The organism is Streptomyces sp. NPDC059534 (assembly GCF_042743475.1).
Classification (GTDB): Bacteria; Actinomycetota; Actinomycetes; order Streptomycetales; family Streptomycetaceae; genus Streptomyces.
The window spans coordinates 467,996-525,666 of the sequence record NZ_JBHWAQ010000001.1 but is presented as its reverse complement, the minus strand read 5'-3'; the positions used below and the strand labels follow the sequence as shown (position 1 = coordinate 525,666).

At 74.3% G+C, this 57,671-nt stretch carries 39 protein-coding genes (1 of these 39 cut by a window edge); 27 read left to right on the top strand and 12 right to left on the bottom strand.

The features are described 5' to 3' along the window. The 8 genes from ACFVZH_RS02090 to ACFVZH_RS02055 form a co-directional block, all read left to right on the top strand. On the top strand, window positions 1-7,291 hold part of the coding region annotated (locus ACFVZH_RS02090) for an amino acid adenylation domain-containing protein (protein WP_384891704.1) (this coding region is incomplete at its 5' end). The annotated region extends 173 nt beyond the left edge of the window; 7,291 of 7,464 annotated nt are visible. Continuing rightward, complete coding sequence (ccrA, locus tag ACFVZH_RS02085; RefSeq protein ID WP_384891701.1) at window positions 7,291-8,535, top strand: crotonyl-CoA carboxylase/reductase; 1,245 nt, start codon at window positions 7,291-7,293, stop codon at window positions 8,533-8,535. The genes ACFVZH_RS02090 and ccrA, both read left to right, overlap by 1 nt. Window positions 8,536-8,643: 108 nt before the next feature. Next, a complete protein-coding gene (locus ACFVZH_RS02080) occupies window positions 8,644-8,853 on the top strand; it encodes an MbtH family protein (protein ID WP_384891698.1) in 210 nt (69 codons plus the stop codon). A 120-nt stretch (window positions 8,854-8,973) separates the two neighbouring features. After that, window positions 8,974-12,846 carry an ABC transporter transmembrane domain-containing protein gene (locus ACFVZH_RS02075; protein ID WP_384891695.1) on the top strand — a complete coding sequence of 1,291 codons (3,873 nt, stop codon included), beginning with the start codon at window positions 8,974-8,976 and terminating at the stop codon, window positions 12,844-12,846. Then, window positions 12,843-13,880, top strand: a complete 1,038-nt coding sequence (locus ACFVZH_RS02070; RefSeq protein ID WP_384891692.1) for a 4-hydroxy-3-methylbut-2-enyl diphosphate reductase — start codon at window positions 12,843-12,845, stop codon at window positions 13,878-13,880. Before ACFVZH_RS02075 ends, ACFVZH_RS02070 begins: the two co-directional genes overlap by 4 nt. Before the next feature lie 17 nt (window positions 13,881-13,897). Then, complete coding sequence (locus ACFVZH_RS02065) at window positions 13,898-15,718, top strand: 1-deoxy-D-xylulose-5-phosphate synthase (protein WP_384891689.1); 1,821 nt, start codon at window positions 13,898-13,900, stop codon at window positions 15,716-15,718. Window positions 15,719-15,758: 40 nt separating this feature from the next. Continuing rightward, window positions 15,759-16,910, top strand: a complete 1,152-nt coding sequence (gene ispG, locus ACFVZH_RS02060; RefSeq protein ID WP_384891686.1) for a flavodoxin-dependent (E)-4-hydroxy-3-methylbut-2-enyl-diphosphate synthase — start codon at window positions 15,759-15,761, stop codon at window positions 16,908-16,910. A gap of 314 nt (window positions 16,911-17,224) precedes the next feature. Then, the gene (locus tag ACFVZH_RS02055) at window positions 17,225-20,098 is read left to right on the top strand and encodes an ATP-binding protein (protein WP_384891684.1); all 2,874 of its coding nucleotides are present in this window, start codon (window positions 17,225-17,227) and stop codon (window positions 20,096-20,098) included. Between the two features lie 208 nt (window positions 20,099-20,306). Here the strand turns inward: ACFVZH_RS02055 and ACFVZH_RS02050 are convergent, their stop codons facing one another. The 3 genes from ACFVZH_RS02050 to ACFVZH_RS02040 form a co-directional block, all read right to left on the bottom strand. Continuing rightward, the gene (locus ACFVZH_RS02050) at window positions 20,307-21,326 is read right to left on the bottom strand and encodes an ABC transporter permease (protein WP_384891681.1); all 1,020 of its coding nucleotides are present in this window, start codon (window positions 21,324-21,326) and stop codon (window positions 20,307-20,309) included. Next, window positions 21,323-22,909: a sugar ABC transporter ATP-binding protein gene (locus tag ACFVZH_RS02045; protein ID WP_384891678.1), complete on the bottom strand. Its 1,587-nt coding sequence runs from the start codon at window positions 22,907-22,909 to the stop codon at window positions 21,323-21,325. Before ACFVZH_RS02045 ends, ACFVZH_RS02050 begins: the two co-directional genes overlap by 4 nt. A 261-nt stretch (window positions 22,910-23,170) precedes the next feature. Next, window positions 23,171-24,214, bottom strand: coding sequence for a substrate-binding domain-containing protein (locus ACFVZH_RS02040; protein WP_384891675.1), 1,044 nt, complete (start codon window positions 24,212-24,214; stop codon window positions 23,171-23,173). Between the two features lie 296 nt (window positions 24,215-24,510). Between ACFVZH_RS02040 and ACFVZH_RS02035 the strand changes: the two genes are divergently transcribed. Both ACFVZH_RS02035 and ACFVZH_RS02030 read left to right on the top strand, forming a co-directional pair. Beyond that, a complete protein-coding gene (locus ACFVZH_RS02035) occupies window positions 24,511-27,477 on the top strand; it encodes an AAA family ATPase (protein WP_384891672.1) in 2,967 nt (988 codons plus the stop codon). A 205-nt stretch (window positions 27,478-27,682) separates the two neighbouring features. Next, window positions 27,683-30,142, top strand: coding sequence for a ricin-type beta-trefoil lectin domain protein (locus ACFVZH_RS02030; RefSeq protein WP_384891669.1), 2,460 nt, complete (start codon window positions 27,683-27,685; stop codon window positions 30,140-30,142). An 87-nt stretch (window positions 30,143-30,229) separates the two neighbouring features. On the opposite strand, the gene ACFVZH_RS02025 is transcribed toward ACFVZH_RS02030, so the two are convergent. Further along, window positions 30,230-31,228, bottom strand: a complete 999-nt coding sequence (locus ACFVZH_RS02025; protein WP_384891666.1) for a 1-aminocyclopropane-1-carboxylate deaminase/D-cysteine desulfhydrase — start codon at window positions 31,226-31,228, stop codon at window positions 30,230-30,232. 253 nt (window positions 31,229-31,481) lie between these two features. Between ACFVZH_RS02025 and panD the strand changes: the two genes are divergently transcribed. From panD to ACFVZH_RS02010, 3 genes are all read left to right on the top strand, one after another. Further along, window positions 31,482-31,925, top strand: a complete 444-nt coding sequence (gene panD, locus ACFVZH_RS02020) for an aspartate 1-decarboxylase (protein ID WP_384891663.1) — start codon at window positions 31,482-31,484, stop codon at window positions 31,923-31,925. An 18-nt stretch (window positions 31,926-31,943) separates the two neighbouring features. After that, complete coding sequence (locus ACFVZH_RS02015) at window positions 31,944-32,288, top strand: GNAT family N-acetyltransferase (RefSeq protein ID WP_384891661.1); 345 nt, start codon at window positions 31,944-31,946, stop codon at window positions 32,286-32,288. 525 nt (window positions 32,289-32,813) lie between these two features. After that, window positions 32,814-34,331 (top strand): transglycosylase family protein, encoded by a 1,518-nt coding sequence (locus ACFVZH_RS02010; protein WP_384891659.1) that lies wholly within the window; start codon window positions 32,814-32,816, stop codon window positions 34,329-34,331. On the opposite strand, the gene ACFVZH_RS02005 is transcribed toward ACFVZH_RS02010, so the two are convergent. Beyond that, window positions 34,212-35,285 carry a DMT family transporter gene (locus ACFVZH_RS02005; RefSeq protein WP_384891656.1) on the bottom strand — a complete coding sequence of 358 codons (1,074 nt, stop codon included), beginning with the start codon at window positions 35,283-35,285 and terminating at the stop codon, window positions 34,212-34,214. The two genes, ACFVZH_RS02010 and ACFVZH_RS02005, sit on opposite strands and share 120 nt — an antisense overlap. Window positions 35,286-35,600: 315 nt before the next feature. On the opposite strand from ACFVZH_RS02005, the gene ACFVZH_RS02000 reads away from it, so the two are divergent. The 3 genes from ACFVZH_RS02000 to ACFVZH_RS01990 all read left to right on the top strand — a co-directional run bounded on the left by ACFVZH_RS02000 (window position 35,601) and on the right by ACFVZH_RS01990 (window position 38,314). After that, the gene (locus tag ACFVZH_RS02000; RefSeq protein WP_384891653.1) at window positions 35,601-36,314 is read left to right on the top strand and encodes a (2Fe-2S)-binding protein; all 714 of its coding nucleotides are present in this window, start codon (window positions 35,601-35,603) and stop codon (window positions 36,312-36,314) included. A 61-nt stretch (window positions 36,315-36,375) separates the two neighbouring features. Then, window positions 36,376-37,860: an SDR family NAD(P)-dependent oxidoreductase gene (locus ACFVZH_RS01995; protein ID WP_384891652.1), complete on the top strand. Its 1,485-nt coding sequence runs from the start codon at window positions 36,376-36,378 to the stop codon at window positions 37,858-37,860. Between the two features lie 283 nt (window positions 37,861-38,143). Beyond that, window positions 38,144-38,314, top strand: a complete 171-nt coding sequence (locus ACFVZH_RS01990) for a hypothetical protein (RefSeq protein WP_384891649.1) — start codon at window positions 38,144-38,146, stop codon at window positions 38,312-38,314. A gap of 108 nt (window positions 38,315-38,422) precedes the next feature. On the opposite strand, the gene ACFVZH_RS01985 is transcribed toward ACFVZH_RS01990, so the two are convergent. From ACFVZH_RS01985 to ACFVZH_RS01975, 3 genes are read right to left on the bottom strand one after another with little or no spacing between them, the layout of a single operon-like run. Beyond that, window positions 38,423-39,847, bottom strand: a complete 1,425-nt coding sequence (locus tag ACFVZH_RS01985; protein WP_384891645.1) for a lipase maturation factor family protein — start codon at window positions 39,845-39,847, stop codon at window positions 38,423-38,425. Between the two features lie 22 nt (window positions 39,848-39,869). Next, window positions 39,870-40,421 (bottom strand): DUF1990 family protein, encoded by a 552-nt coding sequence (locus tag ACFVZH_RS01980; RefSeq protein WP_384891643.1) that lies wholly within the window; start codon window positions 40,419-40,421, stop codon window positions 39,870-39,872. Next, complete coding sequence (locus ACFVZH_RS01975) at window positions 40,418-41,341, bottom strand: YndJ family protein (RefSeq protein WP_384891736.1); 924 nt, start codon at window positions 41,339-41,341, stop codon at window positions 40,418-40,420. The genes ACFVZH_RS01980 and ACFVZH_RS01975 overlap by 4 nt, the downstream gene beginning before the upstream one ends. A 268-nt stretch (window positions 41,342-41,609) precedes the next feature. On the opposite strand from ACFVZH_RS01975, the gene ACFVZH_RS01970 reads away from it, so the two are divergent. The 8 genes from ACFVZH_RS01970 (at window position 41,610) to ACFVZH_RS01935 (ending at window position 51,707) form a co-directional block, all read left to right on the top strand. Continuing rightward, window positions 41,610-42,818: a DUF6777 domain-containing protein gene (locus ACFVZH_RS01970; protein ID WP_384891640.1), complete on the top strand. Its 1,209-nt coding sequence runs from the start codon at window positions 41,610-41,612 to the stop codon at window positions 42,816-42,818. A 157-nt stretch (window positions 42,819-42,975) separates the two neighbouring features. Continuing rightward, window positions 42,976-44,952, top strand: coding sequence for a SpoIIE family protein phosphatase (locus tag ACFVZH_RS01965; protein ID WP_384891734.1), 1,977 nt, complete (start codon window positions 42,976-42,978; stop codon window positions 44,950-44,952). Window positions 44,953-45,111: 159 nt separating this feature from the next. After that, window positions 45,112-46,470, top strand: coding sequence for a wax ester/triacylglycerol synthase family O-acyltransferase (locus tag ACFVZH_RS01960; RefSeq protein WP_384891732.1), 1,359 nt, complete (start codon window positions 45,112-45,114; stop codon window positions 46,468-46,470). Window positions 46,471-46,527: 57 nt separating this feature from the next. Then, window positions 46,528-47,400, top strand: coding sequence for an Fpg/Nei family DNA glycosylase (locus tag ACFVZH_RS01955; RefSeq protein WP_384891637.1), 873 nt, complete (start codon window positions 46,528-46,530; stop codon window positions 47,398-47,400). Between the two features lie 54 nt (window positions 47,401-47,454). Continuing rightward, the gene (locus ACFVZH_RS01950; protein WP_384891636.1) at window positions 47,455-48,204 is read left to right on the top strand and encodes a LytR/AlgR family response regulator transcription factor; all 750 of its coding nucleotides are present in this window, start codon (window positions 47,455-47,457) and stop codon (window positions 48,202-48,204) included. Between the two features lie 117 nt (window positions 48,205-48,321). After that, on the top strand, window positions 48,322-48,708 hold the full coding sequence (locus tag ACFVZH_RS01945; protein WP_384891634.1) for a hypothetical protein: 387 nt from the start codon (window positions 48,322-48,324) through the stop codon (window positions 48,706-48,708). Window positions 48,709-48,727: 19 nt separating this feature from the next. Continuing rightward, window positions 48,728-50,461, top strand: a complete 1,734-nt coding sequence (locus tag ACFVZH_RS01940) for a cation acetate symporter (protein ID WP_384891631.1) — start codon at window positions 48,728-48,730, stop codon at window positions 50,459-50,461. Window positions 50,462-50,492: 31 nt separating this feature from the next. Beyond that, a complete protein-coding gene (locus ACFVZH_RS01935; protein WP_384891628.1) occupies window positions 50,493-51,707 on the top strand; it encodes a histidine kinase in 1,215 nt (404 codons plus the stop codon). 20 nt (window positions 51,708-51,727) lie between these two features. Here ACFVZH_RS01935 and ACFVZH_RS01930 read toward each other — a convergent pair whose 3' ends face one another. The 3 genes from ACFVZH_RS01930 to ACFVZH_RS01920 all read right to left on the bottom strand — a co-directional run bounded on the left by ACFVZH_RS01930 (window position 51,728) and on the right by ACFVZH_RS01920 (window position 53,410). Next, window positions 51,728-52,231 carry a hypothetical protein gene (locus ACFVZH_RS01930; protein WP_384891626.1) on the bottom strand — a complete coding sequence of 168 codons (504 nt, stop codon included), beginning with the start codon at window positions 52,229-52,231 and terminating at the stop codon, window positions 51,728-51,730. Between the two features lie 200 nt (window positions 52,232-52,431). Further along, window positions 52,432-52,845, bottom strand: coding sequence for a PaaI family thioesterase (locus ACFVZH_RS01925; RefSeq protein WP_384891624.1), 414 nt, complete (start codon window positions 52,843-52,845; stop codon window positions 52,432-52,434). 4 nt (window positions 52,846-52,849) lie between these two features. Continuing rightward, a complete protein-coding gene (locus tag ACFVZH_RS01920; protein WP_384891621.1) occupies window positions 52,850-53,410 on the bottom strand; it encodes a sigma-70 family RNA polymerase sigma factor in 561 nt (186 codons plus the stop codon). A 260-nt stretch (window positions 53,411-53,670) separates the two neighbouring features. Between ACFVZH_RS01920 and ACFVZH_RS01915 the strand changes: the two genes are divergently transcribed. Together ACFVZH_RS01915 and ACFVZH_RS01910 are read left to right on the top strand one after the other, a co-directional pair. After that, window positions 53,671-54,891: a CapA family protein gene (locus ACFVZH_RS01915; protein WP_384891618.1), complete on the top strand. Its 1,221-nt coding sequence runs from the start codon at window positions 53,671-53,673 to the stop codon at window positions 54,889-54,891. 112 nt (window positions 54,892-55,003) lie between these two features. Next, window positions 55,004-55,879, top strand: a complete 876-nt coding sequence (locus ACFVZH_RS01910) for a polysaccharide deacetylase family protein (RefSeq protein WP_384891615.1) — start codon at window positions 55,004-55,006, stop codon at window positions 55,877-55,879. A 78-nt stretch (window positions 55,880-55,957) separates the two neighbouring features. Here ACFVZH_RS01910 and ACFVZH_RS01905 read toward each other — a convergent pair whose 3' ends face one another. After that, window positions 55,958-56,620 carry a class F sortase gene (locus tag ACFVZH_RS01905; protein WP_384891612.1) on the bottom strand — a complete coding sequence of 221 codons (663 nt, stop codon included), beginning with the start codon at window positions 56,618-56,620 and terminating at the stop codon, window positions 55,958-55,960. A gap of 461 nt (window positions 56,621-57,081) precedes the next feature. On the opposite strand from ACFVZH_RS01905, the gene ACFVZH_RS01900 reads away from it, so the two are divergent. Next, window positions 57,082-57,609: a hypothetical protein gene (locus ACFVZH_RS01900; RefSeq protein ID WP_384891609.1), complete on the top strand. Its 528-nt coding sequence runs from the start codon at window positions 57,082-57,084 to the stop codon at window positions 57,607-57,609. Window positions 57,610-57,671 lie beyond the last annotated feature (62 nt).

Below are 57,671 nucleotides of genomic sequence, written 5' to 3'. Positions count from 1 at the left end.
GTGGGCGCTGAGCCACCTGGGCGCGACGGCCGGAACGTACAACATTCCGATGGTCACCCGGCTGCGCGGCCCGCTGGACACGGTCGCGCTGGAGGCCGCGCTCGCCGACGTGGTGAGCCGTCACGAGTCCCTGCGCACGGTCTTCCCGGCCGTTGACGACCTGCCCACGCAGGTCGTGCTCGACCCGGCCGAGGCGCGCCCGCGTCTGCGGGTCGTCCAGGTCGACGAGTCCGGCGTCGACGCGGCCGTCGCCGACGCGCGGCGCACCGACTTCGCGCTGGACACCGATCCGCCGCTGCGCGCCCGGCTGTTGGAGATCGGCGCGGAGGACCACGTCCTCGTGCTCGTGCTGCACCACATCGCCGGCGACGCCTCGTCCATGCGGCCCCTCGTCCGGGACCTGGCCGCCGCCTACAGCGCGCGGTGCGCGGGCGGCGCGCCGCGGTGGGCGCCGCTGCCGGTCCAGTACGCGGACTACGCCCTGTGGCAGCGCGAGGTACTGGGCGACGAGTCCGACCCGGACAGCGAGATCTCCCGTCAGCTCGCCCACTGGACGAAGACCCTCACGGGCCTTCCCGACGTCCTGCCTCTGCCCACCGACCGGCCCCGACCGGACGAGGCCGGCCACGCGGGCGGCCTCGTGGCCCTCACCCTCGACGGGGAGCTGCACGCAGGTCTGGTCGAGCTGGCGCGCTCCAGCAGGACCACGGTCTTCATGGTCCTGCAGGCGGCGCTCGCGAGCCTGCTGACCCGCCTCGGCGCGGGTACGGACATCCCGATCGGCACCCCGGTGGCGGGGCGCGGCGACGAGGCGCTCGACGACCTGGTCGGCTTCTTCGTCAACACCCTGGTGCTGCGCACCGACACCTCCGGCGCCCCGACCTTCCGTGAGCTCCTCGCGCGGGTCCGCGAGACCGACCTCGCCGCCTACGCCCACCAGGACGTCCCCTTCGAACGGGTCGTGGACGCGGCCGGGCCCCGACGGTCACCCTCGTACCACCCGCTGTTCCAGGTCATGCTGTCCCTGGACAACGTCTCCCGGGCCGACGTGGACCTCGCCGGGCTGGCGGTCGACGCCGTCGGCGAGCCCCTCGGCGACGGAGCGGGACGCGCCAAGTTCGACCTGTCGGTGAGGCTCTCCGAGCGGCACTCCGACGAGGGCGGACCGGCCGGTCTGCACGGCACCGTGGCCTTCGCCACGGACCTGTTCGACCCCGAGACGGTCGAGGCCCTGGCGCAGGGCCTTGTCACGGTGCTTCGCGCCGTGGTCACGGACGCCGACCGCCGGATCGACGACGACCTCCCGGGCGTCGACAACGGCAAGAACATCAGCACCGGCGCCGGCGGTCCTGCCGGCACCGCCCGCACCGGCACCCCCGCTGTCGCCCCGGCGGCGGTCACGTCTCCTGAGCGGGCCGAGGATGACGACCCGCAGGCCCTGCTGTGCCGGATCGTCGGCGACGTCCTCAACGTGGCCGGGGTCGCGGCCGACGACAACTTCTTCGCTCTGGGCGGCGACAGCATCAACGCCATCCAGGTCGCGGGCCGGGCCCGCCGGGCCGGCCTGGTGCTGACCCCGCGGGACATCTTCCGCCACCAGACGGTCGCGGAGCTCGTGTCCGCGATCAGGCCGCCCGCCGCCGAGACCGCGCCGGCCGTCGACGACGGCGTGGGCGCGATCCCCGGCACCCCGGTGGTCCGCTGGCTCCACCACCTCGGCGGCCCGTTCCAGGGCTTCAACCAGTCCGTGCTGCTGCGGGTCCCGGGCGGCCTCGGAGAGGACGCGCTGACCCGGGCCGTCCAGGCCGTCGTGGACCACCACGACGTGCTGCGCGCCCGCCTCACCGGCGCCGAACTCGGCCTGCCGTGGAACCTGGAGACCGCGCCGCGCGGCAGCCTCGACGCCCGCACGTGCGTGACCCGCGTCGACGTGCGGGACGCCGTCGGTGACGCCGACGACGTGGCCGCCGCGGTGTCGGCCCACGGCGAGGCGGCGAGGCGCCGGCTCGACCCGGAGAACGGCACGCTGCTCCAGGTCGTCTGGTTCGACGCCGGCCCGGACGAGCAGGGCCTTCTTCTCGTCCTCCTGCACCACCTCGTGGTCGACGGCGTGTCCTGGCGGATCCTGCTGCCCGACCTCGCCGCCGCCTGGCAGGCCGTGCGTGACGGGCGCGAGCCTCGGCCCGCTCCCGTCGGGACGACCTTCCGCCGCTGGGCCCAGGCCCTCGTGATGGAGGCGCAGAACCCGGCGCGGATCGCCGAACTCCCGCTGTGGCGAAGGCAGACCCAGGAGCGGGACCCGCTCCTCGGCGCCCGCCGCCTCGACCCCGCCGTCGACACCCGGGAGACCGCCGGGCACCTGACCGCCGCCCTCCCGGCGGACCTGACGACGGCGCTGCTCACCGACGTACCGGCCCGCTTCCGTACCCAGATCAACGACGTCCTGCTCACGGGCCTGACCCTCGCGGTCGCGAGGTGGCGCCGCCGCTGGACCGGGGACGCCTCTCACGCGGTCCTGGTCGACATGGAGGGCCACGGCCGGGAGGAACTCGACGAGACCCTCGATCTGTCCCGTACGGTCGGCTGGTTCACCAGCCGGTTCCCCGTCCGGCTCGACCCGGGCGCGATCGACCTGGACGAGGCGCTGGAAGGCGGCGCCGCGACCGTCGCCGCGCTCGGACGGATCAAGGAACAGCTGAGGGCCCTGCCCGACAACGGACTCGGCTACGGGGTGCTGCGCCACCTGAACGCGGACACCGCGCTCGCCCTCGCGGGCGCCGCCACCCCGCAGATCGGCTTCAACTACCTGGGCCGGGTCGGGACCGGCGGCGACACGCTCGGCGAGGACGGGCCCGCCGGCTGGTCGAGCGCGTCCGACCTGCGGATCCCGCTGCTGCCCGCCGACCCGGGCATGCCGTTCGCCCATTCCGTGGAGATCAACGCGGTGACCCGGGACGGCGAGGACGGGCCGCGGCTCCACGTCACCTACTCCTGGCCGGCCGGACTCTTCGACCGCGCCGAGATCGAGGAACTCGCCGAGCTGTGGTTCACCGCGCTGCGCGCCCTCGCCGACCCCGGCCAGTCCGAGCGCGGTGGTGGACTGACCCCCGGCGACCTGCCGTCGTCCGGGCTGACCCAGCCCGAGATCGACGACCTCGCCGCCGCCCCCGGCGGTCTGGAGGACGCCTTCGCGCTCACCCCGCTCCAGGAGGGTCTGTTCTTCCACGCCCTCCAGGCGGACGGGAGCGGCACGGACGTCTACACGGTCCAACTGGTCCTCGACCTCGAAGGCCCGCTCGACCCGGCGGCGTTGCGCGCCGCGGGACAGGCCGTCCTGGAGCGGCACCCCAACCTGAGGGCCGGGTTCCACCACCGCGCGAACGGAGCGGCCGTCCAGGTCGTGCCGCGTACCGCGACCCTGCCGTGGGACGAGGCCGACCTGACCGCGCTGCCCGAGGACGCCGCGGGGCAGGAGTTGGCGGCCCTCACGGACGCCGCCCGCCGCCACCCGTTCGACCTGGGCCGGCCGCCGCTGATCCGCTTCCTGCTGGCCCGCCTCGGCGCCGAACGGCACCGGCTGGTCATCACCAAGCACCACATCCTGCTCGACGGCTGGTCGATGCCGCTGTTCCTGCGCGAACTCGTCACCCTGTACGAGAACGGCGGCGACACCACCGGGCTGCCCGCCCCCGCCCCGTTCCGCTCGTACGTCACCTGGCTCGTCGCGCAGGACCGCGAGGCGAGCGAGCGGGCCTGGCGGGAGACGCTCGCGGGCGTCGAGGAGCCCACTCTGCTCGCCCCCGGCCGGGAGCCCACAGGCCCCGCACTGCCGGAGCAGATCGTCCACGACCTGTCCCCGGAGCTCACCGCGACCCTCCAGGGACACGCGGCCCGGGCGGGCGTCACCATGAACACCGTGGTCCAGACGGCCTGGGGACTGGTCCTCGGCCGTCATCTCGGCCGCGACGACGTCCTGTTCGGGACCACGGTCTCCGGCCGGCCGCCGGAGCTGCCCGGCGCCGAACACATGATCGGCCTGTTCATCAACACCCTGCCCGTACGGGTCCGCCTCGACCGTTCCGAGCGCTGGAGCGCCGCCCTGGCCCGCGTCCAGGACGAACAGACGGCCCTGCGCACCCACCAGTACCTCGGCCTCGCCGACGTGCACCGCATCGCGGGCGTCCGGCCGCTGTTCGACACGGCCCTCGTCTACGAGAACTACCCGCTGCCGGAGGACACCGAGCGCACCCCCTCCCGGCTGCGCGCCACCGCGGTGCAGGGCAGGGACGCGGCCCACTATCCGCTGCTCCTCGTCGCGTCGCTGCGCTCGCGGGGCCTGCGGTTCCGCCTCGACCACCGTCCCGACGTGATCGGCGCGGCCACCGCCCCGGCCCTCCTCGACCGGCTCACCCGCCTCCTGGAGTCGGTCGCGGCCGACCCGGAACAGCCGGTGGGACGCGTCGGCGGACCGACGGCCGGGCTGTCCCGTCAGGAGCGACGCGCCCTCGCCGACGGCGGCACGCGGACCGCGCTCGAACCGTCCGGCCCGCACGGCACGCTCCTCGACACGATCCACGGCCGGGTGGCCGCCCTCGCCGCCCGCACCCCCGACGCCGTCGCGGTCTCCCTCGGCGACGAGCGGCTCACCTGGCGGGAACTGGACGAGCGGGCCAACCGACTGGCCCGCGTGCTGCTGCACGAGCTCGGCACCGGACCGGAGGAACGGATCGGTGTCCTCCTCGACCGGTCGCCCCGGCTCGTCGTCGCCTTCCTCGCCGTCCTGAAGGCGGGCGCGGTCTGCGTCCCGCTGGAGCCCGCGCACCCCGAGCAGCGGCAGCGGACCGTGCTCGGCCGGGCGGGCGTGCGGGTCCTGCTCACCGACGCGGCCCGCACCGACGACTGGCCCGGTGTCCCGGGCAACCCCTTCACGACCGTGGCCGTCGACACCGATCCGCGCACGGCCCGCCAGGCGCCCACCGACCCCGGCACGGCCGTCGAACCGGACCGGCTGGCGTACGTGATGTTCACCTCCGGATCCACCGGCGTGCCCAAGGGCGTGGCGGTCACCCACCGCGACGTGGTCGAGCTGGCCGCCGAGCCCTGCTGGGCCCCGGGCGCCCTGGAACGGGTGCTGTTCCACTCCTCGCACGCCTGGGACGCCGCGCTCCTCGAACTGTGGGGGACCCTGCTCAACCACGGGACCGTCGTCGTCGCCCCGCCCGGCGACGTCGACCTGAGGGCCCTGGCCCGGCTCGTGGCGGCCGAGCGGGTCACCGGACTGTGGCTGACGGCCGGGCTGTTCCGCTGGCTGGCCGAGGAGGAGCCCGACTGCTTCGCCGGTGTACGCGAGGTGCGCACCGGAGGTGACGTGGTCCCCGCCGACGCCGTCCGCAAGGTTCTCGCGGCCTGCCCCGGCACGGTCGTCAGCAACGGCTACGGCCCCACCGAGACCACCGTGTTCGCCACCCACCACACCATGCGGGCGGGCGACCGGGTCCCGGACAACGTGCCGATCGGCGTCCCGATGGCGGGGATGGCGGTCTACGTGCTCTCCCCCGAGCTGGAGCCGGTGCCGGCGGGGTCCGTCGGCGAGCTGTACCTCGCGGGTTCCGGGCTGGCCCGCGGCTACGAGAACGCCCCGGCGCTGACCGCCGGTTCCTTCGTCGCCGATCCGTTCGGGGAGCCGGGGGCCCGGATGTACCGGTCGGGCGACCTGGCCCGGCGCCGGCCCGATGGCACCCTGGAGTTCGTCGGCCGGGCCGACGGCCAGGTGAAGCTGCGCGGCTTCCGGATCGAGCTCAGCGAGGTCGACGGCGCCCTCGCCGCCCTGCCCGGTGTGGCGCACGCGGTCTCCCTCGTCCGGGAGGACCGGCCGGGCGACAAGCGCCTGGTCGCCTACACGGTGCCGGTCCCCGGCGAACCCGCTCCGGACACGGGCGAGTTGCGCGCCCGACTGGCCGAGACGCTGCCGGACCACCTCGTACCGGCTTCCATCGTCACCCTCGCCGCGCTGCCGCTCACCGCCAACGGCAAGCTGGACCGAGGGGCGCTGCCCGCCCCCGCCTCCGTCTCCGCTTCCTCCCTCGCTTCCACCCCCGTCCCCGCTGACGGCGGGCGGACCGGCCGCGGCCCTCGCACCCCGCGCGAGGAACTGCTCTCCGGGCTGTTCGCCGACCTCCTCGGCGTCGCCGAGGTGGGCATCGACGACGACTTCTTCGCCCTCGGCGGCGACTCGCTGCTCGCGGCGGGACTGGTCAGCCGGATCCGCGCCGTCCTCGGCGTCGAGCTCGGCATCCAGGCACTGTTCCTGGCGCCGACGGTCGCCGGGCTCGGCGCGGCCCTCGACGACGAGGACGCGGACTCCGCCGGCGCGCTCGACGTCCTGCTGCCCCTGCGCACCCGAGGCGAACTCCCGCCCGTGTTCTGCTTCCACGCCGCGGGTGGTCTGAGCTGGCGTTACGCGGCCCTGCTGCGGCACCTGCCGACCGGCCACCCGGTGTACGGCCTGCAGGCGCGCGCGTTCACCGAACCCGGTCACCGGCCGGCGAGCCTGGAGGAGGTCGCCGCCGACTACGTGGCGCGGATCCGCTCCGTCCGGCCCTCCGGCCCGTACCACCTGGTGGGCTGGTCGCTCGGCGGCCTCGTCGCCCAGGCGGCCGCGGTGCTCCTGGAGGAGGCCGGCGAGGAGGTCGCGACCGTGGCGGTGCTGGACTCCTACCCGGCGCGGCCCGGCGACCCGGTCGTCGTACCCCCGGCCGAGCGGCTCCTCGGAGCCCTCCTCGACGCCGCCGGGGTCGGCCCGGAACGGGGTGACGAGGACCTGACGCCCGAGGCGGGCGCCGCACTGCTGCGGGCCCGCGGCGGACCGCTCGCGGCGCTGCTCGCCGACCGGGTGGGCACCGTCGTGGACGCGTACCGCACCGGCGTCGAGCTTCGCGCCGGATTCGCCCCGCGCCGGTTCTCGGGCGACCTGCTGCTGTTCGTGGCGAACGGCGACACGAACGGCAGCACGAGCGGCGCCGCGAACGGCGTCGCACAGGAGACCGCACAGGAGACCGCACAGAAGACCGCGCGTGAGACCGCGCAGGAGACCTCGGATGGCAGCGCGAACGGCTCCGAGGGCGCGGTCGCCGAGAAGGCCGAGCGGTGGCGGGCACACGTCGGCGGCGCGCTCGCCGTCCACCCGGTCGACTGCCGGCACGAGGACATGCTGCGGCCCGCCCCGCTGGCCGTCGTCGGCGGTGTCCTCGCCGCCCATCTGAACGCACGCACCACACGGAAGGACAGCTGATGACCCGGGAGTTGTACGAACTGGGGGAGATCCCGCCGCTGGGGGAGGTGCCCCGTTACATGTACGCCGGGGTCATCCGGCGCGAGCGGTACGGCCCGCCCGAGCAGTCGATCCAGGTCGAGACGGTCGAGGTGCCCCCCGTCGGCCGGGGCCAGGTGCTCGTCATGGTGATGGCCGCCGGGATCAACTACAACGGCGTCTGGGCGGGGCTCGGCACCCCGGCCGACGTCATCGCCGACCGGCAACGGGCCGGTGATCCCCTCGACTTCCACATCGCCGGATCCGAGGGCGCCGGAGTGGTCTGGGCCGTGGGGGAGGGGGTCAAGCAGCTCAAGGTGGGCGACTCCGTCATCGTCGGTGGCGTCGCCTGGGACGAGTCGGCCCCCGACATCCGGCTCGGCGTCGACCCGACCGCCTCCCGCTCCCAGCGGGCCTGGGGCTACGAGCTGAACCACGGCTCCTTCGCGCAGTTCACCGTGGCCGACGAGTACCAGTGCCACCGGAAACCCCCGCACCTGACATGGGAGGAGGCCGGCTGTTTCCTGGGCGGCGGCTCCACCTCGTACCGCATGCTCATGGGCTGGCACCCGCACACGGTCCGCCCCGGCGATCCCGTCCTCGTCTGGGGCGGCGCGGGCGGCCTCGGATCCATGGCCGTCCAGCTCGTGAAGTATTTCGGTGGAATTCCGGTCGCCGTGGTGTCGGACGACGACAAATTCGACTACTGTAAGCGTCTGGGAGCGCACGGCGTCATCAATCGGAATGAATTCGACCACTGGGGTCGCCTGCCCGATTCGAGTGACACCGTCGCCTACCGTGAATGGCTCTCGGGGGTCCGCTCCTTCGGCCGCGCGTTCTGGGACGCGCTCGGCGAGCGCCGGGACCCCGCGATCGTCGTGGAGCACCCGGGCCGGGCCACCCTGCCGACCTCGGTCTACGTCTGCGACCGGGCCGGAATGGTCGTCACCTGCGCCGGAACCAGCGGCTACAACGGCGACATCGACCTGCGCTTCCTGTGGATGTTCCAGAAGCGGCTCCAGGGCTCGCACGCCGCGAACGTGCGCCAGACCGCGGCGATCATCGACCTCGTGGCCGCCGGCCACATCGACCCCTGCCTCTCGCTCGCCCTGCCGTTCACCGATATCGGCCGGGCCCATCAGCTGGTGTTCGAGAACAAGCAGCCGCCGGGCAATGTGGCGGTTCTCGTGAACGCACCGGAACCAGGTCTCACGCACATCCCCTGAGATGTTTCCGGAAAGGGTTGCCGATCTTTCTCCGGTTGGTTAGAAATATCGGCGACGGAAAAGTCGAATTGCCCCGCAGAGGGAAAGAAAAGGGAAAAGGAAAAAGAAATGACGAACCCGTTCGAGAACGCCGACGGCCGCTACATCGTCCTGGTCAACGACGAGGGCCAGCACTCCCTGTGGCCCGACTTCGCCGAGGTCCCGGCCGGCTGGGAGGTCGCCTTCGCGGAGAACGACCGCCAGGCGTGCCTCGACTACATCGAGACCCACTGGACCGACATGCGGCCCAAGAGCCTCATCCGCGCGATGGCGGCCTGACCCCGCTCCTGCCCGCCGCCCCGAGGGGGTGAGCCACAGCCCGGCCCCCGGGTCGTGGGCCTCACCCTCGTCCGGACCACCACCCACCACCCACCCCCCCCACACGAGAGGAGGCCCCGGATGACGACCCACACCGACGACACCGAGCGGGGTTCCTGGACCGGGCGGCTGGCCCGGCGCTGCCTGCGGCACCGGCGCAGCGTGCTCGTGGCCGTCCTCGCCGCCGTGCTGACCACCGCGGCCGGCGCCCTGGTCCCCCTCGTGACGATGGTGATCGTGGACGACGTCGTCCTGCGGCCCACCCGCTCCGGCGCCCTGTGGACCGGCGTGCTGGTCGCCGTCGCCGCGGTCGGCTATCTCGCCGCGTACCTGCGCCGCCTGTACGCCGGACGGCTGGCCGCCGACGTCCAGCACGACCTGCGCGTGGACCTGTTCCGCTCGCTCTCCCGCCTGGACGGCGTGCGGCGCGACGAACTGAGCACCGGTCAGCTGCTCGGCCGCTCCTCCGGAGACCTCAACATGGTCTTCGGCCTGGTCTCCACCCTTCCCGCGGCGGTCTCCAGCGCGGCCACCCTTCTGGTGTCCCTGGCCCTCATGGCCGCGCTCTCCCCCCTCCTCGCCCTGGTCGCCCTCGCCCTCGTGCCCGCGCTGTGGTTCATCGGCCGCCGCAGCCGCACCTGGCTCTACCCCGCCACCTGGTACGCCCAGAACCAGGCCGCCGCCGTCGCCGGAGTCGTGGCGAGTTCCACCGCCGGCATCCGCGTCGTCAAGGGCTTCGGCCAGGAGCGGCGGGAGCTGGACCGGCTGGCCGCCGCCGCCCGCCGGCTGTTCGCCGGCCGCGTGCGGGCCGTACGGCTGAACGCCCGCTACGGCCCCGCGCTCCAGTGCGTGCCCTCCCTCGGACAGGTCGGTGTCCTCGCGGTCGGCGGCTGGCTGGCGACCCGCGGCGAACTCGGGCTCGGCGCCTTCCTCGCCGTCTCCGCCTACCTCGCGCAGCTCGTCGGCCCCGTCAAGACCCTGGCCGCGCTGCTCACCATGGGCCAGCAGGCCGGTGTCGGCATCGAGCGCGTCCTGGAGGTGATCGACACCCGCCCGCTGCTGACCGAGGGCGCGGACCGGCTGCCCGAACAGGGGCCCCTGGGCGTCGAGTTCGAGCGCGTCACCTTCGGCTACGGCTCCGGCCGGCCCGTCCTCACCGAACTCTCCCTCGCCCTCGCCCCCGGCGAGACCCTGGCCGTCGTCGGCGCCCCCGGCTCGGGCAAGTCCACCCTCGCCCTGCTGCTCTCCCGGTTCCACGACGTCTCCGGGGGCGCGATACGGATCGGCGGCGCGGACGTACGAGACCTGAGCTTCGACTCCCTGCGGTCCGCCGTCGCCACCGTCCCCGAGGACACCGCCCTCCTGGCCGGAACGGTCCGCGAGACCGTCGCCTACGGCCGGCCGGACGCCACCGACACGGAGATCCACGCCGCCGCCCGCACCGCGCAGGCCCATTCCTTCGTCACCGCCCTGCCCGACGGCTACGACACATGGCTCGGCGAACGCGGCGGCACGCTGTCCGGCGGACAGCGCCAGCGCCTCGCCCTCGCCCGTGCCCTCGCGGCCGCGCCCCGGGTCCTCGTCCTCGACGACGCCACCTCCGCGGTCGACGCCCGTGTCGAGCAGGACATCCACCACGCGCTGCGCGCCCGGGCCGACGGCCGCACCACCCTCATCGTCGCCCGCCGTCGCTCGACCCTCGCCCTCGCCGACCGCATCGCCGTCCTCGACCGCGGCCGGATCGTCGACCTCGGCACCCATCGCGAACTCACCGGCCGCTGCCCGCTCTACCGCACGATCCTCCAGTACGACCATCACGCCGAACCCTCCCTCCCGGCCGACGCCGCCACTCCCGGCCAGGTCGCTCCCGGCCACACCAGTCCGGGCCACCCCACTCCCGGCAACCGCCCGACCACCGGGCAGCCCCCCGCCTCCTCCCTGGCCACCGCTCCGACAGGGCAGCGACTCGCGTCATTCCCGACCACCGCTCCGGCGGGGCAGCGCCCCGCGTCCTCCCCGACGGCCGGCCGGCCGGGTCGGTCCAGCGGGCCGGTCACCACCTCCGAGACGTCCGGGCCGCCGGCCGCGGCCGCCGCCCGGATGCGGGCCAGGGTCGCGGCGCTTCCCCCGGCCCTCGACACCCCCGGAGTCGACGAGACGGAGGCCGCCCGTGATCCGCGCGCCGCCGGAGAGGGCGAGTTCGGGCTGGGCCGGCTGCTGCGCGGCCACCGCCTGCCGCTGGCCGCGGGGCTCGCGCTCGTCGTCGCCGACGCGCTCGCCGGGCTGACCCTGCCCGTCGTGCTGCGCGACGGTATCGAGGGCGGCGTGCAGCACCTCGCCCTCGCCACCGTCGGCACGGCCGCGCTCGCCGCGCTCGCCGTGGTGCTCGTCCAGTACACCGTCCAGTGGGGCGCGGTCCGCGTCAACGGACGGACCGGGGAGCGGCTGCTGTACGCGCTGCGGATACGGGTCTTCGCACATCTGCACCGGCTGGGGCTCGACCACTTCGAGAACGAGGCGTCGGGCCGCACCCTGACCCGGATGACGACCGACGTCGACTCGCTCTCCTCCTTCCTCCAGACCGGGCTGATCAGCGTGCTCGTCAGCGGCCTGACCCTGGTCGGCGTGCTCGTCGCGCTCGCCGTCGCCGACGCCGGGATGCTGCTCGTCGTCCTCCTGGTGCTGCCGCCGGTCCTCCTCGCCACCGCCGTCTTCCGCAGGGTCTCCGCGCGCAGCTATGCCGAGGCCCGGGAACGGCTCGCCGTCGTCAACGGCGCGCTCCAGGAGGGCGCCGCCGGTATGCGTACCGTTCAGGCGTTCCGCCGCGAGCGGTCCGTCGTCGCCGCGTTCGCCCGGCACAGCGACGCCTATCGACGGGCCCGGGTCCGCGGACAGCTCCTGTCCGCGCGCTACTTCCCGTTCATCCAGTTCCTCGCCGCCTGCGTCACCGCCGCGGTCCTGGCGGTCGGAGCGCACCGGGTGGCCGCGGGCGCCATGACGGTCGGTGCCCTCGTCGCGTACCTCCTCTACATCGACCTGTTCTTCGTGCCGGTCCAGCAGCTGTCCCAGCTGTTCGACGGATACCAGCAGGCACGTGTGTCGCTGCTGCGGATCCGGGACCTGCTCGGGCTGCGCAGCACCACACCGGCCGCCGCCGTCGCGCTGCCCGTGCGGTCGCTGCGGGGCGAACTGGTCTTCGACGACGTGGACTTCCACTACGGTGGCGGCCGTCCGGTGCTGAGCGGGATCCGGCTGCGCATCCCGCAGGGACAGACCGTCGCGTTCGTCGGCCCCACGGGTGCCGGGAAGTCGACCCTGGTCAAGCTGGTCGCCCGGTTCCACGACCCCACCGGCGGAGCCGTCCGCCTCGACGGGACCGACCTGCGGCACCTGGAGCTCACCGCCTTCCGGCAGCGGCTCGGCGTCGTCCCCCAGGAGCCGTACCTGTTCGCCGGAACCGTCCGCGAGGCCATCGCCTACGGACGGCCCGACGCCACCGGCACCGAGATCGCCGACGCGGCCCGCCGGGTCGGCGCCCACGAGATCATCAGCGCCCTCGACGACGGCTACGACCACCGGGTGGCCGAGGGCGGACGCAACCTCTCGGCCGGACAGCAGCAGTTGATCTCGCTGGCCCGCGCCGAACTCGTCCGCCCCGACATCCTCCTGCTCGACGAGGCCACCGCGGCCCTCGACCTGGCCACCGAGGCCCTGGTCAACGCGGCCACCGAGCGCCTCGTCGCCGGCCGTACGGCCCTGATCGTCGCCCACCGTCTCAGCGTCGCCTCGCGCGCCGACCGGATCGTCGTCGTCGACGGCGGCCGGGTCCGCGAGGACGGCACCCACGACGAACTGCTGGCCCTGGACGGGGTCTACGCCGCGATGTGGCGGGCCTCCCAGGGACACCCGACCGCGGTTCCCGCCCACGATTCCTACGAACGGAACGCCTCATGAGCGCCACCATCCTGCCGGCAGACCCCGGCCCCCAGGCCGACGACCGGGTCGACGACCGGGCCAAGCGGGTCGTCCTCGCCCAGCCGCGCGGCTTCTGCGCCGGCGTACGCCGCGCCATCGGCATCGTGGAACGCGCCCTCGACCTCCACGGAGCCCCGGTGTACGTGCGCAAGGAGATCGTGCACAACCACCACGTCGTGGCGGAACTGGAGAAGCGCGGAGCCCGGTTCGTCGACAGCGAGCAGGAGGTGCCCGAGGGCGCGGTCTGCGTGTTCTCCGCCCACGGCGTCTCGCCCGCGGTGCGCAGCGGCGCGGCGGACCGCCGGCTCGACGTCATCGACGCCACCTGCCCGCTGGTCTCCAAGGTGCACCAGGCGGCCGTCCGCTACGCCCGCGACGGACGGACCATCCTGCTGGTCGGCCACGCGGACCACGAGGAGGTCGAGGGAGTCCGGGGCGAGGCCCCCGAGCGCACCATCGTGGTCGAGAGCGAGGAGGACGTCGCCGCCCTCGACCTGCCGGACGACGCCCCGGTGGCGTTCCTGACCCAGACCACCCTGTCGTTCGACGAGACCCGGCGGGTCGTCGACGCGCTGCGCGCCCGGTTCACCGACCTCGCGGGCCCGGCCGACGGCGACATCTGCTACGCCAGCCAGAACCGGCAGAACGCCGTGAAGGCCCTCGCCCGCCGCAACGACCTCGTCCTGGTGGTCGGCTCGCGCAACTCCAGCAACTCGATCCGCATGGTCGAGGTCGCCCGGGAGCACGGCAGCGCCGCCCACCTCGTCCCGGACGCCGGCCACCTCGACGAGTCCTGGCTCGCCACCGCGTCCGCCATCGGCGTCAGCTCCGGTGCCAGCGCCCCGGAGATCCTCGTCCGCGGGCTCGTCGACCGGCTCGCCGAGCTCGGTTACGAGAACGTCGAACTGGACGACGGCATCGCCGAGGACGTCGTCTTCTCCATGCCCGCCCGGCTGGCCGACCCCGTCACGGGCCGGGCCCCCCGGACCCCGCTGGCCGATGAGGCCCTGTGACCAGAACAGGATCTGTCATGACGTCGATCGAGTCGGTCCACTGCCCCCAGGACCTGCGCGCCCTCACCACCCGTCAGACCGAGGAGCTCGCCGCCGACATCCGGCGGCTCCTCGTGGAGGAGGTGACGCGCACCGGCGGTCACCTCGGCCCGAGCCTCGGCGTGGTCGAGCTGACGCTCGCCCTGCACCGGGTCTTCGAGTCGCCGCGCGACCACATCCTGTGGGACACCGGCCACCAGACCTACCCCCACAAGATCATCACCGGTCGTGCCGCCGCCTTCGCGACCCTGCGCCAGCCCGGCGGACTGTCCGGCTACCCCTCGCGCGGCGAGTCCGCCCACGACCTCATCGAGAACTCCCACGCCTCCACGGTCCTGTCCTACGCCGACGGCCTGGCCAAGGCCCACCGGCTGCGGGGCGTCACCGACCGCGCCGTCGTCGCGGTCATCGGCGACGGCGCCCTCACCGGCGGCATGGCCTGGGAAGCCCTGAACAACCTCGCGGACGGCGCCGACCGCCCGGTGGTCGTCGTCCTCAACGACAACACCCGCTCCTACGCCCCCACCGTCGGCGGCATCCCCGCCCACCTGGCCCGGCTGCGCGACGAGGACCGCCCCCCGCACAGCGTCTTCGAGAACCTGGGACTCGCGTATGTCGGCCCCGTCGACGGGCACGACATCACCGCCCTGGAGGAGGCCCTGCGTCACGCGGCCGGTCTCGGCCGGCCCGTCGTCGTCCACTGCCTGACCGAGAAGGGACGCGGCCACGCCCCCGCCGAACAGGACGAGGCGGACCGCTTCCACGCCGTACGCCCCCGGCCGGCCGAGCCGGCCCCGTCCCGTCCCTCCCGGGGACCGGCCTGGACCGACGTGTTCGGCGAGGAGCTGGCCGAACTCGGCGAGGAGCGCCCGGACGTGGTCGCGCTCACCGCGGCCATGCTCGCCCCCACCGGCCTCGCCCCCTTCGCCGAGCGCTTCCCCGACCGCACCTTCGACGTGGGCATCGCCGAGCAGCACGCCGTCACCTCGGCCGCCGGTCTCGCCCTCGGCGGACTGCACCCCGTGGTGGCGCTGTACGCGACGTTCCTGAACCGGGCCTTCGACCAGATGCTGCTCGACGTCGCCCTGCACCGCGCCCCGGTCACCTTCGTCCTCGACCGGGCCGGTGTCACCGGCGACGACGGTGCTTCCCACAACGGCATGTGGGACCTGTCGCTGTTCCAGATGGTCCCCGGCCTGAGAGTGGCCGCCCCGCGCGACGCCGCGACCCTGCGGCGCGCGCTGCGCGAGGCCCTCGCCGTCCAGGACGGGCCCACCGCGCTGCGCTTCCCCAAGGGCACCACCGGTCGGGACATCCCCGCCGTCGCCACGCTCGACGGCATGGACGTCCTGCGGCAGGCCGCCTCGGGCGCCCGGGACGTCCTGCTCGTCTCCGTGGGCGCGATGGCCGGCGTCTGCCTGGACGCGGCCGACCGCCTCGCCGAGCACGGCTTCGGCGTCACCGTCGTCGACCCCCGCTGGATCACCCCCGTACCCGCCGCTCTGGTGGAGCTGGGCCTCGGCCACTCCTTCGTCGCCACCGTCGAGGACGGCGGACGCAGCGGCGGCGCGGGAGCCGCGATCGCCCAGGCCCTCGCCGACGCGGGCGCCCGCACCCCCACCCGCACCTTCGGACTGGCCCAGCGCTTCCTCGACCACGGCCGCCGTGACGACATCCTCGCCGCCCACGGCCTGACCGGACGCCACATCGCGCGTGCCGTCGTCGAGGCGCTCGCCGGCCGCGACGACTCCGTCACCTTCGACCAGCTCGCCCCGCAGCCCGTCGGCGCCGGCCGCTGAACCGCCCGCCCCTCACCCGTACCAGAGCAGGAGACTCCCCATGACGGTCGCGCTCGGCATCCCGTCGATGCCCGCCCCGGTCCTCGGCGCCCGCCGCCCCACCCGACAGCTCCAGGTCGGCAGCGTGGGCGTGGGCAGCCGGTCACCGATCTCCGTGCAGTCCATGACCACCACGCTCACCTCGGACGTCAACGCCACCCTCCAGCAGATCGCCGAACTGGCCACCGCCGGCTGCGACATCGTCCGGGTCGCCTGCCCGTCCCAGGACGACGCGGACGCGCTGTCCGTCATCGCCGCCAAGTCGCCGATCCCGGTGATCGCCGACATCCACTTCCAGCCGCGCTACGTCTTCGCCGCGATCGAGGCGGGCTGCGCCGCCGTCCGCGTCAACCCCGGCAACATCAAGAAGTTCGACGACCGCGTCAAGGACATCGCCCGGGCCGCGAAGGAGCACGGCACCCCCATCCGTATCGGCGTCAACGCCGGTTCCCTCGACGCCCGCCTGCTCGCCAAGCACGGCAGGGCCACCCCCGAGGCCCTCGTCGAGTCCGCCCTCTGGGAGGCGTCCCTCTTCGCCGAACACGACTTCCACGACCTCAAGATCTCCGTCAAGCACAACGACCCCGTCGTCATGGTCCGCGCCTACGAACTCCTCGCCGAGGCATGCGACTACCCCCTCCACCTCGGAGTCACCGAGGCCGGCCCCGCCTTCCAGGGGACCGTGAAGTCCGCCGTCGCCTTCGGCGCGCTCCTCCGCCAGGGCATCGGCGACACCATCCGCGTCTCCCTCTCCGCGCCCCCGGTCGAGGAGGTCAAGGTCGCCACCCAGATCCTCCAGTCCCTCAACCTCCGCCCCCGCAGGCTGGAGATCGTCTCCTGCCCGTCCTGCGGCCGTGCCCAGGTCGACGTCTACAAGCTCGCCGAGGAGGTCACCGCCGGCCTCGACGGCATGACCGTCCCGCTGCGCGTCGCCGTGATGGGCTGCGTCGTCAACGGCCCCGGCGAGGCCCGCGAGGCCGACCTCGGCGTCGCCTCCGGCAACGGCAAGGGCCAGATCTTCGTCAAGGGCCAGGTCGTCAAGACCGTCCCCGAGTCGAAGATCGTCGAGACCCTCATCGAAGAGGCCCTCAAGATCGCCGACACCTTCGACCCCTCCGTCCTCGGCGCCCCCGACGTCGTCGCCGTCGCCTGACGCCCCCACCCGGCGGCCCCCTCGGTGTGAGTTCCGAGACACCCGGGGAGACCGACCGGACATGCCAGGAGTTGTACGCTGCGGAGACCGCCCCTGACCTGAGGCCAGGTCAGCACGTGTCCAGCAGCGGACCGGACCGGACTGGACCGGTTCCTGCCGATGCCGGCCTCCGGGTGCGGTCTCAGGGGCGGGGTCGATCCGGTGGCCTCCGGACGCCGACGTGCCGCCCCCTTGCTGTTCGATTCGCCGGTACGTCGTCGCGCCAACGGCCTCCTTACGCGAGTGCCGGTTTGGCGCGGGATGGTGATCAGGTGATGCGGGAGCTCGGGGACGGGACGGAGGGCCGGGGCGGGCGATTCCGCCTGGTGGGCCGGCGGAGGCAGCTCGGGCAGCTGCTCGCCGCGGTGCGCCGGCCGCCCGCGGTCGTGCTGGTCGAAGGAGAGGCCGGCGTCGGCAAGTCCCGCCTGATCCGCGAGGCGTCGGTCGAGCTCGCCACCGAGCGGCACCAGGTGCTGACCGGCTACTGCCACCCGCTGCGCGAGCCGTTCCCGTACGGGCCGGTGGTCGACGCGCTGCGCAAGGCCGACCTGACGGGCGCCCCCGCCTTCCCGCCGACCGCCGGCGCCCTGGCGCCGCTGCTGCCCGACCTGGCCGACCGGCTCCCGCCCCCGCCCGCGTCCCCGGCCGACCCACCCGGCCGGCGGTTCCGGCTGCTCCAGGGCGTGCGGTCGTTCCTGACCGGGCTCGGCCCCACGACGCTGGTCGTCGAGGATCTGCACTGGGCCGACGAGGCCACCCGCGACCTGCTCCTGCTCCTCGCCCGCGACCTGCCGCCCCGGCTGAGCCTCGTGCTCACCTACCGGGCCGAGGACCTGCCGCCGGGAGGCACCGTGCTCGGCGCCGCCTACCGCCATCCGCCCGGCACCGACGGCGCGGTGATCCGGCTCGGCCCGCTGGCGGAGTCCGAGGTCCGGGAGCTGGCGTCCGCCGCACTGGGACCGCACGCCACCACCACCCTGGGCACCGCCCTGTACCGGCGCAGCGAGGGCCTGCCGCTGGTCGCCGAGGAGGACCTGATCACCCTCGCCGAGTACAGCGGAACCCATGGATACGGCGAGGCGGTGGAACGACTGCGGGTCGCGGACGCCCCGCGCGCCCTGCGCGAGACGGTCATCGAGCGCCTCGGCACGCTGTCGCCGCAGGCCAACGCGCTGGCCGAAGCGGCAGCCGTGCTCGCGACCCCGGCGTCCGAGGAGTCGCTGACCGCTCTGGCCGGGCTGGGCGAGGAGCAGGGCGCCGGGGGACTGACCGAGCTGCTCCGGGCCTCCCTCCTGCGCGAGGCGGACCAGGGCGCGTACGTGTTCCGCCATGTGCTCGGCCAGCAGGTCGTCTACCGGAACATTCCCGGCCCCGCCCGGCGGCGCCTGCACCTGCGCGCGGTCGACGCCCTGCGAAGCCGTACTCCGGCGCCGTCGGTGCAGATCGCCCACCACACCCTGGCGGCGGGAGACCGGGCCGGCTGGCTGCTGTGCGCGCGGGACGCCGTCGACGAGGCGATCGCCGTCCGCGACGGCGGCACGGCGGCCACGCTGCTCCGCCAGATGCTCGACCGGCCGGAGCTGACGGGCGAGGCACGCTCGCGGGCGGCCCTGGACCTGGCCGGGATCGCCGCCTCCAGCGTCGACTTCCGCACCGACGCCCGGCTGCTGCGCCGACTCCTCGGCGACCCCGGGCTGTCCGAGGACGTCCGCGGTGAGATCCGCCTCGGCCTGGGTCTCGGCATGCTGAACGAGAACGCCGACCCCGCCGGGTTCGACGAGGTCGAACGGGCCGTCGGCGAACTGGAGACCTGCCGCCCCGAGCGCGCCGTGCGGGCCATGGTCGCGCTGGCTCTCAAGGAGACGGAGGGGCCCGCGTACACCCATGCCTGGCTGGAGCGTGCCGAGGCCGTGGTCCGCGACAGCGCGAACGAGGCGCTGAGGGCGGCGGTCCGCGCCACCCGGCTGACCCTGATGGCCTGCCAGGGTGACGTCCGGCTCTGGGAGTCGGTCGCTTCGCTGCCCCGTCGCACGGAGGACCGGGAGGTGCTCCGCCAGACGGGGCGCGCCCTGCAGAACGTCGCCGACACCGCCGTCTACCTCGGGCACGACCGGCGCGGCGCCGCCCTGGCGGCCGAGGCCGGGCAGGTGGCGGCCCGGGTCGGCAGCACGATCTCGGAGTTCCTGTCCCGCGGCACGCTGCTGCGGCTCGACGCCTTCGCCGGCCGGTGGGAGGGGCTGGAGGAGCGTCTGGACGCGCTGGTCGACGGCTACCCGACCGCGGTCGCCGCCCATGCCGAGCGGGCCCTGCTGGCCGGGACCCTGGCCACGTCCCGGGGTCGGTACGCCAGAGCGGAGAAACTGTACGAGGAGGCCGCGAAGGCCGGCGCCGGCCTGCTGCTGGTGGGCCCGGAGCTGCGGGCGGCCGCCGGCCTGAGCAACGTCCACCTGGCCAGGGGCGACGCGCCGCGGGCCCGGGCGGTCGCGGAGCGGGCGGTCGCCACGGCCCGGCGGACCGGCGCCTGGCCCCGGTCCGCCGGGCTGCTGTCGGCCGCGGTCGAGGCGGCGCTGGCCTGTGGCGGCCGTGCGGACGCCGAGCGGCTGGCAGCCGAGGCCGGGCACGGCATCCTCGGACGTGACGCCCCCGCTGTCGCCGCCGACCTGGAGACCGTCCACGGCCTGCTGTGCCGGGAGGCCGAACCCGAAGCCGCCGCCCGGCACTTCGCCGCCGCGGCGGCCGGGTGGCAGGAGATCGGCCGGCCGTACGAGAGGGCCCGCGCGTGCGAACGGCAGGGCGGGGCCCTGCGGGGAACCGACCCCGGCGCGGCGGCCGGGCCGTTGACCGAGGCGGTGGCGCTCTTCACGGAGCTGGGCGCCACCGCGGACGCCGGGCGCTGCGGGCGGGTCCTGCGCGACCTCGGCGTCGCCCGCCGCGGCCCCGGCCGGCGGGGGTACGGGGGCAGCCTGTCACCGCGCGAGCACGAGGTCGCCGAGCTGCTCGCGGCCGGTGCCACGAACCAGGGCATCGCCGAGGCGCTCTTCCTGTCGCCGCGGACGGTGGAGAACCACGTCGCCAAGGTGCTGCGGAAGCTCGGCACGGACCGCAAACGGGTCGCGGCCGCCTACCCGGGGCGTGCGGACGCCGGGTGACCCGGTCCCCGACGGCCGTGACCGCCGCCCGGGGCACCGGGCGGCGAGGGGGTGACGGCGCGACGGCACGCGCCGGGCACGAGGCGGCGCGTGCCGCCGCGGCGGGCTTCTCCCCGCGGTGGGCCGACGGGGAGGGGAACGGCGACGGCGGCGACCGGTGCTCGTCGCCCGCCTGCCCGCCTGCCCGCCTGCCCGCCTGCCCGCCCGGTCAGGCGGGCAGGCCGACGGCGCGTTCGCGGTTGCGCCGCTGCTGGATCACCACGGCGGCGACCAGGAGGGTCCCCTGGGCGACGTTCTGCCAGAAGCTGTTGATGCCCTGGACGGTGAGGCCGTTCTGGAGGGCGCCGAGCAGGGCGACGGCGAGCAGGGTGCCGCCGATGCCGCCCTTGCCGCCCTTGAGAGCGCAGCCGCCGAGTGCGGCGGCGGTGATGGACTGGAGCTCGAGTCCTTCGCTGCCGGACACCGGCTGACCGCTTCCGGTGCGGGCGGTGAGCAGGACACCCGCGAGGGCGGCGACCGCGCCGCTGAGTGCGTAGGCGGAGATCAGGTACTTGTTGAGGTTGATACCGGCCAGGCGGGCGGCGGTGTCATTGCCGCCGATGGCGTAGATGTTGCGGCCGATGTCGGTGTAGGTGAGCAGCACGTGGACGGCGGCGGCCACCAGGATCAGGATCCAGATCATGGTGGGCAGGCCGGCGATCTTCCCGCGGCTGAGGAAGACGAAGACCGGGTCGCCGAGCACGTACCCCTGGGCGCGGCCGTCGGAGACGAGCTGGGCGACGCCCTTGTAGGCGGCGAGGCCGGCGAGGGTGGCGATGGTGGGGTTGACCCGGCCGTAGATGATCACGACGCCGTTGAACAGGCCGACGGCCGTGCCGACGGCGAGTGCGCAGCCGATGCCCGCCGGGGCGCTGGAGCCCGCCGCGGTGAACACCATGGCGCTGACCACGGAGGCCAGGCCGGCCTGCGAGCCGACCGAGATGTCCAGGCCGCCGCAGATGATGACGACGGTCTGGACGACGGCGAGCAGCCCGGCGATGGTGGCGGCCTCGGCGATCACCTGGATGTTGTCCCAGCCGAGGAAGTTGGGGTTGAGCGAGCCGAACAGGGCGACGACGACGGCGAGGGCACCGATCAGGCTGAGGTTCTGGCCGCCGACGGAGCCGAGCAGCGCCCGGGCGCGGTCGGGCCGCTGCGGTGCGGTGGTGGGGGCGGTGCTGGTGGTCATGGCTTCTGTGCTCCGGTGCTGGCGTGGCGGTCGGTTCGGGAGTCGGTGGTCAGGTCGTCGGCCATCGCGAGGGCGAGGACTGCCTCCTCGGAGGCTTCGGAGCGGCTGAGCTCTCCGGTGACCCGGCCGTTCTGCATGACGACGACGCGGTCGGCGAGGCCGAGTACCTCGGGGAGTTCGGAGGAGATGACGAGCACCGCGACGCCGTCGCGGGCGAGGTCGGCGATGATCTGGTAGATCTCGGCCTTGGCACCGATGTCGACGCCACGCGTGGGCTCGTCCAGGATCAGCAGATCGGGTCGGCGGGCCAGCCAGCGGGCGAGTACCACCTTCTGCTGGTTGCCGCCGGACAGGGTCCGCACCTCGGTCTCGATCGAGGGGGCGCGCACCCTCAGACGGTCGGCGTAGCGCTGGGCGAGGTCCTTCTCCTCGCGGAGTCTGACGAAGCGCCTGCGGCGCAGCCGTTCGAGGCTGACCAGCGAGGTGTTGTCCCGGATGGTGCGGTGGAGGAACAGCGCCTGGGCCTTGCGCTCCTCGGGCGCGAGGCCGATGCCGGCCCGGATCGCCCGGCGCGGGCTGCCGAGGCGCAGCGGTCGACCGGAGAGGAGGACCGTGCCGGCGCGGATCGGCGCGTCACCCGCCAGGGCGAGGGCGAGCTCGGAACGGCCGGCGCCGATCAGGCCCGCCAGGGCGACGACCTCGCCGGCGTGGACGGTGAGCGACACGTCGTGGACGTCGTCGGTGCAGAGGCCGTCGGCCTGGAGCACCACCCGCTCGGTGGCCACGTTCTGACGGACGAACAGGTCGGCCAGGTCGCGGCCGACCATGAGCCTGACCAGGTCGCTCTCGTCCGTCTCGGAGGCGTCCGCGACACCGGCGAGCGTGCCGTCGCGCAGGACCGCGATCCGGTCGGCGAGTCGGAAGATCTCCTTCATCCGGTGGGAGACGTAGACGACCGCGATGCCCTGCGAGCGCAGGCGCTCGATCAGGGCGAAGAGTGCTTCGACCTCGTGCTCGGAGAGCGAGGAGGTGGGCTCGTCGAAGGCGATCACGCGGGCCGGGGTGTCGCCGGTCAGGGCGCGCAGGATCTCGACCAACTGGCGCTGTGCGGCGGTGAGTTCCGATCCGAGCAGATCGGGGTCGAGGACCTTGGTGAAGCCGAGGCGATCCAGGTCGGCGGTGATCCGGCGGCGTAGCTCGGCACGGTCGAGACGGCGGCCCGCGCGGCGCGGCAGGGCGCCGGCGTAGACGTTCTCGGCGACCGACACGTGCGGGATGATCTCCGGCTCCTGGGGGATGATCCGGATCCCGGCCTGCCGGGCGTCGATCGGCGACGTCAGGTCGAGGACCTCGCCGTCGAGCAGGACCCGGCCCTCGCTGGGCCGGTGGTCGCCGGTCAGGATGCGCAGCAGGGTGGACTTCCCGGCGCCGTTCTCGCCCATCAGGGCGGTGACCTGCCCGGGCGGGAAGTTCAGGTCGATGCCCCGCAGCGCCTGGACGGCGCCGAAGCGTTTGCCGACGTTCTCTGTGGTCAGGCCGGGCGGGTGAGCCGGCGCGGCGGGCGAGCGGCTGGGTGTGGTCATCTTGGCCTCAACTGGCGTTGCGGTACGGGTGGGACGGGAGGGGCGGCGGCGGCCGTGCCCGCCCGCCGGGCGGTATGGAGAGCGGGTGCTGCCGGGCGGCCGGGAGCGCCGGTGCGGTCGGGCAGTCCGGAGCGCGGGTGCTGCGGGGCGGTCCGGAGCACCGACGCGGCCGTGTGGTCGGGAGCGCCGGTGCGGCCGGGCGGGTAGGAGAGCCGGTGCGGCAGGCGGGGGTCGTGGGCCGCACCGGCTCTCGGCTGTGGGTCAGCCGCAGCTGACGCCCGCGGCCTGCCAGGTGGCGGCGTCGACCATCTTGGTCGGGGCGAACGCCTCGGCGGGGAAGTCCTTGCCGTTCTTGAGCTTGTCGTACATGGTCTGGACGGCGAGGGCGCCGACGTCCTTGCCGTTGATGAACAGCGCGGCCTTCATCCCGGACGGCTTGCCCGACTTCCACTCCTTGCAGGCGAGGTACGCGCCGAGGCCGACGCCGTCGATGTCCTGCGGGGCGATCCCGGCGTTCCGCAGCGCGGTGACGCCGCCCTGGACGTTCTCGTCGTTGCAGCCCCAGACCACCCAGTGCTTGACGCCGGGGTTGGCGGTGACGGTCGCCGCGACCTTGTCCTGGGCGCCGGTGGGGGTGTTGTCGGTGGCGACGTCGAGGGTCCGCACGCCCGGGACCGCCGCGTCGAAGGCCGCACCGGCGGCCTTGACGCGGTCGCCGCAGACGGTGACGTCCTGCTTCCACGCGGAGATGATCCGGGTGTCCGCGGCCGTCCAGCCGGCCTTCTTGTACTCCTCGGCGGCCCGCTTGCCGACCTCGGCCCCCATCTGTTCGCCGCTGAAGCCGATGCGCGGCACCAGGTCGCCCTTGGCGCAGGAGGCGGGGGAGGGGCCGGTCGCGCAGACCTGGTCGTCGGAGGTGAGCAGCGCGACCTTGGCGTCCCGGGCCGTCTGCACGATCTGCGGGCCGACCGCCGGGTCCGGGACCACGACGATCAGACCGTTGCTCTTCTGCGCGATCGCCGACTGCACCTCGCCGACCGTCTTGTTGGCGTCGCTGCCGAGGTTGACCACCTTGAGGTCGATGCCGAGCTCGGCGGCCTTGGCCTTCGCTCCGTCGGCCTCGCCGACGAAGTACTCCTGGTCGCCCTGCTTCTGCAGGTAGGTCAGCGAGATCTTCCCGCTGACGGGTGCGGCCTGGCTGTCGGAACCGCCGGTGGTCCGGCCCGAGGAGCAGGCGGTCAGGCCGAGGACGGTGGACAGTCCCAGCGCGGCGGCGGGGAGCAGGCGGGCGCGGGCACGGGACATGGGGCGACTCCAGAGGGGGATGAGTGAGACGAGCGGATCCAAACACAATCGACCACATCTCATCACTTTCAAACGTGATGTGTCTCAGCAAAACCGCCGGTTCGCCTCGCCGTCAAGAGCCCGAAACATTCGACTCCCGCCCGATATCGCTTCGTTATCGATACCTATGGAATGGGATACCCAGGAAATTCGAATTCATTGAATGAGTATCCGGAGTCGAGGACATACGGATGGTTTTTCGGCCGCCCCGTGGCCGACGGTGGATCACCTGATGCCGAGGGCGGAGAGGCGGACACATGGAGCGACCACCCACCCCGGACGGGACCGCCGGAGTCGGCAGGTACCCCCACGTCGGCCACGGCCCAGAGCTGGGCCGGCTACTCGACGCGATCCGCACGCCGCCGGCGGTGGCGCTGGTCGAAGGCGAGGCGGGCGCCGGCAAGTCACGACTGGTCGCCGAGGCGGCCGCCGTGTTGCGCGCCGAGGGCATCCCGGTCCTCTCCGGCCTCTGCCATCCGCTGCGCGAGCCCTCCCCGTACGGGCCGTTGGCCGATGCCCTCGACAAGGCCGATCCCTGGCTCGGCGACACCGTCCTCCCCCGGGCGGCCGCCCCGCTGGTCCGTCTGCTGCCCGGGCTGGCGGATCGGCTGCCGCGGGGGAGCACCGGTGCCGGCCGGCACCCGGCCGGGCCGACCGAATTGCTCGCGGCGATGCGCGCCCTGCTCCGCGCGCTCGGCCCGGCCGTGCTGGTCGTCGAGGACCTCCAGTGGGCCGACGACGCCTCGCGCGACCTGCTCCTGCTCCTCGCCCGCGACCTCCCGGAACAGCTGAGCCTGGTCCTCACCCACCGCACCGAGGACCTCCCGCCCGGTCGGCTTCCGCTCGGCTCCGCCTACCGCCGTCCGCCCGGCGCCGGCGGCACGACCATCGGCCTCCGGCCCCTGACCGTCGCCGATGTCGGGGAGCTGGCCACGGCGGCACTCGGCAGGCCGGTCACCGGAGCGCTGGTCGCGGCCCTGCACGAGCGCAGCCAGGGCCTGCCGCTGGTGGCGGAGGAAGACCTCGCCATGCTCGGCGAGACCGCACCCGGCGGGCTCGTACCCGGCGGCCCGGGGGCGGAAGAGGAGGTGCTGCGGCTGCGCGGCGCGGCCGTACCCCGTGGCCTGCGCGAGGCGGTCTGCGAACGGATCGCCGGACTGTCCCCGGCGGGCGCGGGGATCGTCGAGGCGGCGGCGGTCCTCGCCGGTCCCGCCGAGGAGCCGCTGCTGGCCGAGGTCGCCGGTCTCGATCCGGACCCCGGCGGCCGCGGGCTGGTCGAGGCCCTGCGCGGGGCCCTGCTCCGCGAGGTCGGCGGCCAGTGCTACGGCTTTCGCCACCCGCTTGCCGCACGGGCCGTGTACGAGCTCGTGCCGCTGCCGCGCCGGCTCCGCCTGCACCGGCGTGCCGTCCAGGCCCTGGAGCGGTGGACCCCTGTTCCGCGGGCGCGGATCGCCCACCACCGGCTGGCCCTCGGAGAGCGGGCCGCGTGGCTGGGTCTGGCCGAGGAAGCGGCCGCCGAGGCCGCGGGCAACGGCGACCCGGCGACCGCCGTGACGCTGCTGTGCGGCGTCCTCGACCAGCCCGGCCTGGACCCGGTCCGGTACGACCGGGCGGCGCTCGCTCTCGCCCGGATCGCCGCCGACGGCCTGGGCCGTGCGGTGGACACGGTCCGGCTGCGGTCCCTCCTGGTGGCGCCGGGACTTCCCACCGCTGCCCGTGGTGCCGTCCGGCTCGCCCTGGGGCTGGTGCTGCTCGACCGCGACGGGGACCGGACCGGCATCACCGAACTGCGCACGGCCGTACCCGAGCTCGTCGGCCACCCGGAACCGGCCGCCCGCGCCGCGCTCGCCCTCGCCCTGGACGAGTCCGAGCCCCCCGACCGGTCCCGGAAGTGGCTCGAACGTGCCGAGAGCGCGCTCGACGGCAGCCCCGACGCCGACGCCGACTTCGATGCCGATGCCGATGCCGATGCCGATGCCGATGCCGATGTCGACGTCCGCGCGGCCGTGCTCACCACGCGGCTCGCCCTGCGCTGCGGACAGGGTGACCCGTCCGTCTGGCCGCTGCTGGACCGGCTCCCACGCGAGGGCGCGGACGTCGCCGTCCGCAGGCGGACCGCGCGCGCCCTGGGCGACGCGGGCGAGGGCGCCACGGCGCTCGGACACGACCTCCGCGCGGCCGGACTGCTCGCCGAGAGCGTCCGTCTGGCCGGACTCACCGACACCCCGGTGCTCGCCCTCCACGGTCGGGCCGGCCTGCTCCGCCTCGACCTCCTCGCCGGTCGCTGGGACGGCCTGGAGGAGCGTTTCGACTCGCTGGCCGCCGACACCTCGGCCGCCGGCTGCCCCGGTCTCGCGCGGCCCGACGCCGAGCGGTCGCTCGCCCTGGGCCTGCTGGCCGCGGCCCGCGGGCGGAGCGGACAGGCGCTGCACCACCTCGCCCGCACGGGGCCGCCGACGGCGCACCGGTCCACCGCTTCGGTGGCGCTGCGCACGGCCGCCGGACTCGCAGCGGTGCTGCTCGCCCAGGGCGCGCCGCAGGAGGCGATGGCGGCGGCCGAGCCCGCGGCCGCCCTGCTGCGCCGCGGCGCCACGTGGCCGAAGGCGAGCGGACTGGTCCCGGTGGCGGTCGAGGTGGCGCTGGCCTGCGGGGACCGTGCCTTCGCGGAGCGCCTCGCCGCCGACGCGGAACAGGCGCTGCGCGGCCTGGACGCCCCGGCGGCCGACGCCGAACTGCAGCTCGCCCGGGGCCTTCTGCTGCTCGACGCCGAGCCCGGTTCCGCGGCCGGGCACTTCGCCGCAGCCCGGCGGATGTGGCGGAGCATCGGCCGGCCGTACGGCGCCGCCCGTGCCGCGGAGCGGAACGGGGCCGCCCTGGCCCTCGCGGACCGGACCCAGGCGGCGGCGGTCCTCGCCGAAGCCGCGGAGGGCTATGCCCGGCTGGGCGCGGCCGGCGACCTGGGCCGCTGCCGGCGGCTGGCGTACGACCTCGGCCTCTCCCGTGCGCCCTCGCCCGGTCGCCGGGGCTACGGCGACCGGCTCTCGCCGCGCGAGCGGCAGGTGGCCGAACTGCTGGCGGGCCGCGCCACCAACCAGCAGATCGCCACCGCGCTGCGCCTCTCCCCGAGGACCGTCGAGAACCATGTGGCGAGCGTGCTCAGAAAACTACGCACCACACGGAAATCCATTTCCCCGGTGCTCGATCGGCAATCGGCGCCGGAGTAATCACGGGCCAGGGCGGGGCGGGCGATCGGAATCATCCGACGGAAAAGCGCGCGACGAACCATTGACCATCGATGCGTCGCACTCTAACGTTCGGACGCGATCGAATCTGTTTACTTTTGAGTGACAGTCGTGTGATCCGCCCACCCACCCGCTCGGAAGAGGTGCGCGGCACGTCGTTTCCCGGCCTCGGACGAAAGGCTTCTTCATGCACGGGCCCCACCGTGTCCTGACCACCCCTGGACGCATCCTCAGAACGGCGGCACTGGCCGCCTCGCTCCTCCTGTTCACCGGACTCGTCGCCGGACCGGCGGCCACCCCCGCCGATGCCGCCGCGCCCCCGGCGGACACCCGGATCACCGTGGACGGCGGCAGCGCCGGCCGGGTCTTCGACGGTGTCGGCGCCGCCAGTGGTGGAGGCGGCAACTCCCGTCTGCTCATCGACTACCCCGAGCCGCAGCGCAGCCAACTCCTCGACTACCTCTTCAAGCCCGGCTACGGCGCCGCTCTCCAGTCGCTCAAGATCGAGATCGGCGGCGACACCAACTCCACCGACGGCGCCGAGGCCAGCTACCAGCACACCAGGGGCGCCGTCGACTGCAACCAGGGCTACGAATGGTGGCTGGCCGAGCAGGCCAAGGCCCGCAACCCGGACATCAAGCTCTACGGCCTCGCCTGGGGCGCGCCCGGCTGGATCGGCGTCGACGACCCGGCCAACCCCTCGCCCGGGAAGCCGTACTTCTGGTCCCAGGACATGATCGACTACATCATGGGCTGGTTCGGCTGCGCCGCCCGGCACCACCTGCCGATCGACTACATCGGCGGCTGGAACGAGCGCGAGTACGACGCCGCCTGGTACAAGAAGCTCAAGAGGACACTGGTCACCGGCGGCCACGCGGACACCAAGGTGGTCGCGGCGGACAGCTACGACTGGGGCCTCGCCACGGCGATGACCGGCGACCCGGAGCTCGCCTCCGCCATCGACGTCCTCGGCATGCACTACCCCTGCGGCTACCTCGGCGCGATGGACACCTGCAACAGCACGGCGGACGCGAAGGCCCTCGGCAAGCCGATCTGGGCCAGCGAGAGCGGCTCCCAGGACTACAACGCCGGCGCCCCGGCGGTGGCCCGCGCCATCAACCGCGACTACATCGACGGCCGGATGACGTCGTACATGAACTGGCCGGTCGTCGCCGCGCTCTACCAGAACCTCTACTTCTCCACCGACGGCCTCTCGCTCGCCGCGCAGCCCTGGTCCGGCAACTACTCCGTCGGCCGGACCACCTGGGTCACGGCGCACACCACCCAGTTCACCCGGCCCGGCTGGAAGTACCTCGACTCGGCGACCGGCTACCTGGGCGGCGACCGTGCCAACGGCAGCTATGTCGCGCTGAGGTCGCCGAAGGGCACCGACTACTCCACGGTCATCGAGACGGTGGACGCCACCGCGCCGCAGACCGCGACCTTCAAGGTCACCGGCGGCCTGTCCACCGGGCGCGTCCACGTCTGGGCGACCGACCTGGCGACCGCCGATCCGTCCGACGACTTCGTCCGTCAGCCGGACGTCAAACCGGTCGGCGGCACGTACACGCTCACCCTCCGGCCCGGCCACGTCTACACGGTGACCACCACCACCGGCCAGGGCAAGGGCATCACCACCCCGCCGGCCCCCGCGCCGCTGAACCTCCCCTACGCCGACGACTTCGACACGCCGGCCGCGACCTCCTCCCCGAAGTACTTCTCCGACATGAACGGCGCCTTCCAGACCGTGCCCTGCGGCGGCGGCCGCACCGCCGCGTGTCTGCGCCAGATGGCCCCGGTCTCCCCGATCCGCTGGACCGACGAGTCGAACAACATGCCGTACACCATCGTCGGTGACAGCAGCTGGGTGAACTACACCGTCAGCGCGGACACCCTGTTCGAGCAGGCCGGCTCCACCGAGGTCCTCGGCCGTGTCAACCGGCAGGGCCGCAACAACGGCGGTCTGAACGCCTACCACCTGAGCCTGAGCAGCACCGGTGCCTGGGCGATCGCCAAGACCGACCTCGCCTGGAACCTCACCACCCTGGCCTCCGGCACCGTCACCGCGCCCGGCCTGAACACCTGGCACCGCATGGCCCTCACCATGCAGGGCTCGACCCTGACCGCCGCGATCGACGGGCAGACGGTCGGCACCGTCACCGACCACTCGTTCACCTCCGGCATGGCCGGCCTGGCCGTGACCGGTTACCGGACGCAGCAGTTCGACGGGTTCGCCCTCACCCCCGGCACCGGCGGCGACGCGTTCACCGGCCCGGTCCCGTCGGGTGTGTCCGGCAAGTGCCTCGACGCCGCCGGCAACTCCTCCGCCGACGGCACCCAGGCCGTCATCCGGAGCTGCGACGGCACCGACCCCGCACAGACGTGGACCTGGGACAACGGCCGGCTGCTGCACGGCGGCAAGTGCCTGGACGTGGTCGGCCAGGGGACGAGCGACGGCACCCTCGTCGACCTGTGGACCTGCAACGGCGGCAGCAACCAGCAGTGGACCCCGCAGGCCGACGGCAGCTTGAAGGGCGTCCAGTCCGGCCTCTGCCTCGACGACCCGGCCGCCAGCACCACGGACGGCACCCAGCTGGTCATCTGGACGTGCAACGGCGGCGCCAACCAGCGCTGGACCCTGCCGTAGCACCACGGTCCACGTCGCGGCGGCCCCGGATCCACCGCGGGCCGCCGCCACGGCGCAGGGCCGGCCGGCCCTCGTCCCGATGCCGCGTCAGCGCGGCCCGTGGGTCTGCAGGAAGACCACCGGGCCGCCGCCCGGCCCGCCCGCCGCGTCGAGTTCGAGCAGGGCGGCGAACGCCTTGGCGGTGTAGGTGCGTTCCAGGGTCAGGCCGGCCTGCGCCGAGGCGCGGGCGAGGGCCTGATCGCCGGCGCTGGTGGGGTGGGCGTAACCGTCCCCCAGCCAGGCCGTCTCGACGCGGATCGCGTCGGCGGCGGGTACGGCGCCGGTCATGTCGGCGCCGCGGGCCCGGAGCAGGGACGCGGAGCGGCGGGCCATCCCGAGGAGCGAGCGGGAGTCCAGCCTCAGGGTGTCGTTGACGACGACGCCGAGGACGCGGGTGCGCAGTCCGGCGAGCCGCAGTCCGAGGGCCAGCCCCGCGGTGGTGCCGCCGGATCCGACGGCGGTGACCAGCCACGCCGGCTCCGGCAGCTCCCCGGCCTCGACCTGCGCGCCCAGCTCCAGGGCGATCTCGACGGAGCCGAGCGTGCCGAGCGGCGAGGAGCCGCCCGGCGGCAGGTAGTACGGCAGGGCGAGGCCGTGGGCGTGTCGGGCGAAGAGCCAGGGTGCGGCCAGGATCAGCCGGCCCTTGGTGTGCAGGAAGTGCAGCGAGGCGCCGGAGGCGCGCAGCCGTTCCAGCTGGGCCCGTACGTGCTCGTCGACGGGGTGGTCGATCAGGCCCAGGGCCACCCCGAGCCCCGCCTCCCGCGCGTACCGGGCGGCGGCGAGGCCCCAGTTGGTGCCGAGGCCGCCGACCGTGAGGATGGTCCTCGCGCCGCGCCGGCGGGCTTCCGGCAGCAGCCACTCCAGCTTGCGGACCTTGTTGCCGCCCCAGCCGCCGTCGCCGTATCCGCTCTCGTCCTTGACCCACAACTCCTCCCGTGTACCCAGCCCCGGCAGCGGCCGCACCGGCGTGGGTGCCGCACCCAGTCGGAGGAACGGCAGCGAGCCGGCCAGTTCGGGACAGCGCCTGTGCAGCAGAGGAGGTCGCATGGAGCGGACGGTAGAGCATCGCGCCCCGGACCGGACCGCTTTCGACACCACCTCAACCGGTCGGCCGCCCGACCCGCCAGGGGCTCCCGGCGCCGTCGCTCCGTGCCACGAGCGAGCCCCCGGCACCCGCCGTCGGCGTGAATCCTGCGACACCTGGGGACGGCTGACTGGGCACGTGAATCGTTGTACGCTCCGAAGACCGCCCTTGACCTGCAGAAAGCAGGCAGGGAGCAGACAGATCGGGAGTTTCTCCGTGTTGCGTACCTTGTTCAAGTCGAAGATCCACCGTGCCACCGTGACCCAGGCGGACCTCCATTACGTCGGGTCGGTGACCGTCGACGCGGATCTGATGGAGGCGGCCGATCTCCTGCCCGGTGAGCTGGTGCACATCGTGGACATCGACAACGGGGCCCGCCTTGAGACGTATGTGATCGAGGGGGAGCGCGGTTCCGGTGTGATCGGGATCAACGGGGCGGCCGCGCATCTGGTGCACCCCGGTGACCTGGTCATTCTCATCAGTTACGCGCAGGTCGAGGACGCGGAGGCGCGGACGTTCGTGCCGCGCGTGGTGCACGTCGACGGCGACAACCGCATCGTGGAGCTGGGAACGGACGCGTCCGCGCCGGTTCCCGGGAGCGACACGGTGCGGGGGCCGCACGCGGTGCCCGCGGCCGGTGTGGTGCCCGCGCAGGTCTGAGCCGAAGGAGAGCACCGGATGGCCGAGCCGGAGATCCGGGACGACCGGGCCAAGGGGCGTCTGGAGGCGTTCGAGGGGGAGACCTTCGTCGGCGTCGTCGTCTACTTCGTTCTCGATGCCGAGCCGCACGCGCTGGTGGCCGTCCACACGATCGTCGAGGACGGGCACGAGGGGAAGGGGATCGCGGGGGCGCTCGTGCGCCGGTTCTACGCGATCGCCGCAGGTGAGGGCGTACCCGTCGTGCCGCTCTGCCCGTACGCGGCCAAGTGGGCCGGACGTCACCCCGAGGAGGCGCCCGTGCCGCCGTCGGACGTGGTCCGCGCGGCGAAGCTCCAGCTCAAGGCCACCCCGGAACTGTGGTGACCGGGCGGGGTTCCCGGCCTGGACGGGCCGGGAGCCCCACCCGGTCACCCGCGCCGGGGGCCTTCCGGCCGTCCGGCCCGGGGGTCCGACCCGAAGCGGGATCCGGTGGGCGGGGGCCTGGACGGCGGGATCCGGTGGGCCGGGGCCCGGACGGCGGGATCCGGCGGGCGGGGGTCCGGGCGGCGGGCCACTCTGGGTAGGGACGAACCCGTCGACCGAGAGGTCCGTGATGACGCACCCGTACCCCGATCCGCTGCCTCCTTCGCCGATCCCGCCGCCGGTGCCCTCGCCACCGCCCGTGCCGCCGCCGAACCCGGTGCCGGTCCCGCCCGAGCCCGGTCCGCCGCAGCCCGGAGGGCCCGTACCGGAACCCGAGCCTCAGCCCCAGCCGGGCCCCGCCGGTCGGGGAGGGGCGTCAACAGGGAGGTGACACAAGAGGCTTGAGCTTCCGCGGAAGCCCTTGTCACGGAGCGTGCGCCACCCCTAACTTGGACGGCTGCTGCTGTGTTCAAGGGGGGCCCACCCATGGCCGTACGCGGACGTCACCGCCGCCACCAGCCGAGCCGGATCAACCGCGCCTCGCTCACCGTCACCGCGGGAGGCGCCGGAATGGCGCTGCCGCTCATCGGGGCGGGCGCGGTGCAGGCGGCCTCGCTCGATGTCTGGGAGAAGGTCGCGGCCTGCGAATCCTCCGCCAACTGGCGCATCAACACGGGCAACGGCTATTTCGGCGGTCTCCAGTTCAGCCAGTCCACCTGGGAGAGCTACGGCGGCACGCACTACGCGCCGCGCGCCGACCTCGCCTCCAAGGACCAGCAGATCGCCGTCGCCGAACGCGTCCTCAAGGGACAGGGGCCCGGTGCCTGGCCGGACTGCGGGCCGCGCGCGGGTCTCGCCCGCGGCGGGCCGGCGCCGGACACCACCGGTCCCGGCCGCACGGCGGCGGGCAAGCCGTCCGGCGGCGGGAACGCGCCCCGGGCCGCCTCCCTGCCGGGGCAGCGCGCCTTACCGGAGCGGCCCGCCAGGCCCGCCGGCCCGACCGACGTGCCGACCGTCCGCGAGATGTACACCGTGACCCCCGGCGACTCCCTGTCGACGATCGCCCGTGACGAACACGTCCGGGGAGGCTGGCAGGGCCTGTACGAGACGAACCGGTCGGTCGTCGGCGACGACCCCGACCTCATCCACCCCGGCCAGCGCCTCACCCTCCGCATCGCCGCGCCCCGGAAGGCGGACGACGCGAAGACCGACGTCCCGGCGAAGACGGCCCGGCCCGCCCAGACCGCCCGGCCCGCGCAGACGGCCAGGCCCGCGCAGACCTCTCCGCCGACCGGGGCGACCCGTCCCGGAGCCCCGTCCGCCAAGCCCCCCGCCACCCGGCCCACGGCCGGACACCCGGTGGCCAAGCCCGGGACGAAGCCCGGGGTGCAGCCGGCGCCGAGACCGGCGGCGAAGCCCGTGACGCGGCCCGCCGCCGGGACCGCCTCGCGACCCGCCGCGACACAGACCACCCGGCCCGCGTCCAAGCCGGTGTCCAGGCCGGCCGCGAAGCCGGTGACGAAGCCCGCCGCGAAGCCGGTGTCCAAGCCCGCCGCGAAGCCGGCCTCCCGACCCCGGCCCGCCGCCGACACCGACGAGGTCCGCTACTCGGCCCCTGTCTCCGCCGACATCGGAACCCGTTACGGCAAGCCCGGCAGCTCCTGGTCCAGCGGCTACCACACGGGCGTCGACTTCCCGGTCCCCACCGGGACGTCGGTCAAGGCCGTGGCCGGCGGCCGGGTCGTCTCCGCCGGGTGGGGCGGGGCGTACGGCTACCAGATCGTGCTGCGCCACGACGACGGCCGGTACAGCCAGTACGCGCACCTCTCCGCGCTCACGGTCCGGGAAGGCCAGCGGGTGCAGGCCGGTCAGCGCATCGCGCGCTCAGGATCGACCGGCAACAGCTCGGGACCGCATCTCCACTTCGAGGTGCGGACGGGTCCCGGGTACGGCTCCGACATCGACCCGCTGGCCTATCTCAGGGCCCGGGGCGTCAGCCTCTGACTCCCGGGCCACCTGCTGCCGGACGTCCGCGGGCGTCCGGACCTCCGTCCCCCGGGCGAGGTCCGGCCCCCGGGCCGCCCCGGACGCCGAAACCGGGGCCGCCGGTGACTCGGACGGTGCCTCCGCCGGCCCGCTCATCCGGTCCAGCATGAGCTGGACGAGTCCGCCCGTGGCCACCGCGCCGCAGATCAGGGCGGCGACGGCGCCGGCCGTGCCGTAACGGAAGCTCTCGCCGAAGAGCGTCAGGCCCACGGCCGCGGCGACGACCGGGTTGACCACGGTGACGGTGGCCAGCGGGGCGGCGAGCCCCGCGCCCCGGTAGGACGCCTGGGAGAGGAGCAGTCCCGTCACGGCGAGGGCCGACAGGACGAGCAGCGCCGGCCACTCGGCGAGCGGATCGCCGGGCGTCCACTCCTCGGCGACCGCCTTGGTGAAGACCGACGCGATGCCGAACGAGACGCCGGCCGCGGCGGCCAGGACGATGCTCCGCAGCACCGACCGGCCCACCAGGCGCGCCACCGTGAACAGGACGGCCACCGCGCCGAAGGTCGCCGCCGCGAGCAGCCACCGCTCGTCGTCGGCCGGCGCCTGTGCCTCGGCACCGCTGGTGAGGCTGAGCAGCCCGGCCAGGCCCGCGGTGGCCATGAGGGCGCCGCGCCAGGCCCGCCGTCCGGCCCTGCGGCCGACGAGGAGGGCCGACAGGGGCAGCGCGAAGACGATCGTGAGCGCGCCCAGCGGCTGGACCAGACTGAGCGGCCCGTAGGCGAGGGCGGCGACGTGCAGCGCCGCTCCGACGCCGTTGAGCATGACCGACCCCCACCAGGCCGGACTGCGCAACGGGGCGTAGCGGGGACCGGCGGCGGAGGCCGCGACCCGTTCCTGCACGATCGCAGCGGAGGCGTAGGCGACCGCCGAGACCAGGGCCAGGAGGACGGACAGCATGAGAGGACTCATACCTTCCACGATCTCTCTTCCCGGCCGATCGCGTCGTCGTACCAGGGGACGTCTTCGCATGTACCCCTGGCGCAGTACGTGGGCTCCGCGTACGCCTCAGGATGTACACCCGCGCAGGTCGGACCGGGTGGAAAGCGACTTTTCAGGTGCCCGGGACGGCCGTCGGGCAGCGCCCGGAACCGACCGTGGAATCGATTCCGGAACAAAGGGGCGCGCGCCTCGCGGCTACGGTGGGCGGCGAGCCGCGACGGCGGCTCCCTCCAGGCGCGGACGGGCCCGGACGGACGGCGGGGCGACAGGACCGGGGGCAGACGCGTGGATCTCGTCGAGAGCGGGTCGGTGGGCGGGTTCTTCGCCCTGCGCACCACCCCACCCGAGACCGGCGGGGCGCACCGTCCGCTCGCGGGGTCGTACGCGGGGCAGGACGGCCCCCTCACCGCGCGCGTGGACCGGGTCGCCGCCCGGCTCGGCGCCGGTGAGCGGCGCGTCGCGGCCTCGATCGCCCACCTCGGACTCGCGGCGCGGCTCTGGTCGGCGGCGCTCGGGCCCGCCGCGCTGTACGGCCGCTTCCCGGGCCTGGCACCCGCCGAGCTCCACTGGGACGGGGCCCTCGCTTCCCCCGACGACCTGTGGTGGTCCGGCTCGGAGACCCGCCCCGCCACCGTGGAGGACCTCACGGGGGCGGTCCTGGAGGCCCACCTCGTCCCGCTGCACGCGGCGCTGCGGCGCGACGGCGGGATCTCGCCCCGGCTGCTGTGGGGCAACGCGGGCTCGGCCCTCGCCGGCGCGCTGCGCGAGCTGACCCGGTGGGCGGCCGCCCACCGGCGGCCGGAGGCCGCCGAACGGGCCGCCGCGCTCGTCTCCGGGCTGCTCGCCCACCCCGACCTCGCCGGCACCGTCCGCGGCCCCCGGCTGCGCCGCGCCAGCTGCTGTCTGTACTACCGCTGTCCCGGGGGCGGGCTCTGCGGCGACTGTGTCTTCGACCACGCTCCCCGTACGGGTTTGGAGGCGCGGCCCCCCGCTCCGTAAAGTTGCTTCTTCGAAAGCCCCGTGAACGACGACGTACGAGCGAACGAGGAACCCGAAGGCCATGACGGTGACCGAAGAATTCCAGGACTACGGGCCGGGCGTCGACCCCGAGCGCCTGGCCGTCTGCCTGAGCGTCCTCGACGAGCTCGACAAGCTGGACGTCGACCACCCGGACGCGATCCTGGTCCGGCGGGCCACCGCCGGTATCTACCGGACCGTGAAGCAGCGCCGCCGCCAGGAGCGCCGGGCCTCCAAGACCGCCAACGACAAGGCGGTCACCGAGGCCACGGCCACCGGCTCCGCCCAGCGCATCGACGACGAGACCGAGGGCATCCTGCCCTCCTCGGTCACCGAGGAAGGCCGGATCGCCGGGATACTCCAGCGTCCGCGTTCCTGCTACGTCTGCAAGACGCGGTTCGTCGAGGTCGACTACTTCTACCACCAGCTCTGCCAGAACTGCGCCGCCGAGAACCGGTCCAAGCGCGAGGCCCGCGCCGACCTCACCGGCAAGCGCGCGCTGCTCACCGGCGGCCGGGCCAAGATCGGCATGTACATCGCGCTGCGGCTGCTGCGCGACGGGGCCCACACGACCATCACGACCCGCTTCCCCAAGGACGCCATCCGCCGTTTCAAGGCGATGGAGGACTCCGCGGACTGGATGCACCGCCTGGAGGTCGTCGGCATCGACCTGCGCGACCCGGCCCAGGCCGTGGCCCTCGCCGACCAGATGACCGAGGCCGGTCCGCTCGACATCCTCATCAACAACGCGACGCAGACCGTGCGCCGGCTGCCGTCCGCGTACGCCGCCCTGGTCGACGGCGAGAGCGCCGCGCTGCCGGCCGGCGAGCTGCCCGCCCACCACGTGATCGGCGCCTTCAACTCCGGCGCGGTCGGCGAGCTCGTCGGTTCGTCCGAGCTTCCCGCCGGCGTGCGCGACCTGGAGGCCCAGCAGGTCGCCGACCTCGCGCTCGTCGCGGGCAACGCCACCATCGCCAAGCACCTCGACGGCACCGCCATCGACGCGGGCGGCCTGGTGCCGGACGTCGTCGACTCCAACACCTGGGTGCAGAGCATCGAGCAGATCTCCCCGGTGGAGCTGCTGGAGACCCAGCTGTGCAACTACACGGCGCCGTTCATCCTGATCAGCAAGCTGCGTCCGGTGATGGCCGAGGCCGCGAGGAAGGCCGCCAGCGGGCGCTCCTACGTCGTGAACGTCTCCGCGATGGAGGGCGTCTTCAGCCGCGGCTACAAGGGCGCGGGCCACCCGAACACCAACGCCGCCAAGGCCGCGATGAACATGGTGACCCGGACCAGCGGCGAGGAGATGTTCCGGACGGACGGCATCCTCATGACCTCCGTCGACACCGGCTGGATCACCGACGAGCGTCCGCACTTCGACAAGCTGCGCCTCGCCGAGGCCGGTTTCCACGCCCCGCTCGACCTGGTCGACGGCGCGGCCCGGGTCTACGACCCGATCGTGCGCGGCGAGGACGGCGAGGACCTGTACGGCTGCTTCCTCAAGGACTACGCCCCCGCCAACTGGTAACCGGGCCGCACGGCCCCCTCGTCTGGAATGAGCGTTCTACCGATCGGTAGGGCGCTCATTCGACGTCTGTCACCCGAACGCGTCACACTTTGGAGCCCGGTAGAGCGCGGATCCGCTCATTTGGTTACTCTGATGTCCACGGTCAGCCACCGAGGAGACACACCATCCTCACGGCCGGCCTGGGGACTGGCCTGCCACCAAGGCCGCGGTCCCGCCCGACGAACGGCGCCACCGCGACCGACCGGCACTTGTCCCACAGGTACGCGACACAAAGGAGTGCGCGGTGACACCCGAACTGACGAAGCAGGATCCGCGACCGGCCGAACCCATCGACCGGCCCCGCCGGAAGGGCGAGCTGGGAAGCCTCGAAGTCTGGGCCCGCTCGGCCCCGATCCGGCTCGCGGGCTACGAGGACGACCTCGCGGAGCCCCACATCCTGCCCGGCATCGACTGAGCCGGTGCCCTGACCCAACCCCGATCGACCCCTGTGCCCCCAATCGCCGGAACCCGTGTTCCGGCGGCCGGGGGCACAGGCGGGACCGGGCGCGCGGAGCCCTCCGGCTCACCAACGGTCCGCCGGCTCCCGCAGCCGGGTCGGCGGCAGGTACTCCCGCAGTAGTGTCCGGTGCCACCAGGCCCCGGTCGTGCGCAGCTCGTGCCAGGTCGTGTACCGGTACCGGTAGAGCCGGGCCCGGACATGGGTCGGCGGCGCGTCGGGGAACGGATTGCGGGCGAGCAGCCGCAGGGTGTCCCGGTCGCCGTCGAGGAGCCGCTCGACGAAGGGCCCGAACCAGTCGCGCGCGTACCCGGGAGAGAGCGCCGCGAACCACATCAGCCAGTCGAGCCGCAGGTGGTACGGGGCGAACTGGCGCGGCAGCCGGCGCGGATCGCCCGGCTTTCCCTTGAAGCCGTACTCCCGCCAGACCGTGCCCCGGTGCGGTGCCGGGTCGTCGGTGCCCTCGACGACGATCTCGTCCCTGATCCGGCCGACGGTGCCGAACGCGCCATACGTGTTGACCAGGTGGAACGGGTCGTACGAGCGGTTCATCGCCTGGTGCCGGGAGAGCAGGTTGCGGACCGGGCGGTAGCTCCGGACCAGGACGAAGGCGGTCACCAGGGCGACGAGGACCACGTACCAGAGCGGTGGGTCCGGCTGCGGGTGCGCGCCGGTGAGCGGCGAGGCGTCCACGGCGGACAGCGCGAGCACGATGGTGAGCCAGTTGAGCCACGCGAAGTTGCCGGAGAGCACCAGCCACAGCTGGGTCGCCACCATGAGGCCGGCCGCGACCGTGGCGACCGGCTGCGGGGTGAACAGCAGGAACGGCACGAGCAGCTGGACGACGTGGTTGGCGGCCGCCTCCACCCGGTGCAGCGGGCGCGGGAGGTGGTGGAAGAACCAGCTCAGCGGGCCGGGCATCGGCTGGGTCTCGTGATGGTGGTACAGGCAGGTCAGGTCGCGCCAGCAGCGGTCGCCGCGGATCTTGATGAGCCCGGCGCCGAACTCGACCCGGAAGAGCAGCCAGCGCAGCAGGAACAGGACGAGCACGGGCGGGCCCGTGTCGTCGTTGCCGAGGAAGACGGCGAGGAACCCGGTCTCCAGGAGCAGTGACTCCCAGCCGAACGAGTACCAGGTCTGGCCCACGTTCACGATCGACAGGTACAGCGCCCAGAGCAGGAACCACAGGAGCATCGACACGGCCAGCGGGACCGCGTCCCCGGCGCCCGCCACGAGCGCGAGCGCCAGCGCGGCGCCGGACCAGGAGACCGCCGCGAACAGCGGGTCGGAGTAGCGCCAGTGGAAGAGCGAGGGGGTGTGGCGCGGGAGGGTCCGGCGCACGTACTCCGGGACCGGGAGCATGCCTCGCTCCCCGATCAGCGCCCTGAACTGGAGGGCGGCCGACAGGAACGCCACGCAGTACAGCCCGGCGAGGCCCCGCTGGAAGACGATCCGGCTCAGCCAGTGGTCGGGTGCGGTGAACCACTCCATCGCTTCCAGTATCGGCCCGGGATCACGTCCTGACGAGGCGCCGGAGCGTCCGGCCGAGACGGCGGGCGTACGCCAGCTGGAGCACGGGGATCACGGGCCCGGCGAGCCGGGTGTACCAGGCGGCGGGCCGGCTGAACGCGGTGACCGTGAACCGGACCGTGCCACCGGGCTCCAGGGAGACGATGAACGACTCCTCGCCGCGCTCCGGGTGCCCGGTCAGGGTGCCGTAGGCGAAGCCGGTGCGGTTCTCCTCGTACGCCGTCCACACCACCGAGCAGGGCGCGCCGAGCCGGACCGCGCCGACGCCCACCGACACCTCGAGGGAGACGCCGGGCTCGGCGCGGAGGGCCTCGCTGCGGACGCTCGCCCCCGAGCGGCGGTGCATCCGCCAGGTGGTGACGGCCTCGCCGGCCTTCTCGAACGCGGCGCGGCCGCTGCCGACGGCCACGCTGTGGCGCAGGTGGTGGTACCCGGCGGGCAGCGCCTCCGGGGTACGGGTGGCGCCCACCTCGGGGTAGGTGAGGGCCGGACGCGGGTGGGCGGGCCGGGAGAGGCCGCTGGTGAGACGGGTCATGCCGGGATCTCCGTTCGCGGGTGGAGGGGGAGGGCGGGGGCGCTCGGTGGTGCGGGGGGCCGGGCCGCGGCATCCGGCCCGGCCTCCGCCGGCACCCGGAGGCGGCGGCGGGCGAGCAGGGCGCAGACGGCGAAGCCGAGGGCGTTGCCCAGCCCGTGCGTGGCGGCCATCCAGGTCAGGGAGAGGTGCGGCAGGCCGGTCGCCTCGCCGAGCGCCCAGCTGAGCGCGAGCAGCATGGTGGCGACGAGGACGAGGGCGGAGACGGCGAGCAGTCCGCGGGTGAGGGGGTCCGCCGCGAGATCCCGGCGCTCCCGCAGGGTCAGGACGGCGACCGCGGCCATCCCGGCGGTCAGGACGGCGGCGCCCGCGAGTTCGGCCCAGTCGTCCACGAAGTAGCCGACGAGCACGAGCAGGGTTCCGGCCGGGACGCTGAGCGCGGCGCAGCGGGCCGCGGGGCCGTCGGAGGCGCGGCAGACGAGGCCGGCGACCAGGGCGGCGGCGAAGCCCGCGAAGTGGAAGTGCGGGACCGTCAGCGCGAGGAGCTTCAGGTCGAAGCCGAACAGCGGGTACGCGGCCCTTTCGGCGACCAGCGCGAGGCCGGCGACGGAGGGCGCGGCCAGCGCCGTGAGGACGGCGATCTCCCTCGGCGGTGTCCTGCCGGTCAGGGAGCGGGTGAGGAACAGCCGGGCCGGGGCCTGGAGCGCGAGCGCCAGGGTGGCGAGCGCGTAGACGGCGGCGAGCGAGGCGGCGAGCGCGGAGCGGGGGAGCCAGAGGGAGAGTGCCCCGGGGGCCGCGAGGAAGGGCCAGGCCCGGCGGAGCGGGTCCCACCCCGGCGGCCGGGGGCCGTCGAGGAGCGCGAGCCCCGTCGGTACGACCCAGAACATTCCGATCATGACGATCGGGGCCACCAGGACCGTCAGCGCCGTCATGCGTCATCACCCTCACTTGAACGCGTTCAACTGGCGAGTTGAGAGTAGGGCTTTTCTTGAACGTGTTCAAGTGGATGTCGGGTGGTGCGCCGGTCGTGCACGGACGGAGAGCGGGTGGGGCGGGGGCCTCCTGCCGACCGGGTGGCGCCGGACCCGGTCGGCCGCCCTCCGCTTGCGGCCCGTCACGCACTGCGACACACATGGAGGACTGGCCGGAGCCGGGCCGCCGGGCCCGGGGAGAGAAAGCGGGAGAACCAAGGTGCGCACCCCCTCGCGCCGGACACGGCGCGCCCCCGCCGCCGACCGGACGGCCCCGCCCGTCGCGGCGCGCTCCGCGGTCGCGGTGATCGCCTCGGCCCTGCTGCTCGCGGGCTGCTCGGCCGGCGGAGAGGATCCCGGTGGAGGCGGTGAACAGGCCGCGGCCTCCGTCGCGCGGGACATCGTCCTGCAGGCGGCCGGCGCCCGGGGCCCCGACCCCTTCACCGCCTCGACCGCCCGGATCACCGGACCGGCGTCGGCCCCGGACCGGGAACCCACCGAGGCGCCGCAGGCCCGCGAGATCGCCGGCTCCACCCCCGGGCTCTACGGCGGCACCCGCGCGGAGGCCAGCTGCGACGTCGAGCAGCAGGTGGCGCTCCTCTCCGCCGACCAGGGCAGGACCCGCGTCTTCGCCGAGGCCGCCGGCATCCCCGAGGTCAACGTCGGCGACTGGCTGCGCGGACTGACCCCGGTCGTCCTGCGCGCCGACGCCAGGGTCACCAACCACGGGTACCGCGCGGGCGGGGCCACCGCCTACCAGTCCGTCCTGCAGACCGGTACGGCGGTCCTCGTCGACCAGTACGGCACCCCGCGGGTCCGCTGCGCCTGCGGCAACCCGCTGCGCACCCCGGTCGAGGTCGAGGGGGGCATCCACCAGGGCGACCCCTGGGACGGGTTCGACCCCGACCGCGTCATCGTCGTCCGGCCGACCACCTCCGTCGTCGGCAGCCTGGTCATCGTCAACGCGGCCGACAGCAGCTGGATCGAGCGGCTCACCGGCAGCGACGGGGACCAGGACCGCAAGCCCGACGTCGAACCGGCCTGCGACCCGGACGCGTGCACCCTGGCCGACGCCGCCACCCCCGACGCCGCCACCCCCGACCCGGCCAGGCCCGACCCGGACTCCCCGGGCGGCCGCACCCCACCGGACCCGACCTCGCCGGACCCGGCCTCCCCGGACCCCTTCCCGCCGGGCCCCGTGTCCCCGGTGCCGCCGAGCCCGCCCCCCGCGGTCCCCGATCCGCCCGCCCCGCCCTCGGAGCCGTACCCGGAGGCCGACCCGTCCACCGACCCCGGCACGGAGCCGTACCCCGACCCGGGGATCGAGCCCCCCGTCGAGCCGCCCACCGTGCCGGACGGGGAGCTGCCGCCGGAGGAGGTCTTCCCGGCCGGGACCGTGCCGGATCGGCCGGAGGCGTTCGAGGGGTGAAACCGATCTTCATGGTGCGCGGGGGCGGAGCTGCGCCTAGCGTGGCCCCATGAGCGCGGGCGGAGGGGGCGGGGAAGCGGTCGGCGGGCTTCGCCGTGCGCCGGAGGAGGCGGCCGGCGGGGCCCGGATCCTGTACGAGTACGGCTCCGCCTTCCGGATGGGCGGCTTCGACTGGGACCTGCTCAGCGGCATCATGATCATGGACGACACCGCTCTCGAGGTCTTCGACATGGACCGTGCGGAGTACGACGACCGTCCCGAGTCCCTCGGCTCGCGGGTCCTGCCGGACGAGGGCACCCGTCTCGACACGATGGTGGCGCAGGCGCTCAAGGAGGGCAGCGACCAGTACGGCGCGTACTTCAGGATCCGCCGCCGCGACGGCCGCCACCAGTGGACCCACACCCAGGGCCTCGTCCACCGGGACGACACGGGCCGGCCCGTGCGGATCGTCGGCGTCCTGCGCGACGCCACCCACGAACTCAGCGAGTCCGCCGCCCGGCTCGGCCTCGACGAAGGGCGCCGGCAGCGCGCCGGCGTCGTCGAGGGCACCACGGCGGCCCTCGCCTATGCCCGGACCGTGCAGGACGTCATCGACCTGCTGAACGACTCGCACGCCCTGGAGCACTTCGGCGCCGCCAGCCTCGTGGTGGGCCTGCTCGAGGCCGGGCGCATCCACCTCGTCGCCGAGGGGCCCGACGGCGCCTTCGTGCCGGGTACCCGTTTCACCCGGGTGGACGAGCCGTATCCGATGAGCGAGGTGATCCGCACCCTGCGGCCGCGGTTCATCGACTCGGCCAGGGACTTCGCCGACTCCTTCCCGGTGCTCTGGCCGCACATCAGCGGGCTCGGCATCACCGCCGCCGCCTATCTGCCGCTCATCGCCCAGGCCCGGCCGATCGGCGCCCTCGGGCTGCTCTACAGCGACAAGACCGGCTTCAGCGAGGACGAGCGGACCCTGCTCGTCGCCCTCGGCAGCAGCATCGCCCAGAGTCTCCAGCGGGCCATGCTGTACGAGCAGGAGCACGACCTCGCCGAGGGTCTCCAGACGGCCATGCTGCCGCGCCGCATCCCCGAGGTGCCGGGTGCCCAGACCGCCGTCCGGTATCGTTCGGCCCGGCTCGGCCGGGACATCGGCGGCGACTGGTACGACATCATCCCGCTGCCCGGCGGGCGGGTCGGCGCCGTCATCGGCGACGTCCAGGGCCACGACACCCACGCGGCGGCCGTCATGGGCCAGCTGCGGATCGTGCTGCGCGCCTACGCCGCCGAGGGGCACCCGCCGGCCACGGTGATGGCCCGGGCCTCGGTCTTCCTGCACGAGCTGGACACCGAACGCTTCGCCACCTGCACCTACGCCGAGGTCGACCTGGCCACCGGGGTCGTCCAGGTGGTCCGGGCCGGCCATGTCGACCCGTTGGTGCGGGAGGTCGACGGCAGCTGCCGCAGGATTCCGGTCGAGGGCGGGCTGCCGCTCGGACTCTCCGCCGAGTTCGGCAGGCTCGACTACCCGGTGACCACCCTGGACCTCGATCCGGGACAGACCCTGATGCTCTACACGGACGGACTGGTCGAGAAGCCGGGAGCCGACCTCGACGAGGGGTTCGAGTGGCTCACCTCCCTGGTCAAGCGCGGCCCCGGCGACCTCCAGCAGCTCGCCGACCACCTCTGCGACGTGGTCGCCGACCGCGGCGGCGAAGACGACGTGGCGATCCTGTTGCTGCGGCGTGACGGCGGGTACGCCGTACCGGCCGGGCGGTTCCGGCAGCACGTGGCGCAGAGCGATCCGGAGGCGCTGAGCTCGGCCCGGCACATGGTCAGGGCCGCCGTGCGGGCCTGGGGCGCGGAGGAGCGCGCGGACGAGATCGAGCTGGTCGCCGACGAGCTGATGACGAACGCGCTGATGCACACGGACGGCGGGGCGATCGTGACCCTGCGGATCCTGGCCGGGCCCGTGCGGAGGCTTCGGGTGGAGGTGGAGGATCGTTCCAGCGCTCTGCCCCGGCGCCGTGAGGCGGGGGAGGCCGGGGTGTCCGGGCGGGGGCTGCTGCTCGTCGAACGGATCTCCGATGTGTGGGGCGTGGAGTCGAGGGGTGGAGGCAAGTGTGTGTGGTGTGAGTTCACCTTGGAGCGTTGAGCTTGTTAACTGAGCGTGAACTGATCGTACTTGACCGTAACTGTCGGTACGCGATTGACTTCAGGCTCCCGCCTCTCCGCGCAGGACGTGAGGACACCCTTGAGCAGCAGCGAGCTACTGGCCACCGAACCGCCGGCCACCGAACCGACGGCCCCCGAGCTGCCGGCCTTCGAGCCACCGGCCCCTGAGCTACTGGCCCCGCTCGACCTGGCCTTCTGGCACCTGGAATCCACCGACCACCCCCTCCACCTCGGCGCCCTCGCCCACTTCGGGCCCCCGCCCGCCCCGGCCGGCCGGCATCCGTCGGACGTGCGGGAACTGCTCGCCCGCCGCGCCGCCGCCGTCCCCCGGCTCCGGATGCGCGTCCGTGACGTGCTCTTCCCCGTCGGCGGCGCCGCCTGGAGCGCCGACCCGGACTTCGACGTACACCGTCACGTCCGCGAGATCGTCCTGCCCGGCGCCGACTTCCCCGCCGAGGCCGCCCGGCTCGCCGCCGAGCTGATGGAACGCCCCGTGGAGCGCGGCCTGCCGCCGTGGGAGATGTACCTGCTCAGCGGCGCCCCCGACGGCTCGTTCGCCGTCCTCGTCAAACTCCACCACGCCCTCGCCGACGGCATGCGGGCCGTCGCCATCGGGGCCGGCATCTTCGACGAGATCGCCGCCGCCCGCCGCCCCGCCCGCCGCCCCCGCCCCGTGCCCCCGCGGTCCTGGCTGCCCGGACCCGGCAGGCTCCTCGGCATCGCCCGGGACCGCCTGGGCGACCTCGGCAGGGCCGTCGAGGTCGGCGCCTCGGTCGTCGGCTCGTCCGTCGTCCGCGCCGGCCGCCCCGCGGCGGCGTTCGTCGCCCACTCCAGCGGCACCCGCCGGGTCGCCACCGCGACCCTGGACCTCGACCGCGTCCAGCGGATCCGCCGCGCCACCGGCGGCACCGGCAACGACGTCCTCCTCGCGGTCACCGCCGGGGCCCTGCGCCGCTGGTTCGAGGGGCGCGGCCTGCCGCTCCCCGGCGCCGACCCCCGCGCCCTCGTCCCGGTCTCCCGCCGCCGTCCCGGCACCCCGCCCGGCCCCGGGAACAGCCTCTCCGGCTACCTCCTCGACCTGCCGGTCACCGAAGCGGACCCGGCCGCCCGGATCGCCGCGGTCCGCCGCGCCATGGACCGCAACAAGGCCGCCGGCCCCTCCCGAGGAGCGGGCGCCGTCGCCCTCCTCGCCGACCAACTGCACCCGCTCGCCCACCGCTTCGGCGCCCCGCTCGCCTCCGGCGCCGCCGGGCTCCTCTTCGACGTGCTCGTCACCCAGGTGCCGCTGCCCCGCGCCGCGCTCTCCCTCGGCGGCGCCCCGCTGCGCGCCCTGTTCCCGATGGCCCCGCTGGCCCGCGGCCAGTCCCTCGCCGTCGCCATGTCCCCGTACGGCGGCCAGGTCCACATCGGCCTCGTCGCCGACGGCCAGGCCGTCCCCGACCTCGACGCGCTGGCCACCGCGCTCGGCGCCGAACTCGACCTGCTCGACCCCCCGTAAACCCGGCGGCACGGCGCCTGACGCGCGCCCCGGCCGGCCGTGCGGCAGGGTGGAGCCATGCCCGAACTCCCCGAGGTGGAAGCGCTGCGCGAGTTCCTCGACACGCACCTGGTGGGCAAGGAGCTCGCCCGCGTCCTGCCCGTCGCGATCAGCGTCCTCAAGACGTACGACCCGCCCCTGGGAGCCGTCGAGGGCGCCGAGGTCACCGCCGTCGGGCGGCACGGCAAGTTCCTCGACCTCACCACCGAGGGACCGGCCGGCGAACTGCACCTCCTGATCCACCTGGCCCGGGCGGGCTGGCTCCGCTGGCAGGACCCGCTGCCCTCCGGCCCGCCGAAACCCGGCAAGGGCCCGCTTGCCCTGCGGGCGGCGCTCACCGGCGGCGACGGCTTCGACCTCACCGAGGCCGGCACCACCAAACGCCTCGCCGTCCACCTGGTCCGCGACCCCCGGGACGTGCCGGGCGTCGCACGCCTCGGACCCGACCCGCTCGCCGCGGACTTCGGCCCCGACGACTTCGCCACCCTCCTCGCCGGCGAACAGCGCCAGATCAAGGGCGCCCTGCGCGACCAGAGCCTCATCGCCGGCATCGGCAACGCCTACAGCGACGAGATCCTGCACGCCGCGAGGATGTCCCCCTTCAAGCCCACCCGGAACCTCACCCCGGACGAGACCACCGCCCTCTACACGGCGATGCGCAGCACCCTCCGCGAGGCCGTCGACCGCTCCCACGGCGTCGCCGCAGGCAGGCTCAAGGCCGAGAAGAAGAGCGGCCTGCGCGTCCACGGCCGCACCGGACAGCCCTGCCCCGTCTGCGGCGACACCATCCGCGAGGTCTCCTTCAGCGACTCCTCGCTCCAGTACTGCCCCACCTGCCAGACCGGCGGGAAACCCCTCGCCGACCGCCGCCTGTCGAAGCTGCTCAAGTAGCGGGCCGGGCCCGCGCGCCGAGAGCGCCCGGGCCCGCGCACTACACTCCGCCGCATGCTGCGCGTACTGGCCGTCGACGACGAGGAACCCGCCCTCGGGGAGCTGCTCTACCTGCTGCGCGCCGACCCCCGCGTCCGCACCGCCGAGGGCGCGGGCGACGCCACCGCGGCCCTGCGCAGGATCGGGCGCGCCCTGGAGTCCGGACCGGACGGCGACGGGGGCATCGACGTCGTCTTCCTCGACATCCACATGCCCGGCCTCACCGGACTCGACGTGGCCCGGCTGCTCGCCGGGTTCGCCCGCCCGCCGCTCGTCGTCTTCGTCACCGCCCACGAGGGCTTCGCGCTCCAGGCGTTCGACCTGAAGGCCGTCGACTACGTCCTCAAACCGGTGCGCCGCGAGCGCCTCGCCGAGGCCGTCCGCCGGGTCCACGACCTGGTGCACGCCACCGCGGCGCCCGCTCCCGCGGCCCCCGAGCAGATCCCCGTCGAACTCGGCGGCGTCACCCGGTTCCTCCCGGTCGACGACATCGCGTACGCGGAGGCCCACGGCGACTACGCCCGCCTCCACACCGACCACGGCAGCCACCTCGTCCGCATCCCGCTCTCCACCCTGGAGGAGCGGTGGGCCGCCCGGGGCTTCGTCCGCATCCACCGCAGCCACCTGGTGGCCCTCGCCCGGATCGACGAACTCCGGCTCGACGGCGGCGCCACCTCCGTCCGCGTCGGCGGGACCGACCTCGCCGTCAGCCGCCGCCACGCCCGCCACCTGCGCGACCTCCTGATGCGCCGGGCCGGCGGCTGACCGCCCGTACGTCTACCGCGGCCGGGGCCCGCTGCGTAGACTCCACGCGTCCGCCGGGCCGGTGAGCCGCCCGGGCGAGCCGTCGGAAGTCGTCGAGAGAGGCGGGAGCGGACCCCGATGTCCGAGCACCACCCCCCGCGCAGACCCCGGCGCGAGACCGTCACGTACGCCTCCGCTCACGGCGCCCGAGCCGTGCCGGGACCGGCCGCACGGCGGCCCGTCCACCCGCCGGCCCGCTCCGAGATCGACGAGCAGACCACCCTCGGCCACACCTACGTCCGCTCCCTGATGCGCAGCCAGCTCCGCGCGGCCCTGACCGCCCTCGGCGCGCTCGCCCTGCTCGTGGGCTCGCTGCCGCTGCTGCTCGCGCTGCCCGCGCCCGAGGCGCTCGTCTGGGGCGCCCTCGGCTTCGGCGTGTACCCGGTCATCTGGGGCATCGCCCACTGGTACGTCCGCCGGGCCGAGCGCAACGAACGCGACTTCACCGGCCTCGTCGAGCGGTGAGAACGGTGAACCGCCCCGCATGAACCAGACCCACGCCGTCGTCGCCGTCACCGCCGTCGTCCTCGCCACCGTCCTCATCGGCGCCCTCGGCCTGCGGATCTCCCGCACCACCTCCGACTTCTACGTCGCCTCGCGGACCGTGCGGCCGGGCCTCAACGCCGCCGCCATCAGCGGCGAGTACCTCTCCGCCGCGTCCTTCCTCGGCATCGCGGGCCTCGTCCTCGTCCAGGGCCCCGCCATGCTCTGGTACCCGGTGGGCTACACCGCCGGATACCTCGTGCTCCTCGTCCTGGTGGCCGCCCCGCTGCGCCGCTCGGGGGCGTACACCCTCTCCGACTTCGCCGAGGCCCGTCTCCAGTCCCCCCAGGCCCGCCGGCTCGCCAGCCTCTTCGTCGTCGGCATCGGCTGGCTCTATCTGCTGCCGCAGCTCCAGGGCGCCGGACTCACCCTGGAGATCCTGACCGGCGCCCCCGACTGGGTCGGCGGGCTGCTCGTCGCGCTCGTCGTCACCGGCACCGTCGCCGCGGGCGGCATGCGCAGCATCACCTTCGTGCAGGCGTTCCAGTACTGGCTGAAACTCACCGCCCTGCTCGTCCCCGCCCTCTTCCTGCTCACCGCCTGGTACGGGGACGGCGCGCCCCGGGCCCGCTTCGATGCCCCCGCCGTGCTGCGCGGCCACACCGTCGTCCGGGTCGCCGACACGGTACGGATCGGGCTCGACGACCCGCTCACCGTCACCGTCACCGGCACCGTCGACTCCGTCCCGTACGAGGACCGGGCCGTCACCCTCGTCCCCGGCACCCACCACGTCCTCGGCGGCACCACGCTCTCCTTCGCCCCGGGCGCGCCCCTGCCCGAGCGGTCCGCCAGCGGCTCCGACCCCCTCGGCTGGTCCCAGCCGCTCGCCGGCGGCCGCGACGGACACCAGCTCTACGCCACGTACGGGCTGATCCTGGCGACCTTCCTCGGCACCATGGGCCTGCCGCACGTCGCCGTCCGCTTCTACACCAGCCCGCACGGCCGGGCCGCCCGCCGCACCACCCTCGTCGTCCTCGGCCTCGTCGGCGCCTTCTACCTGCTGCCCCCGCTGTACGGCGCCCTCGGCCGGATCTACGCCCCCGAACTCGCCCTCACGGGCTCCGCCGACGCCGCCGTCCTCGTCCTGCCCGACCGCATCCTCGGCGGACTTCTCGGCGACCTCCTCGGGGCGCTCCTCGCCGGCGGTGCCTTCGCGGCCTTCCTCTCCACCGCCTCCGGACTCACCATGTCCGTCGCCGGCGTCCTCACCCAGGACGTCCTGCCCTCCCGGGGCGTACGCCACTTCCGGCTCGCGACCCTGCTCGCCACCGCCGTCCCGCTCGCCGTCGGGGTGGTCGCCTCCAAGGTGCCCGTCGCCGACGCCGTCGGACTCGCCTTCGCGGTCTCCGCCTCCTCCTTCTGCCCCCTGCTCGTCCTCGGCATCTGGTGGCGGCGGCTCACCCCGCCCGGCGCCATGGCGGGACTCCTGCTCGGCGGCGGCTCCGCCCTCGCCGCCGTGATGGCCACCCGGGCCGGTCTCGCCCCCGAGGGCTGGCCGCACACGCTGATGGCCTGGCCCGCCGTCTGGTCGGTCCCCCTCGGCTTCCTCACCATGGTGCTCGTCTCGCTCGCCACCCCCCGCCGGATCCCGCCCGGCACCCCCGCCCTCCTCGCCCGGCTCCACCTCCCGGAGGAGTTCACCGGAACCGTCCCCGCCCAGGAGGCGCGCCGATGAGCGGAACCGTCGCCACCCGGGAGGCATGCCGATGAGCGGCATCGCCCTGGCCGCCGCGGTCGCCACCGGGGCCGTGCTGCTCGCCGCGGGCTTCGTGCTCGGGCGGCTCGCCGCCCGGCGCGGCGGCCGGGCCGCCGATCCCGGTCTCGGCACCCCGGTCGAGCGGGCGACCTTCCACACCCTGCACACCGCCTCGCTGGCCGCGCCGCCGCTGCGTGCCGGACTCACCGAGGAGACCGCCCGCAGGGCGGCCGGCACCCTCCGCTCGCTGCTCGGCACCGAGGCGCTGTGTCTCACCGACCGGGGCGCGGTCCTCGCCTGGGACGGCCCCGGCGAGGACCACCACCGCGCGCATGTGCCGGAGGAGGCGGCCGAGACGCTGGCGACCGGCCGCAGCCGCTCGGCTCCCACCGGCTGCGCCGACCCCGCCTGCCCGCTGCGCTGGGCGGTGATCGCCCCGCTCACGGCAGAGGACGGGGTCCTCGGAGCGCTCGTCGCCTACGGCTCGCGGGAGTCGGCCGTCCTGGTGCGGGCGGCGACGGAGGTGGCCCGCTGGGCCTCCGTACAACTGGAACTGGCCGAGCTGGACCGGTCGCGCACCAGGATCGTGGAGGCCGAGATCAGGGCCCTGCGCGCCCAGATCTCGCCGCACTTCATCTTCAACTCCCTCGCGGCCATCGCCTCTTTCGTCCGCACCGACCCCGAGCGGGCCCGGGAGCTCCTCCTGGAGTTCGCCGACTTCACCCGCTACTCGTTCCGCAGGCACGGCGAGTTCGCCCAGCTCGCCGACGAACTGCGCTCCATCGAGCAGTACTTGGCGCTGGCCGGGGCGCGGTTCGGGGACCGGCTGAAGGTGACGCTGCAGATCGCCCCCGAGGTGCTGCCGGTGACCCTGCCGTTCCTCTGCCTCCAGCCGCTGGTGGAGAACGCGGTCAAGCACGGCCTGCAGGACCGTGAGCGGGGCTGCCGGGTCACGATCGCCGCCCGTGACGCGGGCGCCGAGGCCGTGGTGACCGTCGAGGACGACGGCATCGGCATGGACCCGGAGGTGCTGCGCGCCGTCCTGCGCGGCGAGCACCCGGCCGGCTCCGGCATCGGCCTCTCCAACGTGGACGAGCGGCTGCGCCAGGTGTACGGCACGGAGCACGGTCTCGTCATCGAGACGGGGCTCGGCGCCGGGATGAAGGTGACGGTACGCATCCCCAAGTACCGCCCTGGGGTGCACCGTTCGGCGCCACCGGCCTGACCGGCGGGACGCCCGGCCGGTCAGCGCAGGTGCAGGGAGAGATGGGCGAGCGGGAGGCCCAGCTTCCAGGCGGGCAGCCAGACCTGTTCGTCCTCGTCGACGGGCGAATCGGGATCGCCGGCCGTGCGGCCGTCCAGGTCGGCGGCGCGTACCCAGGTGTCCCGCAGCCGGCGCCAGGCGCTCTGCGCGAGCGCCAGGTCGGGTGCGTCGCCGTCGACCGCGCGCCGGGCGGCGAGCCGTTTCTCGACCCAGGGCGGCCAGGGCCGGTCGTACGCCGTGTGGCGCAGCCACTCGTCGACCCCGTGGGCGGCCCACGCGCCCGCCGGTCCCCCCGGCTCCGCCGAGAGGTGGACGGTGAGGGCCAGGGTCTGGAGGCCGGCCCGGTACTCCAGTGAGCCGGGCGCGACGAGCGCGGCGGCCCGCAGCACCTCGTCGGCCAGGTACTCGGCGCACAGCCAGGCCATCGGGACGGCGAGTCCGCCGCCACTCGTGCCGCCGGCGCCGTTCGTGCTCTCGGGCAGCAACGCTCCCACCTTCTCCCGGACGTCGGGGTCCCGGACGTCAGGGCCCGGGGGAGAGCCTCCTCCGAGAAGGGCCCCCGCGGGTCCCGCTTTGCTCAACTCGCCCGTGTGGTTTCGGATACGTTCTCCGGCCGGATCGGTGCCGGTGAGGTTCCTGATGCCAGGCGTTCCGAGAGAGGCGTGAGGGGCGGGTGGGGCCGGGCTCAGCCGAGGAGCGCGTACACGGCGGTGGCGTGGGCCGCGGTCTCCTCCGTGCCCTCCGCGGTCATGGTGATGTCGGCGAAGGCCATCCGCTTCCCCGCCTTGGTCAGCCGGGCGTGCACCAGGACGTCCGCGCCGACGACCGCCCGCTGGAAGCTGATGGACTGCTGGACGGTGGTCATCGGCACGAAGCCGCCGCGGGCCGCGGCCACCGCGATCACCGTGGCGGTGTCGGCGGCGGCCATCAGGGCCTGGCCGGAGAGGCCGCCGCCCTCCCGGGCGAGCCGGTCGGACCAGGGGAGCCGGAGCACGGCCCCCGTCCCGTCGACGGAGGCGACCGAGAGCCCCAGATCGAGCACCCAGGGGGCGAAGTTGTCGGCGAGGACCTGTTCGGCGGCGGCGAGTGTCAGCGTCACGGCGTCATTGTGGGGCCCCGGCCCGGGGGCGGGCAACGCCCGCGCGGCGCGGCGGCCGGTAGCCGGGCAGCGAGCGGCCGAGCTGGCGCAGCGCGTAGTGCGAGCGGGACTTGACGGTCCCGGCGGGGATACCGAGCTCGACGGCGGCCTCGTTGACGGTGAGGCCGTGGAAGTAGAGGCGGACGAGCACCGCCCGGTGCTCGGGGCTCAGCCCGCGGACGGCCGCCCGTACGTCGAGCGCGGCCTCGGCGGTGGCGGTGGCGTCGGCCGGGTCGGGCGTGACGGCCAGGACGCCGTCGCCGATCTCGGTCGGCCGGGCGAGCCGGGAGCGGCGGGCGTCGATGGCGAGCCGGCGCGCCACGGTGAAGAGCCAGGGCCGGATCGAGGCGTAGGCGTCGTCGAACGCCTCCGGGTGGAGCCAGGCCCGCACCAGGGTCTCCTGGGCGAGGTCCTCGGCCCGCTGCCGGTCGCCGTAGGTCAGTCCGAGCAGGAAGGAGAGCAGTGCGGGGCCGTGGTCCCGCTGCAGTTCCTCCAGGGTCCGTTCGTCGGTCGTCGCCGTCGTCATGCTGCCCACCTCTCCCGCGGCTCGTCGTCCGGGCCGTATACGAGCGCATTCGGAAGGCGAGGGACAGGGACCGGACAGCGGTCTGCGACGAACGGTCGCACCGAGCGGCGAATGGTACGGCGAGCGGTCAGCCGGAGCCGGTGCGTCCGATTCAGCGGGGTTCGTGGCCCTCCACGGCCTTGACCCTTGACTGGGGCTTTTCCGGGAGCTCAATTCATCAGAACAGGTGTTCATCAGATGAGTTGGGTGGAGTGCCGAACATGACCTCACGCACCAGACCGGCGGGGGTGGCGGCGCTCACCGTCCTCCTGCTCGCGGCGGCGACCGGCTGCACCGACGGGAGCGGCGGCGGCCCGGGCGGTGGGACACCCACCCCCGGAACCACGGCCGGACCACCGGGGGCGGCGCGCCCCGAGGCCCCCTCCGCGGCACCGGGCGGTGCCTCCGCCCCCGTCGGATTCACCCTGGTGGCCTCCGGCGACGTCCTCCCGCACGACTCGATCATCCGCCGCGCGGCCGAGGACTCCGGAGGTGGGGGATACGACTTCCGCCCCATGCTCTCGGGCGTGAAGCCCGTGGTCTCGCGGGCCGACATCGCCCTCTGCCACATGGAGACCGTGTACGGGGAGGAGGGCGGGCCCTACACCGGCTACCCCGCCTTCAAGTCGCCGCCCGAGGTCGCCGCGGCGCTCAAGGCCACCGGGTACGACTCCTGTTCCACCGCCTCCAACCACACGCTCGACGACGGGGCGGACGGCCTCGGCCGCACCCTCGACGCCCTCGACAAGGCGGGCGTCCGCCACGCCGGCTCGGCCCGCACCGCCGAGGAGGCCGCGCGGCCCGCACTGCTCAAGGCCGGCGGCGCCACCGTGGCCCAGCTCGCCTACACCTACGACACCAACGGCTACCCGCTGCCCGAGGGCCGGCCCTGGGCCGTCCAGCTGCTCGACGAGAAGAAGGTCGTCGCCGACGCGCGCGCCGCCCGGGCGGCCGGCGCGGACGTGGTCGTGGTCAGCGTCCACTGGGGCACCGAATGGCAGACCGAGGCCGACGAGCGGCAGCTCTCCCTCGGCCGTGCGCTGACCGCCTCGCAGACCGGGGGCCGCCCGGACATCGACCTGATCATCGGCACGCACGCCCACGTCCCGCAGGCGTACGAGAAGGTCAACGGCACCTGGATCGTCTACGGGATGGGCGACCAGATCGCCGGCGACATGATCAACCACGAGGGCGCCTACGACCCGCGCGGCAACCAGGGCACCCTCGGCCGCTTCACCTTCGCCCCGCCGCGCGCGCCCGGCGGGCGCTGGGAGGTCACGAAGGCCGAGTTCATCCCCCAGTGGTTCGACACCGCACGCGGCCGGGTGGTCAACCTCGCCGCCGACGGCGGCGACCCGCACCGCGCCGAGATCCGCGAGACGATCCGGCAGGTGGTGCTCAGCCGCGGCGCCGGCAAGGACGGCCTGGTGATGGGGAGGTAACCGGGCCGGTCCCAGAGTATCGGCTCATCGGGTGTTTTCGGACAGGCATCCGGTGTCGGTGAGGTACGTGAAGGCTCGCCCGTATGAACCATTGGTCATGAAAAAGGATCAGATGACCAGTGGGCGTCGGACGGTGCTGCGCCTTGCCGCCGCCCTCGGCGCCACCGCCACCGTCGGCGTCCTCGCGGCCGACCGGTTCGCCACGCCCGAGCCCGCCTCCGGCGCCGCGTCCGCGCCCCAGGGCGCGTCCGCGGTCGGGCGCGGAGGGGCGGCGACACCCGGGCCCGCCGCAGGACCGCAGGCCGCGGCGGCCCGGCTGCGCCCGGCGGCGTACCGGCTCCAGCCGATGACGGCCTACGCGCCGCCGGCGTTCCGGCGCGCGGTGCCGCCGGTGCGGCAGCGGCCCTTCCTCAGCATGTCGGGAGTCGGCCGCTCGATGGTGCTGACCTTTGACGACGGTCCCGACCCCCGCTACACCCCCGCGATCCTGGAGACCCTGCGCCGCTACGACTGCCGGGCGATGTTCTTCGTCTGCGGCGAGATGGCCGTCGACAACCAGGACCTGCTGCGGGAGATGGCCGAGGACGGTCACGTCGTCGGCAACCACTCCTGGTCCCACCCGCTCATCCCCAAGCTGCGGCCCTCCCGCATCCGCGACGAGCTCGGCTCCACCAGCGAGGTCGTCGAGCGGACCCTGGGCACGGCCCCGCTCTGGTACCGGGCCCCCTACGGCGCCTGGAACCGGCACTCCTTCGAGATCGGCGCCGAGCTGGGCATGGAGCCGCTCGCGTGGACCGTCGACACCCTGGACTGGAAGGAGCCCGGTACCGACAGCATCGTCCGCCGCGTCCTCGACGGCGCCGCCCCCGGCACCGTGGTCCTCTCGCATGACGCGGGCGGCAACCGCTCCCAGAGCGTCGCCGCGCTCCGCCGCTACCTGCCCGAACTCCTCGACGCCGGCTACCACATCACCGTCCCCCGGCGCTGACCGCGCGGGTACGGCGGAAGGCCCCGGCACCTCGCGTGCCGGGGCCTTCCTGTGCGCGTGGCGACGAGCGCGTGGCGACTAGCGCGCGCCGACCATGCGTGCGTAGACGACGACGTTCCCGTCATAGCCACGCGCGCGCGAATAGCCGCCGCCGCAGGTGATCACCCGGAGTTCCGGCTCCCCGTTGTCGGCGTAGACCTGCACGCCGGGGAAGTTGTCCTTCGCGTACACCTCGACGCCGTAGATCTCGAAGACCGCGACCCGGCCGTCGTACCGCTCGACCTCGATGTGCTGGCCCTTCTGGAGCGAGCCCAGCCCGTAGAAGACCGCCGGGCCCTTCGCGTTGTCGACGTGGCCGACGATGACGGAGGTGCCGCGCATGCCGGGGGCGATGCCGTTCTGGTACCAGCCGGCGAGGTTGGGGTCCTCCGGGGGCGGGGCCGCCACCCAGTCGTCCGAGTCCAGGCCCACGTCCATGACGGGGGCCGCCACCTGGATCGCCGGGATCTTGATCCGGGACGCCGGTGCGAAGGGCAGCGGCTCCAGACCGGTGTTCGCGGCGGGTGGTGGCGGGGCGACCGGGTGCGCCACCGGCCGGGCCGCGGCGGCGGGCTGAGGCGGCCCGAGGGCGACGTCCACCCCGTTGCGCATCATCGCGAGCCCGGACAGCATGGCGAGGGCCAGGACGCCCCAGGGGCGGCGTCTCCTGCGCTGGAAGACGCGGAAGTCCTTCGGGGGCATGGTTCTCCCTTCTCGGCGTCGTCAGAACGGTATGGGCCGTCGCGCGGGCCGTCGCGCCGGACGGCGCGAACGGGTGGGGGGCCGCCGCCGGACGGGTGTCCGGCCCGCCACCGGGGGTGCGGGGGGAGGCTCTCGGCCGACCTCGGCGGAGGCGAGCGGGGAGCCTGCGCGTGAGTGAGCGCGGAAGCGGGCGCTGGAGCGAACGCCGAAGCGGGCGCGGGGCGCAGCCGGGTGACAACCGGGCTGACCCATCCGAGTAATCGTCAGATAAGCATCCTGAACGGCTGTGACCTGCGGTTACGTTGCCTCAGGGGGTCCCTTCCCCGACGTGTCGCCTCACCGGGGTGGCCCAGCGTCGACATGCACGGCTCGCACCGACTTGTGATGGTTCGTCATGGAAGGCGTACTCGTCGAATCTCCCGGAGCACCGCTTTGGGGCGTCTTCCACAGGAGGTTCAACCATGCGTGCTGCACGCACTCTGGCGGTGACGGCGACCGCGTTCGCGGCGCTCGGACTCGCGGCCCCTCTCGCCACCGCCACCAACGGGCCCAGCAACGTGACGGTCATCCCTCTCCAGGCCGAGCGGGGCGGAGACGGTTCCAACGGTGTCACCGTGTCCCCCTTCGCGGTCCACCAGGGCGCGATCCTCACGATCACCGTCCGGGGCTGCGCCGGTGGCACGGTCACGTCGAACGCCTTCCCGACGACCACGCTCCCCGCCGCCGTCAACGGGGTCTCCACCGCCACTCCCCGCATCTTCGACCACGCCACGCCCGGCCAGTACAACCTGGCCGTCCAGTGCAACGGCCGTACGCTCACCCAGCCGTTCCGGGTCCTGGCCGGCCAGGGCGCGCAGGGTGGCCTCGGCGGCTCGATGGCCCCGAGCTCCGCGGAGATGGCCATCGGCGGTTCACTCGTCGCCGCGGCCGCTCTCGGCGGCGGAGTCTTCATCGCCCGCCGCCGGCGCGTGACCGGCGCGGCGGTCTGACCCTGCCGAGCCTCCCGGTCGGCCGGTTGTGCCCGTCGCCCCCGAGTCCCCACCGGGACCCG

Coding starts and splice junctions, on each gene's coding strand:
- ccrA (WP_384891701.1), top strand. CDS start 7,291: ATGACCCGGGAGTTGTACGAACTGGGGGAGATCCCGCCGCTGGGGGAG.
- ACFVZH_RS02080 (WP_384891698.1), top strand. CDS start 8,644: ATGACGAACCCGTTCGAGAACGCCGACGGCCGCTACATCGTCCTGGTC.
- ACFVZH_RS02075 (WP_384891695.1), top strand. CDS start 8,974: ATGACGACCCACACCGACGACACCGAGCGGGGTTCCTGGACCGGGCGG.
- ACFVZH_RS02070 (WP_384891692.1), top strand. CDS start 12,843: ATGAGCGCCACCATCCTGCCGGCAGACCCCGGCCCCCAGGCCGACGAC.
- ACFVZH_RS02065 (WP_384891689.1), top strand. CDS start 13,898: ATGACGTCGATCGAGTCGGTCCACTGCCCCCAGGACCTGCGCGCCCTC.
- ispG (WP_384891686.1), top strand. CDS start 15,759: ATGACGGTCGCGCTCGGCATCCCGTCGATGCCCGCCCCGGTCCTCGGC.
- ACFVZH_RS02055 (WP_384891684.1), top strand. CDS start 17,225: ATGCGGGAGCTCGGGGACGGGACGGAGGGCCGGGGCGGGCGATTCCGC.
- ACFVZH_RS02050 (WP_384891681.1), bottom strand. CDS start 21,326: ATGACCACCAGCACCGCCCCCACCACCGCACCGCAGCGGCCCGACCGC.
- ACFVZH_RS02045 (WP_384891678.1), bottom strand. CDS start 22,909: ATGACCACACCCAGCCGCTCGCCCGCCGCGCCGGCTCACCCGCCCGGC.
- ACFVZH_RS02040 (WP_384891675.1), bottom strand. CDS start 24,214: ATGTCCCGTGCCCGCGCCCGCCTGCTCCCCGCCGCCGCGCTGGGACTG.
- ACFVZH_RS02035 (WP_384891672.1), top strand. CDS start 24,511: ATGGAGCGACCACCCACCCCGGACGGGACCGCCGGAGTCGGCAGGTAC.
- ACFVZH_RS02030 (WP_384891669.1), top strand. CDS start 27,683: ATGCACGGGCCCCACCGTGTCCTGACCACCCCTGGACGCATCCTCAGA.
- ACFVZH_RS02025 (WP_384891666.1), bottom strand. CDS start 31,228: ATGCGACCTCCTCTGCTGCACAGGCGCTGTCCCGAACTGGCCGGCTCG.
- ACFVZH_RS02015 (WP_384891661.1), top strand. CDS start 31,944: ATGGCCGAGCCGGAGATCCGGGACGACCGGGCCAAGGGGCGTCTGGAG.
- ACFVZH_RS02010 (WP_384891659.1), top strand. CDS start 32,814: ATGGCCGTACGCGGACGTCACCGCCGCCACCAGCCGAGCCGGATCAAC.
- ACFVZH_RS02005 (WP_384891656.1), bottom strand. CDS start 35,285: ATGAGTCCTCTCATGCTGTCCGTCCTCCTGGCCCTGGTCTCGGCGGTC.
- ACFVZH_RS01995 (WP_384891652.1), top strand. CDS start 36,376: ATGACGGTGACCGAAGAATTCCAGGACTACGGGCCGGGCGTCGACCCC.
- ACFVZH_RS01985 (WP_384891645.1), bottom strand. CDS start 39,847: ATGGAGTGGTTCACCGCACCCGACCACTGGCTGAGCCGGATCGTCTTC.
- ACFVZH_RS01980 (WP_384891643.1), bottom strand. CDS start 40,421: ATGACCCGTCTCACCAGCGGCCTCTCCCGGCCCGCCCACCCGCGTCCG.
- ACFVZH_RS01965 (WP_384891734.1), top strand. CDS start 42,976: ATGGGCGGCTTCGACTGGGACCTGCTCAGCGGCATCATGATCATGGAC.
- ACFVZH_RS01955 (WP_384891637.1), top strand. CDS start 46,528: ATGCCCGAACTCCCCGAGGTGGAAGCGCTGCGCGAGTTCCTCGACACG.
- ACFVZH_RS01950 (WP_384891636.1), top strand. CDS start 47,455: ATGCTGCGCGTACTGGCCGTCGACGACGAGGAACCCGCCCTCGGGGAG.
- ACFVZH_RS01945 (WP_384891634.1), top strand. CDS start 48,322: ATGTCCGAGCACCACCCCCCGCGCAGACCCCGGCGCGAGACCGTCACG.
- ACFVZH_RS01940 (WP_384891631.1), top strand. CDS start 48,728: ATGAACCAGACCCACGCCGTCGTCGCCGTCACCGCCGTCGTCCTCGCC.
- ACFVZH_RS01935 (WP_384891628.1), top strand. CDS start 50,493: ATGAGCGGCATCGCCCTGGCCGCCGCGGTCGCCACCGGGGCCGTGCTG.
- ACFVZH_RS01920 (WP_384891621.1), bottom strand. CDS start 53,410: ATGACGACGGCGACGACCGACGAACGGACCCTGGAGGAACTGCAGCGG.
- ACFVZH_RS01915 (WP_384891618.1), top strand. CDS start 53,671: ATGACCTCACGCACCAGACCGGCGGGGGTGGCGGCGCTCACCGTCCTC.
- ACFVZH_RS01910 (WP_384891615.1), top strand. CDS start 55,004: ATGACCAGTGGGCGTCGGACGGTGCTGCGCCTTGCCGCCGCCCTCGGC.
- ACFVZH_RS01905 (WP_384891612.1), bottom strand. CDS start 56,620: ATGCCCCCGAAGGACTTCCGCGTCTTCCAGCGCAGGAGACGCCGCCCC.
- ACFVZH_RS01900 (WP_384891609.1), top strand. CDS start 57,082: ATGCGTGCTGCACGCACTCTGGCGGTGACGGCGACCGCGTTCGCGGCG.